52 protein-coding genes, 2 tRNA genes, 1 pseudogene and 1 riboswitch (1 of these 56 cut by a window edge) are annotated in these 55,825 nt (G+C 73.7%); of the genes and pseudogenes, 23 read left to right on the forward strand and 32 right to left on the reverse strand.

What is annotated here, in order from left to right:
• On the forward strand, nt 1-925 hold the 3' portion of the coding sequence (locus AB0Q99_RS22810; RefSeq protein ID WP_363574561.1) for a methyltransferase domain-containing protein. The gene continues 251 nt to the left of window position 1, outside the view; only the last 925 of its 1,176 coding nucleotides appear in the window; its start codon lies off the left edge, out of view; its stop codon occupies nt 923-925.
• A gap of 67 nt (nt 926-992) precedes the next feature.
• On the opposite strand, the gene AB0Q99_RS22815 is transcribed toward AB0Q99_RS22810, so the two are convergent.
• The gene (locus AB0Q99_RS22815) at nt 993-1,802 is read right to left on the reverse strand and encodes a hypothetical protein (RefSeq protein ID WP_363574563.1); all 810 of its coding nucleotides are present in this window, start codon (nt 1,800-1,802) and stop codon (nt 993-995) included.
• A 644-nt stretch (nt 1,803-2,446) separates the two neighbouring features.
• Nucleotides 2,447-2,668: pseudogene (locus tag AB0Q99_RS22820) on the reverse strand (fatty acid--CoA ligase); the annotation flags it as partial.
• A 367-nt stretch (nt 2,669-3,035) separates the two neighbouring features.
• On the opposite strand from AB0Q99_RS22820, the gene AB0Q99_RS22825 reads away from it, so the two are divergent.
• Entirely contained in the window at nt 3,036-4,040 is a 1,005-nt protein-coding gene (locus tag AB0Q99_RS22825) for an EamA family transporter (protein ID WP_363574565.1), read from the forward strand.
• Nucleotides 4,041-4,115: 75 nt separating this feature from the next.
• On the opposite strand, the gene AB0Q99_RS22830 is transcribed toward AB0Q99_RS22825, so the two are convergent.
• The 7 genes from AB0Q99_RS22830 to AB0Q99_RS22860 form a co-directional block, all read right to left on the reverse strand.
• Complete coding sequence (locus AB0Q99_RS22830; RefSeq protein ID WP_363574567.1) at nt 4,116-4,904, reverse strand: pyridoxal 5'-phosphate synthase; 789 nt, start codon at nt 4,902-4,904, stop codon at nt 4,116-4,118.
• Between the two features lie 476 nt (nt 4,905-5,380).
• Nucleotides 5,381-5,710 carry a hypothetical protein gene (locus tag AB0Q99_RS22835; protein ID WP_363574569.1) on the reverse strand — a complete coding sequence of 110 codons (330 nt, stop codon included), beginning with the start codon at nt 5,708-5,710 and terminating at the stop codon, nt 5,381-5,383.
• A gap of 491 nt (nt 5,711-6,201) precedes the next feature.
• On the reverse strand, nt 6,202-7,566 hold the full coding sequence (locus AB0Q99_RS22840; protein WP_363574571.1) for an FAD-linked oxidase C-terminal domain-containing protein: 1,365 nt from the start codon (nt 7,564-7,566) through the stop codon (nt 6,202-6,204).
• A 124-nt stretch (nt 7,567-7,690) separates the two neighbouring features.
• A complete protein-coding gene (locus AB0Q99_RS22845) occupies nt 7,691-8,929 on the reverse strand; it encodes an MFS transporter (RefSeq protein WP_363574573.1) in 1,239 nt (412 codons plus the stop codon).
• A 66-nt stretch (nt 8,930-8,995) separates the two neighbouring features.
• A complete protein-coding gene (locus AB0Q99_RS22850; protein WP_363574575.1) occupies nt 8,996-9,823 on the reverse strand; it encodes a MerR family transcriptional regulator in 828 nt (275 codons plus the stop codon).
• Nucleotides 9,824-9,993: 170 nt separating this feature from the next.
• Nucleotides 9,994-10,081, reverse strand: a tRNA-Ser gene (locus AB0Q99_RS22855).
• A gap of 77 nt (nt 10,082-10,158) precedes the next feature.
• Entirely contained in the window at nt 10,159-11,982 is a 1,824-nt protein-coding gene (locus AB0Q99_RS22860; protein WP_363574577.1) for a trypsin-like peptidase domain-containing protein, read from the reverse strand.
• A gap of 210 nt (nt 11,983-12,192) precedes the next feature.
• Nucleotides 12,193-12,339: riboswitch (TPP riboswitch) on the forward strand.
• Between AB0Q99_RS22860 and AB0Q99_RS22865 the strand changes: the two genes are divergently transcribed.
• The 4 genes from AB0Q99_RS22865 (at nt 12,332) to AB0Q99_RS22880 (ending at nt 16,727) form a co-directional block, all read left to right on the forward strand.
• Nucleotides 12,332-13,771 carry a cytosine permease gene (locus tag AB0Q99_RS22865; RefSeq protein WP_363574579.1) on the forward strand — a complete coding sequence of 480 codons (1,440 nt, stop codon included), beginning with the start codon at nt 12,332-12,334 and terminating at the stop codon, nt 13,769-13,771. It overlaps the preceding riboswitch by 8 nt.
• 135 nt (nt 13,772-13,906) lie before the next feature.
• Nucleotides 13,907-14,731, forward strand: a complete 825-nt coding sequence (locus AB0Q99_RS22870; RefSeq protein WP_363574581.1) for a glycerophosphodiester phosphodiesterase family protein — start codon at nt 13,907-13,909, stop codon at nt 14,729-14,731.
• 444 nt (nt 14,732-15,175) lie between these two features.
• Nucleotides 15,176-15,595: an ATP-binding protein gene (locus AB0Q99_RS22875; protein ID WP_363574583.1), complete on the forward strand. Its 420-nt coding sequence runs from the start codon at nt 15,176-15,178 to the stop codon at nt 15,593-15,595.
• Between the two features lie 157 nt (nt 15,596-15,752).
• Complete coding sequence (locus AB0Q99_RS22880; protein WP_363574585.1) at nt 15,753-16,727, forward strand: DUF5926 family protein; 975 nt, start codon at nt 15,753-15,755, stop codon at nt 16,725-16,727.
• Nucleotides 16,728-16,943: 216 nt separating this feature from the next.
• Here the strand turns inward: AB0Q99_RS22880 and AB0Q99_RS22885 are convergent, their stop codons facing one another.
• Nucleotides 16,944-17,579, reverse strand: a complete 636-nt coding sequence (locus tag AB0Q99_RS22885) for a bifunctional DNA primase/polymerase (protein WP_363574587.1) — start codon at nt 17,577-17,579, stop codon at nt 16,944-16,946.
• 654 nt (nt 17,580-18,233) lie between these two features.
• On the opposite strand from AB0Q99_RS22885, the gene AB0Q99_RS22890 reads away from it, so the two are divergent.
• Together AB0Q99_RS22890 and AB0Q99_RS22895 are read left to right on the forward strand one after the other, a co-directional pair.
• Entirely contained in the window at nt 18,234-19,706 is a 1,473-nt protein-coding gene (locus AB0Q99_RS22890) for a PP2C family protein-serine/threonine phosphatase (RefSeq protein WP_363574589.1), read from the forward strand.
• A gap of 168 nt (nt 19,707-19,874) precedes the next feature.
• Nucleotides 19,875-21,350 carry an aminopeptidase P family protein gene (locus AB0Q99_RS22895; protein WP_363574691.1) on the forward strand — a complete coding sequence of 492 codons (1,476 nt, stop codon included), beginning with the start codon at nt 19,875-19,877 and terminating at the stop codon, nt 21,348-21,350.
• A 69-nt stretch (nt 21,351-21,419) separates the two neighbouring features.
• Here AB0Q99_RS22895 and AB0Q99_RS22900 read toward each other — a convergent pair whose 3' ends face one another.
• The 3 genes from AB0Q99_RS22900 to AB0Q99_RS22910 all read right to left on the reverse strand — a co-directional run bounded on the left by AB0Q99_RS22900 (nt 21,420) and on the right by AB0Q99_RS22910 (nt 25,031).
• A complete protein-coding gene (locus tag AB0Q99_RS22900) occupies nt 21,420-22,628 on the reverse strand; it encodes a hypothetical protein (RefSeq protein WP_363574591.1) in 1,209 nt (402 codons plus the stop codon).
• A gap of 277 nt (nt 22,629-22,905) precedes the next feature.
• On the reverse strand, nt 22,906-24,357 hold the full coding sequence (locus AB0Q99_RS22905) for a hypothetical protein (protein WP_363574593.1): 1,452 nt from the start codon (nt 24,355-24,357) through the stop codon (nt 22,906-22,908).
• Nucleotides 24,354-25,031: a SigE family RNA polymerase sigma factor gene (locus AB0Q99_RS22910; protein WP_363574595.1), complete on the reverse strand. Its 678-nt coding sequence runs from the start codon at nt 25,029-25,031 to the stop codon at nt 24,354-24,356. The genes AB0Q99_RS22905 and AB0Q99_RS22910 overlap by 4 nt, the downstream gene beginning before the upstream one ends.
• Nucleotides 25,032-25,266: 235 nt before the next feature.
• Between AB0Q99_RS22910 and AB0Q99_RS22915 the strand changes: the two genes are divergently transcribed.
• Nucleotides 25,267-26,421 carry a helix-turn-helix domain-containing protein gene (locus tag AB0Q99_RS22915; protein ID WP_363574597.1) on the forward strand — a complete coding sequence of 385 codons (1,155 nt, stop codon included), beginning with the start codon at nt 25,267-25,269 and terminating at the stop codon, nt 26,419-26,421.
• 88 nt (nt 26,422-26,509) lie between these two features.
• On the opposite strand, the gene AB0Q99_RS22920 is transcribed toward AB0Q99_RS22915, so the two are convergent.
• The 7 genes from AB0Q99_RS22920 to AB0Q99_RS22950 all read right to left on the reverse strand — a co-directional run bounded on the left by AB0Q99_RS22920 (nt 26,510) and on the right by AB0Q99_RS22950 (nt 33,590).
• Nucleotides 26,510-27,283, reverse strand: a complete 774-nt coding sequence (locus AB0Q99_RS22920; protein ID WP_363574599.1) for a MerR family transcriptional regulator — start codon at nt 27,281-27,283, stop codon at nt 26,510-26,512.
• Nucleotides 27,284-27,395: 112 nt separating this feature from the next.
• Complete coding sequence (locus AB0Q99_RS22925; RefSeq protein WP_363574693.1) at nt 27,396-28,565, reverse strand: hypothetical protein; 1,170 nt, start codon at nt 28,563-28,565, stop codon at nt 27,396-27,398.
• Between the two features lie 206 nt (nt 28,566-28,771).
• Nucleotides 28,772-29,890, reverse strand: coding sequence for an LAETG motif-containing sortase-dependent surface protein (locus tag AB0Q99_RS22930; protein ID WP_363574601.1), 1,119 nt, complete (start codon nt 29,888-29,890; stop codon nt 28,772-28,774).
• Between the two features lie 408 nt (nt 29,891-30,298).
• Nucleotides 30,299-30,877: an NAD(P)H-dependent oxidoreductase gene (locus AB0Q99_RS22935; protein WP_363574603.1), complete on the reverse strand. Its 579-nt coding sequence runs from the start codon at nt 30,875-30,877 to the stop codon at nt 30,299-30,301.
• 135 nt (nt 30,878-31,012) lie between these two features.
• Nucleotides 31,013-31,927: an NAD(P)-dependent oxidoreductase gene (locus AB0Q99_RS22940; protein ID WP_363574605.1), complete on the reverse strand. Its 915-nt coding sequence runs from the start codon at nt 31,925-31,927 to the stop codon at nt 31,013-31,015.
• Between the two features lie 121 nt (nt 31,928-32,048).
• Nucleotides 32,049-32,477, reverse strand: a complete 429-nt coding sequence (locus AB0Q99_RS22945; RefSeq protein WP_363574607.1) for a hypothetical protein — start codon at nt 32,475-32,477, stop codon at nt 32,049-32,051.
• Nucleotides 32,478-33,107: 630 nt separating this feature from the next.
• Entirely contained in the window at nt 33,108-33,590 is a 483-nt protein-coding gene (locus AB0Q99_RS22950; RefSeq protein ID WP_363574609.1) for a hypothetical protein, read from the reverse strand.
• 327 nt (nt 33,591-33,917) lie between these two features.
• Here AB0Q99_RS22950 and AB0Q99_RS22955 point away from each other — a divergent pair, with 327 nt between their 5' ends.
• From AB0Q99_RS22955 to AB0Q99_RS22965, 3 genes are all read left to right on the forward strand, one after another.
• Entirely contained in the window at nt 33,918-34,700 is a 783-nt protein-coding gene (locus tag AB0Q99_RS22955) for an alpha/beta hydrolase (RefSeq protein ID WP_363574611.1), read from the forward strand.
• Between the two features lie 182 nt (nt 34,701-34,882).
• Nucleotides 34,883-35,998 carry a nucleotide disphospho-sugar-binding domain-containing protein gene (locus AB0Q99_RS22960; protein WP_363574613.1) on the forward strand — a complete coding sequence of 372 codons (1,116 nt, stop codon included), beginning with the start codon at nt 34,883-34,885 and terminating at the stop codon, nt 35,996-35,998.
• Nucleotides 35,999-36,343: 345 nt separating this feature from the next.
• Nucleotides 36,344-37,378, forward strand: a complete 1,035-nt coding sequence (locus AB0Q99_RS22965) for a LuxR C-terminal-related transcriptional regulator (RefSeq protein WP_363574615.1) — start codon at nt 36,344-36,346, stop codon at nt 37,376-37,378.
• Between the two features lie 161 nt (nt 37,379-37,539).
• On the opposite strand, the gene AB0Q99_RS22970 is transcribed toward AB0Q99_RS22965, so the two are convergent.
• Nucleotides 37,540-37,854, reverse strand: a complete 315-nt coding sequence (locus AB0Q99_RS22970) for a hypothetical protein (protein ID WP_363574617.1) — start codon at nt 37,852-37,854, stop codon at nt 37,540-37,542.
• Between the two features lie 39 nt (nt 37,855-37,893).
• On the reverse strand, nt 37,894-38,820 hold the full coding sequence (locus AB0Q99_RS22975; RefSeq protein ID WP_363574619.1) for a hypothetical protein: 927 nt from the start codon (nt 38,818-38,820) through the stop codon (nt 37,894-37,896).
• 490 nt (nt 38,821-39,310) lie between these two features.
• Here AB0Q99_RS22975 and AB0Q99_RS22980 point away from each other — a divergent pair, with 490 nt between their 5' ends.
• The 3 genes from AB0Q99_RS22980 to AB0Q99_RS22990 all read left to right on the forward strand — a co-directional run bounded on the left by AB0Q99_RS22980 (nt 39,311) and on the right by AB0Q99_RS22990 (nt 40,090).
• Nucleotides 39,311-39,508 (forward strand): LxmA leader domain family RiPP, encoded by a 198-nt coding sequence (locus AB0Q99_RS22980; protein ID WP_363574621.1) that lies wholly within the window; start codon nt 39,311-39,313, stop codon nt 39,506-39,508.
• 99 nt (nt 39,509-39,607) lie between these two features.
• Nucleotides 39,608-39,799, forward strand: coding sequence for an LxmA leader domain family RiPP (locus tag AB0Q99_RS22985; protein WP_363574623.1), 192 nt, complete (start codon nt 39,608-39,610; stop codon nt 39,797-39,799).
• 99 nt (nt 39,800-39,898) lie between these two features.
• A complete protein-coding gene (locus AB0Q99_RS22990) occupies nt 39,899-40,090 on the forward strand; it encodes an LxmA leader domain family RiPP (RefSeq protein WP_363574623.1) in 192 nt (63 codons plus the stop codon).
• Between the two features lie 151 nt (nt 40,091-40,241).
• Here AB0Q99_RS22990 and AB0Q99_RS22995 read toward each other — a convergent pair whose 3' ends face one another.
• The 7 genes from AB0Q99_RS22995 to AB0Q99_RS23025 form a co-directional block, all read right to left on the reverse strand.
• Nucleotides 40,242-41,690, reverse strand: coding sequence for a pitrilysin family protein (locus AB0Q99_RS22995; RefSeq protein WP_363574625.1), 1,449 nt, complete (start codon nt 41,688-41,690; stop codon nt 40,242-40,244).
• On the reverse strand, nt 41,687-42,931 hold the full coding sequence (locus AB0Q99_RS23000) for a pitrilysin family protein (RefSeq protein ID WP_363574627.1): 1,245 nt from the start codon (nt 42,929-42,931) through the stop codon (nt 41,687-41,689). Before AB0Q99_RS23000 ends, AB0Q99_RS22995 begins: the two co-directional genes overlap by 4 nt.
• A 246-nt stretch (nt 42,932-43,177) precedes the next feature.
• Nucleotides 43,178-43,579: a transposase gene (locus AB0Q99_RS23005; protein ID WP_363574629.1), complete on the reverse strand. Its 402-nt coding sequence runs from the start codon at nt 43,577-43,579 to the stop codon at nt 43,178-43,180.
• A 49-nt stretch (nt 43,580-43,628) separates the two neighbouring features.
• Complete coding sequence (locus AB0Q99_RS23010) at nt 43,629-44,627, reverse strand: T3SS effector HopA1 family protein (protein ID WP_363574631.1); 999 nt, start codon at nt 44,625-44,627, stop codon at nt 43,629-43,631.
• Between the two features lie 5 nt (nt 44,628-44,632).
• Nucleotides 44,633-45,760, reverse strand: a complete 1,128-nt coding sequence (gene lxmK / locus AB0Q99_RS23015) for a class V lanthionine synthetase subunit LxmK (RefSeq protein ID WP_363574633.1) — start codon at nt 45,758-45,760, stop codon at nt 44,633-44,635.
• A 64-nt stretch (nt 45,761-45,824) separates the two neighbouring features.
• A complete protein-coding gene (locus AB0Q99_RS23020; protein ID WP_363574635.1) occupies nt 45,825-45,992 on the reverse strand; it encodes a hypothetical protein in 168 nt (55 codons plus the stop codon).
• 56 nt (nt 45,993-46,048) lie between these two features.
• A complete protein-coding gene (locus tag AB0Q99_RS23025) occupies nt 46,049-46,345 on the reverse strand; it encodes a hypothetical protein (protein ID WP_363574637.1) in 297 nt (98 codons plus the stop codon).
• Between the two features lie 247 nt (nt 46,346-46,592).
• Between AB0Q99_RS23025 and AB0Q99_RS23030 the strand changes: the two genes are divergently transcribed.
• Genes AB0Q99_RS23030 through AB0Q99_RS23055 form a run of 6 tightly spaced genes read left to right on the forward strand, consistent with a single transcriptional unit; the run spans nt 46,593 to nt 52,339 of the window.
• A complete protein-coding gene (locus tag AB0Q99_RS23030) occupies nt 46,593-48,422 on the forward strand; it encodes an ABC transporter ATP-binding protein (protein ID WP_363574639.1) in 1,830 nt (609 codons plus the stop codon).
• Nucleotides 48,423-48,444: 22 nt separating this feature from the next.
• Nucleotides 48,445-49,308: an ABC transporter ATP-binding protein gene (locus AB0Q99_RS23035; protein WP_363574641.1), complete on the forward strand. Its 864-nt coding sequence runs from the start codon at nt 48,445-48,447 to the stop codon at nt 49,306-49,308.
• Nucleotides 49,305-50,156 (forward strand): ABC transporter permease, encoded by an 852-nt coding sequence (locus AB0Q99_RS23040; protein WP_363574643.1) that lies wholly within the window; start codon nt 49,305-49,307, stop codon nt 50,154-50,156. The genes AB0Q99_RS23035 and AB0Q99_RS23040 overlap by 4 nt, the downstream gene beginning before the upstream one ends.
• A gap of 29 nt (nt 50,157-50,185) precedes the next feature.
• Nucleotides 50,186-51,190 (forward strand): LLM class flavin-dependent oxidoreductase, encoded by a 1,005-nt coding sequence (locus tag AB0Q99_RS23045; RefSeq protein ID WP_363574645.1) that lies wholly within the window; start codon nt 50,186-50,188, stop codon nt 51,188-51,190.
• Nucleotides 51,183-51,833 (forward strand): flavoprotein, encoded by a 651-nt coding sequence (locus tag AB0Q99_RS23050; RefSeq protein WP_363574647.1) that lies wholly within the window; start codon nt 51,183-51,185, stop codon nt 51,831-51,833. The genes AB0Q99_RS23045 and AB0Q99_RS23050 overlap by 8 nt, the downstream gene beginning before the upstream one ends.
• A gap of 11 nt (nt 51,834-51,844) precedes the next feature.
• Nucleotides 51,845-52,339 carry a response regulator gene (locus AB0Q99_RS23055; RefSeq protein ID WP_363574649.1) on the forward strand — a complete coding sequence of 165 codons (495 nt, stop codon included), beginning with the start codon at nt 51,845-51,847 and terminating at the stop codon, nt 52,337-52,339.
• A gap of 11 nt (nt 52,340-52,350) precedes the next feature.
• Here the strand turns inward: AB0Q99_RS23055 and AB0Q99_RS23060 are convergent.
• Nucleotides 52,351-52,424 (reverse strand) — tRNA-Gly (locus AB0Q99_RS23060).
• A gap of 274 nt (nt 52,425-52,698) precedes the next feature.
• Between AB0Q99_RS23060 and AB0Q99_RS23065 the strand changes: the two genes are divergently transcribed.
• Together AB0Q99_RS23065 and dcd are read left to right on the forward strand one after the other, a co-directional pair.
• Nucleotides 52,699-52,920, forward strand: a complete 222-nt coding sequence (locus tag AB0Q99_RS23065) for a hypothetical protein (RefSeq protein ID WP_030056617.1) — start codon at nt 52,699-52,701, stop codon at nt 52,918-52,920.
• Between the two features lie 71 nt (nt 52,921-52,991).
• Nucleotides 52,992-53,567 (forward strand): dCTP deaminase, encoded by a 576-nt coding sequence (gene dcd, locus AB0Q99_RS23070; RefSeq protein WP_363574651.1) that lies wholly within the window; start codon nt 52,992-52,994, stop codon nt 53,565-53,567.
• A 79-nt stretch (nt 53,568-53,646) separates the two neighbouring features.
• Here dcd and AB0Q99_RS23075 read toward each other — a convergent pair whose 3' ends face one another.
• Nucleotides 53,647-54,537, reverse strand: a complete 891-nt coding sequence (locus AB0Q99_RS23075) for a metal-dependent hydrolase (RefSeq protein WP_363574653.1) — start codon at nt 54,535-54,537, stop codon at nt 53,647-53,649.
• A gap of 162 nt (nt 54,538-54,699) precedes the next feature.
• Nucleotides 54,700-55,677, reverse strand: coding sequence for a Yip1 family protein (locus AB0Q99_RS23080; RefSeq protein ID WP_363574655.1), 978 nt, complete (start codon nt 55,675-55,677; stop codon nt 54,700-54,702).
• Nucleotides 55,678-55,825: the final 148 nt, after the last annotated feature.

Genomic DNA, 55,825 nt, shown 5'->3' on the forward strand with positions numbered 1-55,825 from the left:
AGTAGACGGCGTGCTGGCCGACGACGCCGAGCCGGCCGGGCAGACCGGAGCCGCGACGTCGTCCTCGACCATGCCCCGGCTCATGGCCGACATGCTCGACGCGCTCGACATCCGTACCGGTGATCGTGTTCTCGAAATCGGCACAGGCACCGGGTACAACGCCGCGCTGCTGTGCTTCCTCGCCGGCACGCAGAATGTGACGACCATCGACTACACCGCCCCCCTCGTTCTGTCCGCCCGGACGCGGCTGCGCGAGAACGGGCTCGAACCGACGGTGCTCCGTGCCGACGGCGCCGGCGGGCACCCCGCCGGCGCCCCGTTCGACCGGATCATCGCTACCTGCTCGGTTCGCCGCATCCCGCAGGCATGGCTCGACCAGTGCGCGCCTGGCGGCGTCATCGTCGCCCCGATCAAGGGCACGTTGGACGGCGGCGCGGTAGCGTGCGTTACCAAGTTGGCCGACGGCCGCGCCGTGGGCCGATTCCTCGCGACGCCTGCCGCGTTCATGCCTCTGCTGTCCGGCCCCGAGCAACTGCTCGCCATCCCGGAGCAGCTCGACGGCGCGCAACGCTCCGCCGCGATCAGCGGACGCGTGCTCGACGACTTCCAGTTCTCGTTCTGGGCGCACCTACACCTTGCGCCGTCCGTCGTCCGCCGTGGCCGACAGGTCGACGGCCAGCACAGCACCACGCTCTACGACGCCGCGGACGGCTCGGCGGCCACGATCACGGACCGCCCGGACGGGCCGCCCACGGTGACCACCGCGGGCCCCCGCGATCTCTGGCGGCCGATCGAAGCCGCATACGAGCAGTGGCGCGCACACAACCGCCCACGCCGCGAGTGGCTGACGGTCGAGGCCACTCCGGAGGGTCAGAGCGTGGCGTACACAGCCCCGGACGCTTCGGTTAGCAGGTGGTCCCTTTAACGGAACGGGGCGAGGGACGACCGCAGCCAGCATAAGGAAGCCCTCTCCCGGCAGGAAGGGGGCTTCCTTATGCTTCGTCTTCTCCATGCGGTGGTGTTCGCGCGGCACTCCACCGCACCTTGTCAGCGTTCGCGGCCACTAAAACAATGATGAGGCCACCCGCAATTCCCCCCAGCAGCCACCATCCGTCATCCTTTGGACGCTCATGGCTGCTGTCAGCTACCGCATTGTCTACCTGCGCCTTGTAAAGGATCGCACCATACACCTGATTAATATCTGCGGCTGGCGGCGATGGCCAGGCCGCCACTACTGCACCAGGACGAGCGTTCGAGTCGCCCGGGAGAGAGATGAATGGGACGGGAAGAAAAGCCAGCCCCAGGGCAAGAGACGCAAGCCCCGCCCGCCGAACCTTGGCGCCAGGCCTGATATAGGCCATGACAGTTTCCATGAAGGAATTCGTATTATTTCCGGCCGTTACGGTAGGGTTCACATCTTGAACAGGGCTCGGAATCCGCGGATCACTTGGTTCAATCAATGATCGGTAGATTGTGGAAAGGACAAGCGCAAGCGCCAAGAAGATCGGAGCGAGAAGGCCTGAAGCTGGCATCGGCCGCTGCGCAACACTGAAAGATACCGCCAGCACACCCGAATAGATCGTGGCAATTGCGGCAGCGGCCTTTTGCACAGACTCAGCACTGAGCTGCCTGCGCTCCAGCATGCCGGCCGCTAGAGCCATGTATGCATCATGAAACTTCTGCAGGCTCGACAGATTAAAGTCGGCATCGGCCTTCTTTTGGGTCAGGTCAGATTCAACGTAGCTCTTGACCACATCGAGCTGGGCCGCATATGAAGCAGATGCGGCTTCATCGGGCTTCACGTCAGGCCATAGCGGCCACTCCCTAGCACCCGTCGCAACAGGCTTTGCTGTTGCTGGCAACTTCGGAGAAGCAGCAGGCGCCGACGCAGCTTGGTTCCAGAACCTCCAGCAAATCACCGAACGCCCTTCCGGGGATAAGCAGCAGTCGCCGCCCTGACGCTCACGCCGGACTTTGATGCAGCCCGCCTAGTGACGCCCCTGGCATTGCTGGCTTGCATGCGCATCCCCTTGGGGCCAGTCAAATGCGATACGCCCCCAGGGCCGGCTGTAAGCACTGTACGTTCGACGTAAGTTCCGCTCGTCACAGCTCGACTGCCAGGCAATAGCAGGAACTGCCCCTCAATACCGATGAGTCGACCATCGCCCGCCAGATGGGCATCAGGAAAACGATTATGAACCGTATATGATTTACGGCCAATGTAAATGCTTACCAATTCCTCGGGGTATTGAGCGCACCTGCAGTAAACCATGGCAACCCCAGCCGTCGTCCCACTCTGGCGTCAACTCAGGATCGTCCTGACACATCTGGGGGCGCAAGTGGGGCGCTCCAGACGCGCGATTCGGCTCGATGGGAGTCGTGGGGACTTGGAGTGCCCGGTTCCCGCAGGTCAGCAGGAACCGGGCACCCCGAGTGTTTTGGGGACGTTGTTCCACATCAGGGTGCCGACCCGGTCGTCCCCGGTCACCCCGAGCTCGTCGCGCAGCGCGCACGCCAGCCGCGCGGCACGGGCGCCCACCTCGGCGTACGTACGGACGACCGGCCCGGTGCCGTCCCAGGTGGTCACCGTCGAGCGGCCGTGGATCGTGGACCCGTGCTCCAGGATTCGGGCGACGGTGAGCGGAACGTCCTGCATCGTGCTGAACACGGGTCCTCCTTGACCTGGCGGCACTGGGGGCTGCGCCTGCCGCACCTACCGAGCGGTAATGCGCGCCGACCTGCCCGATTTTGCCGCCCCGCGCCACCCCTGTCAGCATCCCTGACCCGTTGCACGGATCACGGATTCGCACCGGCCCCGCCCGCCGCCCGCTCCCCGGCGAGGGGGCGCCCGGTCGGCGGGTTGGGTCGGCGGCGGGGGCGTCGACCTGGTTGCGGTCGATGGTGAGGGCGGCGCCGGCGGCAGCCACGCCGCCGGCCCCGGAGGGGTCCACCCTTTAGGACGCTCCCGTCCACATCCGTCCCCCTTCTTGTAACGAGCTTGCTGGTTTATCACTCCTTACGGCAAACTCGCTGCTATGCCCACCTTCGGTACCAGCGAAACCTCCACCGCGTCGTCGGCAGCCGCCGTCGCCGAGGCCCTTGCCATGCCGCCCGCCCCCAAGGGCGAGCCTGCCGGCGAGCGGGGCGGCTGGCGACGAGGCGGGGTGTCCGGCCCCGCGGCGCAGAGGATTCCGGCGCCGCTTCTCTGTCTGGCCGCGATGTTCCTGGTGCAGACCGGCATCGCGCTGTCCAAGCCGCTCTTCGGCCCGCTCGGGGTCAGCGGCACGACCTTCCTGCGGCTCGGCTTCGCCGCCGTCATCCTGCTCGCCGTGACCCGCCCGAAGCTGCGCGACAAGCGCCCGCGCGACCTCGGCGCGGCGGTGCTGCTCGGCATGGCCTCGGCCGGGATGACCTGCCTGTTCGCCGGGGCGATCGACCGGCTGCCGATGGGCACCGCCGCGACCATCGAGTTCCTCGGCCCGCTCGCGGTCGCCCTGGTCTTCGCCCGGCGCGCCAGCCACCTGCTCTGGGCGCTGCTCGCGGCCGCCGGCGTGGTGCTGCTGACCCTGCTCGGCGAGGGGGACGGCGGCGGCTCGCTGGACCCGGTCGGCCTGCTGTACGCCTTCGGGGCGGCCGCCTGCTACGCCGCGTACATCCTGTTCACCGACAAGGTCGGCGCGGCCTTCCAGGGGTTCCAGGGGCTGGCGGTGTCGATGACGGTCGGCGCGCTGACGCTGGCGCCGCTCGGGTTCGGCGAGGCCTGGCACGGGCTGACCGCGCCCGGCGCCTCGCCACTGGTGCTGCTCGCCTCGGTGGCCGGGGTGTCGCTGCTGCTGCCGGTGATCCCGTACGCGCTGGAGATGACCGCGCTGCGCCGGATGCCGCAGCGGGTGTTCAGCGTGCTGGTCAGCCTGGAGCCGGCGGTCAGTGCGCTGGTCGGCCTGGTGGTGCTGGGCCAGCTGCTGGGCGTGCCGCAGCTGGCCGGGATCGGCTGCGTGGTGGCGGCCAGCGTGGGTGCCACGCTGACCGGGCGGCGGTAGGCGCGGCGGTAGACGCGGCGGCACCGGAGCAGGCACGTCGGCGGCCGCCGCGAGTCGGCGGTGGCCGCCTGCTGCTTACGGCCAGAGCAGGGTGCGCGACCAGTCCGGGGAATCGACCGGGCCGGTGCGGGTGTAGCGCAGCCGGACGTGCCGGCGCTGGGAGTCGCCTTGCCAGAACTCCACCTCCTGCGCCCACAGCGTGTAGACGGCGTGCCCGGGCGGGACGACGTCCGGGTGCGCCTCCAGCCGGCGGCGGGCGACCGCCTCCGCCTCGTCGTACTCGGTCAGCGTGGCCAGCGGCTCGCTCTGCCGGCCGACCAGCGAGGAGGCCCGGGCGGCGGGCGAACGGGTGGCGAACTCGGCGGCGGCGACCAGGTTCAGGGCCCGCTCGACGCTGCCGCGCACCCGTACCTGGCGGCCCAGTTGCGGCCAGTAGACGGTCAGCGCGGCGGCCGGGTGGTCGGCGAGCTGGCGGCCCTTGGGGCTGTCGGCGGCGGCGGAGAAGTTCCAGCCGGTGCCGGCCGCGTCGACGTCGCGCAGCACCAGCACCCGGGCGTCCGGCATGCCGTCCGCGTCGACGGTGGAGAGGGTGAACGCCTGCGGGTCCAGCACCCCGGCGTCCAGGGCGGTGGCGAGCCAGTCCACGAACAGCGGGCCGGGCTCGGCGGAGGCGGCCTCGTGGTCGAAGAACGGCAGCGGGCGGGCCATGGGCGGACGACCGAGCAGCAGCTCGGGGACGGACCTGGGCTCGGGCCGACGATCACAGAGCGGCTCGGCCGACGGCTCGGGGCGTACCCCCGCCTGCGGCTCCGGTGCCGGCCAGGCCTCGTCCGGGCCGGTCAGGCCCTCCTCCTCCGCCGCCATCTCGCGCCCTTCCTTCCGGTTGCCGCGGTCGCCACCCCGGCCGGGCCGTCCGTGCCGGTCCCCGACGCGTGGTGCGCTGTCGGAGCGCAACCGTACCGCCGTGGCCCGACGGCTCCGGGCGCGGGCCCTCGGTGGACGGATCACGGCCGGTCGGCCGGGTCCGGCGCCGGACGCGCTCGTGGGCGGTGCCGATGGCGGCACCGCCCACGAGGCCGGTTTCGCGGTGACCCTTTCCGCTGGCCGGTCATGCGCTGTTCCCTCGGTGATGCGCGGGTTCCCTCCGGTTGTCGCGGTTGTCGCGGCTATCGCGGCTATCGCGGTTGTCCGGGCTGTTCCCGGGCCCGTTCGCGGGTGCTCAGCTCACCCGCGGCCATCCACCTCCGGCGCCCCCGCCCTCGGTGGTGCCCGTCAGGACTCGGTAGAACTCGGTAGGACTCGGTGCGGTCGTACGGTCGTACGGTCCTGCGGTCCTGCGGTCAGGGGAAGATCGGCGCGAAGACGACGTTGACGTTCTTGTTGCCCTGGCCGGCCAGGACGGCGCCCGCGTTGTCCTTCACCGCGAGCGTGTTGTTCTGGTTCGAGGCACCGGAGCCGGTGGCCGTCTGCTGCGTGGAGACGTAGTTGCCGTCGACCCCGCCGAAGACGTTGCCGGTGCCCACATCGGACACCACGCCGGCGTTGGAACCGGCCGCGGCGCCCGCGCCGTTGTCGGCGGCGGCGACACCGGCACCCACCAGCAGCAGACCGGCCGCGAGCGGACCGGCGAGCAGGAGTCCGACCACCCGACGGGTGTGGATACGAGCCATGAAAGCCTCCGAAAATCTGTCAATAGTGCAACGGTCGAGCAGGATGTGCGGGATTCGCCGGCCAGACGAACACCTGCGGGCTGCGACGCCGGGAGACAGACTTCCGCAACAAATCGACAAAGCACTAGCCCATCGGGCAGTTTTCGCCCGTTAGCGTGATATCCACCCAGGCCGCGCATGACGTCACGGAATCCGGAGAGCACGCCGAGACATTGCCCTTGACCTGCGACTTTATCCGGGTGTCCGCCGATTCGAGAACGACTGGACGCAGCATTCCGGCGCCACGCGAAAGACCGGGCACATCACCGAGCGCACCACCCCGGCGCAGGCGGATCGCGAACACGCCCCCGAAAAGTCCGATCACCCTTCCGTATCGACTTTTCCGGCCATTCACAGACCATCGGAAAGTCACACCGAAACGGCGGGCGTACGAGGTGTGGGGTACGCGGTGCCGGGTGCGGAAAGGCGCCGTCGGATCGCGCCGGAGAACGTCAGACCATCTTGCCCGGGTTCAGGATCCCCAGCGGGTCGAAGACCGCCTTCACCTGCCGCTGCAGGTCCAGCGCGACCGGGCCCAGCTCGCGGGCCAGCCAGTCCCGCTTGAGCAGCCCCACCCCGTGCTCCCCGGTGATCGTGCCGCCCAGCTCCAGCCCGAGCGCCATGATCTCGTCGAAGGAGCGCTGGGCCCGCGCGGCCTGGTCCCCGTCCGCGGCATCGAAGATCACGATCGGGTGAGTGTTGCCGTCCCCGGCGTGGCTGACCACCCCGATGGTCAACCCGTGCCGCTCGGCGATCGCCGCGACGCCGTTCAGCATCTCGGCCAGCCGGGAGCGCGGCACCGCCACGTCGTCGATCATCGTGGTGCCCAGGCGGTCCAGCGCGGGCAGCGCCAGCCGCCGGGCGGCCAGCAGCAGATCGGACTCGGCCTGGTCCTCGGCCGGCACCACCTCGGTCGCCCCGGCCGCCCGGCACAGCTCCGCGACCCGGGCCAGCTCGGCCACCCGGTCCGGCCCGTCGAAGGCCACCAGCAGCAGCGCCCGGGTCGACTCCGGCAACCCCATCCGCCCCAGCTCGTTGACGGCCCGCACGGAGACCGCGTCCATCAGCTCCATCAGCGACGGCGTCAGACCCCTCGCCATCACCTCGCAGACCGCCGCACCGGCCGTGTCCGCGCTCGGGAACTCCGCCGCCAGCGCCAGCTGCGGGGACGGCGCGGGCCGCAGCGCCAGGACGGCCCGGACCACCACGCCGAGCGTCCCCTCCGACCCGACGAACAGCCGGGTCAGGTCGTACCCGGCCACGCCCTTGGCCGTCCGGCGGCCGGTGGACAGCAGCCGGCCGTCCGCCAGCACCACGTCCAGGCCGAGCACGTACTCACTGGTGACGCCGTACTTCACGCAGCAGAGCCCGCCCGCGCCGGTGCCGATGTTGCCGCCGATCGTGCAGGACTCCCAGCTGGACGGGTCCGGCGGGTACGACAGCCCCGACTCCTCGGCGGCGCGCGAGAGTTCGGCGTTCACCACACCGGGCTCGACGACCGCGATCCGGTTCACCGGGTCGATCTCCAGGATCCGGTCCAGCTTCACCAGCGACAGCACGACGCAGCCGTCCACCGCGTTCGCCGCACCCGACAGCCCGGTCCGCGCGCCCTGCGGCACCACCGGCACGCGCAGCTCGGTCGCGGTGCGCATCACGTGCTGCACCTGCTCGACCGTCTCCGGGAACACCACCACGGCGGGCACCCCGGCCGCGCAGAACCCCGCCATGTCGCGGCTGTAGGTGGCGGTCACCTCGGGGTCCACCACCACGGCCCCGGCCGGGAGGCCCTGCGCCAGTCGGTCCGTCAGATCACCCATCGCCGCCTCCGCTCGCCGCCCGACCAGCTCCACCTCCGCACTCTGCCCGCGTGCCGGTAGTGGGGCAAGTGGGCCTTGGGCGGGATGGGGAGACAGACCACCCGGGCCGACGGACCGGCGGGAGTCAGGCGCGGCGGAGGGTGGGGGTGGCCAGGGCGGTGAGCGCGGCGGTGGCGGTGGCGAGGGCGCAGAGCAGGGTCGGCAGAGCCGCACCCGTCGTGTCCGCGAGCAGGCCCAGCAGGGCGTTCGAGAGGACCAGGGCCACGCTCTGCACGAGCGTCAACAGCGCCTGCACCCGCGAGAGGTGGGACGACGGCGCGCCCGTCAGCACCAGCGGTCCGAGGTGGCAGGCGAACAGCCCCGAGCCGATGCCCGTGACCGTACTGCCGATCACCGCGGCCATCGGCCCCGCGGCGAGCGCCAGCAGCGCGATCCCCGCCGACGCCGTCCCGAGCCCGGCCGCCGCCCCGACCCCCGCCCGGGGCAGCGCGCCCCGCCAGGCGACCAGGCCGGCCACCGCGAGCACCCCGGCCGCCTGTCCACCGGTCACCAGTCCCGCCGTGGCGGCCGTCCAGTCGTGCGCCCGGGCGAGCAGCGGGCCGAGCAGGGACACCACTGGCAGCAGCGCCCCGGCGGCCGCGCCGGTGAGCAGCAGCGCGGACCGCAGCAGCGGGTCGCCGAGCGCGAGCCGGACACCGGAGGCCGCCTGTCGCAGCAGACCGGTCGGCGCGGCGTACGGCTTCTCCTCCAGGGGCCGGACCCGCAGCAGGACCAGCAGGACGGTCCCGAAGCTCGCCGCGTCCGCCGCCGCCGCACCGGACAGCCCGCCGACGGCGACCAGCAGACCGCCCAGCGGCGCCCCGAGCAGGACGGCGCTCTGCCCGCCGGCCTGCCGCAGCGCGAGCGCCCGGGGCAGCCGGTCGGCGGGCACCAGCCGGCCGGGCATCGACCCGCTCGCCGGGAGGTGGAAGGCGTCGACCGTCCCGATCACGGCCGCCGCCGCGACCAGCAGCCACAGCGACGTGCCCCGGCTGCCCGCCACGAGGGCCAGGGCGGCGGTCGCGACCAGCATGACCGTGTCCCCGACGAGCATCACCCGGCGGGCGCCGAACCGGTCCGCGACCGCGCCGCCCAGCAGGACCAGCACCGTCCGCGGCACGGTGACCGCCGTCAGGACGAGGCCGGCCGCCCCGCCGCCGTGCGCGGAGGCGGCCCAGCCGAGGGCGAAGTACAGCACGGCGTCGCCCAGCAGCCCGGCCTGGGTGCCGGCCAGCCAGAGCAGGTACGGCCCGGGCAGCGGTGCCCGCGCGGCGGGGGCGGTGCCGGTGGCCGCGGCGGTGCTGGTGCGGGTTACGGTGGTCATGCCGGGCGACGCTAGGGCCCTCGACCCGGTCGAGGGCAAGCGCCGGGCCGGCGGGCTACCGGCGGGCTACCGGCGGACCACCGGTTCCTGGAGCTCGGTGACCCAGCGGGCCGGGTCCTCCGGGCACTCCAGGTACAGCTCCCGGGCGTAGCCGTCCGAGCGGTACCCGTTCTCCTCGATGAAGCGGGCCAGTTCCTGGACGGTGCCCAGCACCCCGTCCATCGAGCCGCGGTGCACGATCGTCGCCGCCTCCCCGATCGGCGGCAGGTCGAGCACCTCGAAGTCGTGCGCGCCCGGCCGCACCGACGGCCCGACCGGGACGGCGACCAGGACCAGCACCGAGCCGTCGCCCTCCGGCGCGTCCTCGTACCGGGCGACGGACGGGCCGGCGGCCTCGACCCCGGCCACGTTCAGCCGCCCGCACAGGTCGGCGAACAGCGCGCCGATCACCGGTGTGATGTCCTCGGGCTCGTAACTCGTGGCCACACCGGCCAGTTGGGCCACCCGGACGGACGGCACCGGCTTCACCACGACATCGTGCGCGGACATGACTCCCTCGCTCTCGATCGTCCGGAGCCTCGCCTCCACCCGGGCCAGCCGCAGCTCGTCCGCCGCGATCGCCTCGGCGAGCTGGGCCCGCCGCAGCCGCAGCATCCCGCGCAGTTCGGCCGCGTCCACCTCGTCGTCCAGGACGGCGCGCACCTGCTGCAGCGTGAAGCCGAGCTCCTTGAGCGCGATCACCCGGTTGAGCCGGGCGAGTTGGGCCGCCTCGTACGAGCGGTAGCCACTGACCGGGTCCACCCGGGCGGGCCGCAGCAGGCCGATCGCGTCGTAGTGGCGCAGCATCCGCACCGACACCCGGCCGTGGCTGGCGAAGTCTCCGATGTTCAACATGATGGCTCCACCCCACCGCCTCCCACGGTGTCAGGGTCAAGCCCCACCACCGGACCACCGGCCATCGGACCACCGGACCACCGGAGCGCCCGAGGATCACCCCGACCAACGCCGAGGGCGGGTGCCGAACGATGTCGGCACCCGCCCTGAGCAGGTGGTTCTCCTACCAGCGGAGAGCGTGGGATTCGAACCCACGGTGACGGGTCACGCCACGACAGTTTTCAAGACTGTTCCCTTAGGCCGCTCGGGCAGCTCTCCAGGCGGAGGTCAGCCTAACGGGTCCGGCGGGGTTCGGTGCACACGGTTTCGCGGCGTCGTGGGTCAGCGGGCGGGGGTCACTGGTCGCCGTCGCGCTGGCCGAGGGTCACCTTGGTGGTGAGGGTCTGGCCGTTGCGGGTGTACTCGACGTCGACGGTCTCGCCGGGCTTGTGCGTCCAGATCCGGCTGACCAGGGCGGGGCCGTTCTCGATCGGCACGCCGCCGAGCTTGGTGATGACGTCGCCCGGCTTGAGGCCGGCCTTGTCGGCCGCGCCGCCGGGGGTGACGGCGGGCTGGCCCTGGATGTCCTTGGTCTGGATCTGCGCGCCGTCGCCCTTGTAGTCGTCGTTGCGCAGCACGTCGAGCTTGGCGTAGACCGGCTTGCCGGTCTTGATCAGGGTGTCCGCTACCCACTTGGCCTGGTTGATCGGGATGGCGAAGCCCAGGCCGATGCTGCCGGCCCGGCCGTTGGCGGAGGCGTTGGACTGGATCGCCGAGTTGATGCCGACCACCGCGCCGCTGGAGTCGAGCAGCGGGCCGCCGGAGTTGCCGGGGTTGATCGAGGCGTCGGTCTGCAGGGCGTTCATGTACGAGGCCTGCGAACCGGTCTCGTCGCCGGAGGCGACCGGGCGGTCCTTGGCGCTGATGATGCCGCTGGTGACGGTGGACTCCAGGCCGTACGGCGCACCGATCGCGACGGTGGCGTCGCCGACGTTGACCTTGTCGGAGTCGGCCAGCGGGAGCGGGGCCAGCTTGCTCTTCGGCGGGTTGTCGATCTTGACCACGGCGACGTCGTAGCCCTCGGCGTGGCCCAGCACGGAGGCGTTGTAGGAGGTGCCGTCGGCGAACTTGACGGTCAGTTTGCCGCCGTTGAGGGTCGGCGCGACCACGTGGTTGTTGGTGAGGATGTGGCCCTCGGTGTCGAAGACGAAACCGGTGCCGGTGCCCGACTCGCCGTTGCCCTGCGCCTTGATGGTGACGACGCTGGGCAGCGCCTTCTGCGCGATGGCGGCGATCGAGCCGGGGGCGGGCTCGCTCTTCTGGGTGTCACTGGCCTGGACGGTGGTGCTGCGGTGGTCGTCCGCGGAGGTGCTGCTGTCGTTGCGGTCGGCCACCGCCACGCCGAGCGCGCCGCCGGCCACGCCGGCGACCAGGGCGACGGCCGCGATCAGGGCGACCAGTCCGCCGCGCTTCTTGCCCGGGCCGCCGCCGTTCGGGCCGCCGGGGTAGTCGGCCGGGTAGCCGAGCGGGCCGTTCGGGCCGCCGGGGTAGCCCGCACCGCCGGAGGCGGCGTCGTGGGTCGGGCCCCAGCCGCCGAGCGGCTGGCCTGCGCCGAACGGGTGGTGGCCGGGCGCGGCCGGGGCACCGGGGGTGCCCGGCGCACCGTGGGCGGACGCGGCGGCGCCGTACGCGTCGTACGTGTCGTGCGCGCCGGCGGCGGGGACGCCGTGGGTCGGGGTGGCGTACGGGTTGGCAGCCGGCGGCAGCGCCGGGGCCGCGGGCGCGGCGGCCTGGGTGGCGGACGGCAGGACCGGCGGCGGCGCGTCGAGGTACCCGGTGGCCGGGTCGACGGCGTGCTCTCCGGCGACGGCGGCGACGGGCGCAGCGGGCGCGGCAGGCGCAGTGGGCGCGTCAGCGGCGGCCGGGGCCTCCGGCGCGGGGACCTTGGTGAAGGCGACGGTGGGCCTGTGCCCGCCCTCCGCCGGAGCGTCCGCCTGAGCGGCCCCGGCGGTCGGCACGGCCTCGGCGCCGGCGGTCTCCGGCTCGGGGACCCGGCGGAAGGCCATGGTCGGCTGGTGCCCGCCCTGAGCGGGGCCGTCGGGAACGGGCGCGGCCGCCCCCTGGCCGGCGGGCTGCTCCCCCTGCGGCCCGGTGGGCCCAACCTCGCGCTCGGTGCTCACGGACGACCTCCATAGCTGGCAGAACCAAGGACCATAGTTTTTCGCATTGTCGATTCGATTGCCGTAAGGACCCCTCTGAAGAAGTCATAAGAATCCTTAGCCGGTGCCGACGGCCGCGGGCTCCCCTCCCCCGGCCGGGCGTCCCGCGATGCGGACCGCGCACGCCCCGGCCTTGGGTGTTCACCCCCGCGCCGGTTAGCCTGTCGCTCCAAACTGACACGCGGGAGCTTGGACCGACCAGGCTGAGAGTGCGCATGTCGACCGTACGCCACGCGAGCGCGGCGGACGGTCGAGGGGGCGCTGACCGCCGGAACCTGTCCGGGTAATGCCGGCGTAGGGAGTATCGGCCGTGCCGTCTGCTTCGCCATCCTCTTCTTCGGGTGCCTCCGAGTCCAAGGATTTCCCCGCCCCCGCGGATTCCCCCGGCCCGGCGGCCGCGGCCGCCACCGTCCTGGACCGCCCCGAGCGGACCGAGCGGGTCGAGGCTCCGCTGGTCCTGGACACCGAACCGCCGCGCACGCTGCGCTTCCGGGACCACTTCGCGCTCTGGATGAACCTGGGCGTCAGCCTGATCGGCTTCTCCACCGCCGCCACCGTGCTCGGCGCCCCCGGCAGCGAGCTCTCGCTGGCCGCCGCGGTGACCGCGATCGCGGTCGGCACGGCGGTCGGCACCGCGATGCTCGGCGTGGCCGCGCTGATCGGCGCCCGCACCGGCGCCCCCGCGATGGCGAACCTGCGCGGGCTGTTCGGCACCCGGCTGTCGTACCTGCCGACGGTGCTGAACATCGTGCAGTGCGTCGGCTGGGGCGTGTTCGAGCTGTTGACGATCTCGGCGGGCGCCCAGACCGTCGCCCACACCACCGGCTACCGCTGGCTGTTCGTGCTGCTCGCGGGCGCGCTGACCACCGCGCTGACCATCTGGCCGCTGGGCTCGATCGCGGTGCTGCGCCGCTTCGTGGCCGGGGCGGTCGCCGTCGCGATGGTGTACTTCACCGTCCAGTTGGGCCGCCAGGGGGTGCCGGACCCGGGCGCCGGCAACTGGCACGGCTTCCTCGGCGCGACCGACGCGATGATCGCGGTGTCGGTCTCCTTCGTCCCGCTGGCCGCCGACTACACCCGGCACTCGCGCACCGCGCGCTCGGCGTTCTGGGGCAGCTTCTCCGGCTACACGGTCGCCCAGGTCTGGTGCTACGTGCTCGGCCTGATGGCGCTGCTGCAGTCCGGCGGGGACCCGGACAAGATCTTCGACTCCTTCCTCGGGGTCTGGGCCGGCTGGCTGTTCCTGCTGGTGCTGGTGCTGCGCGAGACGGACCAGTCCTTCGCCAACGTGTACTCGACCGCGATGTCGGTGCAGAACCTGCTGCCGAGGGCGGACCGCCGGGTGCTCAGCGGCGGGATCGGCGCGCTGACCACGGTGCTGGCGCTGCAGATCGACAGGTTCACCGACACCTACGCCAACTTCCTCGGGCTGATCGGCTCGGTGTTCGTTCCGCTGCTGGCGGTGCTGGCGGTGGACTTCTTCCTCGGCGCCGGGCGCCGCGGCTGGGACCTCTCCGAGGACGCGCCGTCCCGCTGGACGATGCTGCTGCCGTGGGTGCTGGGCTTCGCGGTCTACCAGTTCATCGCGCCGACCAAGGTCGCCGACTGGTGGACGGACTTCTGGACCTCCGCCCAGGAGGCGCTGCACTTCACCCCGCAGGAGTGGACCTCCGCCTCGCTGTTCGCCTTCCTGGTGCCCGCCCTGGCCACCTGGGCGCTCACCCCGCTCTCCCGGCGCGCCGCGCGCTGACGCCCGGCAGCCGTACGGCCCGGCCGGGCGACGTCCCCGCCGCCCGGCCCCGGAGCGGGCCCCACGGGTCAGACGGCCCCGCAGGTTGGGGCCGTCTTGTCCTCCGCTTCACCTCCTCCGCCTATCGTTGGCCCTGTGACCAGCCCAGACCTGTCCTCGGCGGCGGCGCGCACCGCGCCGCCCGTCCAGGTGATCGCCCACCGCGGTTCCTCCCACGCCCTGCCCGAACACACCCTCGCGGCCTACCGGCGCGCCCTCGACGAGGGCGCGGACGCGGTGGAGTGCGATGTCCGGGTGACCGCCGACGGCCACCTGGTCTGCGTGCACGACCGACGGATCGGCCGGGTGTCCAACGGCCGGGGCACCGTCTCGGCGATGACGCTCGCCGAGCTGGAGGCGTACGACTTCGGCGCCTGGAAGACCGGCCGCCCCAGCACCGACCCGGAGCTGCGCGGCGTGCTGCGGCTGGACCGCCTGCTGGAGCTGGTGGTGGACTGCGGCCGCCCGGTGGACCTGGCGATCGAGACCAAGCACCCGGTGCGCTTCCGCGGCCGGGTGGAGGCCGAGCTGCTGCGGATGCTGGCGCGGTACAAGATCGACGCGACCCAGGAGAACGGCCGCGCGTCCGCCCGGATCATGAGCTTCTCCTCGATCGCGCTGAACCGGGTGGCCACCGCCGCGCCGGACTACCGGCGGGTGTTCCTGTTCGAGCGGACACTGCCGCTGCTCGGCCGGCTGCGCGAGGGCGCGCCGCTGCCGGGCGGGGCGCGGATCGCCGGGCCGGGCATCGAGCTGGTGCGGGCCGACCCGCGGCTGGTGACCAGGCTGCGCGCGCTGGGGCACGAGGTGCACGTGTGGACGGTGGACGAACCGGCCGACGTCGAACTCTGCCTGGAGCTCGGGGTGTCCGCGATCATCACCAACCGGCCCGCCGAGGTGTTGTCGCAGCTCGGCCGCTGATCCGCCGACGCACCACGGCGGCTTCACCGGTGGTCGGACGGGCTGCCGGACCGGCGATCGTGCCGGTGCCGACTGATCACTCTGGTCGGCAGTCAAACCTTCCTTGCGCACTATTGCCGGAATTCTTGCCCCCGGGCGACGGAGGGTGAGCACGGAATGGCCCCCTGCCCACCCTCGGTCGCCGTGCTCAAAATGGGCTCGCGGGATCGTCCGGTGCTCGTTTCCGACGCATTACCAAGGGGCATCTCTCCCTCGGCATACGCTGAAGGAGGTCCGGGGGTGGCGTTGATGGTGGCGCGTGAAGTGCCGACTTCATCGACCATGGCAGTGCCGCACGGCCCAGCGAGTGTCGGGGTCGCACGGCGCCGACTGCGTCGAGATCTGGGTGACCGGCAGATACCGGAACCGGTCATCGATGATGCTGTTCTGATCCTTTCCGAGCTGTTGAGCAACGCGTGCCGCTACGCCCGGCCGCTCGGCCCGCTGCCGGCGCTCGGCCGCGGCGCCCGGGCCGAGGTGCTCGGGCAGGTGCTGGTCGGCGTCCCGTCCGGGACGCACCCGGCGCCCGGCGGCCGGGAGCAGGGCGAGGAGACCGACGAGCCGGACGGCGGCGTGCTGATCCGCTGGCAGATGCACGCCGACGGCGTGCTCACCCTGGAGGTCACCGACGGCGGCGCGGCCACCCGGCCGCTGCCCGCCAGTCCCTCGCTGACCTCGCGCGGTGGCCGCGGCCTGGGCATCGTCGACCAATTGGCCAGCGAGTGGGGCGTGCGCGACGCGCCCGGCGAGGTGACGGTCTGGGCCGCGCTGCCCGCGCGCGCCCGGCACGCCCGGCGCACCGGGGGCGACGCCCGCAGCGCATAGAGCGCGGTGCCCGCAACGCGTGGGGCGGCGCCCGCACGCGGGACGCGGCGCCCGCCCGCCCCGGCGCGTTCGCGCGCGCCGGGGGTAGCACGGGTGCCGGAGGAACGTCAGTAGGCTTCCCGGGACACAGGACCACCGTTCCCGGGAGAGCCGCACCATGGGCAAGAAGGCCGCCAAGAAGGCGCCGCAGCGTCAGTCCACCACCGCCGTCACGGGCGAGATCCCCGTGGTCGGGGCCCGCGAGGACTGCCCGTGCGGCTCGGGCCGCCGCTACAAGGCCTGCCACGGCCGGGAGGCCTCGCACGCGGTGCAGGAGCTGGTGCACCGCCCGTTCGAGGGCCTGCCGGGCGAGGCCGACTGGGTGGCGCTGCGCGAGCTGGTGCCGGCCGCCACGGTGCCGCTGACGCTGGCCGCCGGCGTGGCCGGGGACGACGTCCCGTCGGTGACCCTGGCGACCGTGCTGCCGCTGGCCTGGCCGGCCCTGCGCCGCCAGGACGGCTCGATCCTGCTCGGCCTGCAGACCCAGTCCTCCTCCGGCGACCTCAGCCGCGACCTCGCGGACGCCCTGGAGCTGGCCCTGGCCACCGAGCCGGGCACCCCGGTGCCGGCCCGCCGGACCGTCCCGGGCGGGCGCCGCCTGCAGGACCTGCTGGACACCTCCGCCGCGTTCGTGCCCGCCGTGCACACCGGCTTCGAGTTCTGGCTGGAGGACGCCGAGACCGCCACCGGCGAGGTCGCCGCCTCCCTGGAGCGCGCCAACGCCTCGGCCATCCCGACCGAGAAGCTGGGCAGCGTCGACGCCGCCTACTGGTGCGGCACCCCGGACAAGAACCACCTGCGCTGGGTGATGACCGTGCCCGAGGAGCAGCTGCTGGACGCGCTGGCCCGGCTGAACGCCGCCGGCGAGGCCTCGCTCGGCCCGGACACCCGCCTGGTCGGCTCGTTCCGCGCGCACGGCCTGACCGTCCCGGTGTGGGACCTGCCGCTCGCGATGACCGCCGCCGACTGCGAGAAGCCGGCCGCCGAGTTCGGCGAGCGGCTCGCCGCCGTGCTCGCCGACGGGACCCCGCTGACCGCCGAGGAGCGGCGCGCCCGCGCGAACCTGGTGAACCGTCAGGTCACCTTGAACTAAAGCGCGGGCGATCCGCGTGATACGCGTCACATTGTCGCGGTGAACGCGCAATTTCCGGGCGTGGAGGGCGTCTTGGAAATTGGCGCGAGCGCGGATCCTTGTTACTGTCTAAAGAGTCCGGCCGCTGGTGCATCCCCCGTCGCCAGCGGCCGGATCTTTTCTTTTTCCGGAGCGCCCCGGCCGTCGCCGCCCCGCACCCCCGGACGGCCCCGGCCCTCAGTACGCCGAGCGTCCGCTGTCCAGCCGGACCGTCGCCTCCACCAACTCGCCCAGCAGCGGCCCGACCTGCGGCAGCCAGACCCCGCCGCCCGCACCCGGTCGCGGCGCCAGCACCCAGCGCACCCGGCCGGCCGACCCGCCGGGCGGCAGCGACAGGAAGCCGCCCGGCCCGTGGTAGCGCAACGACCCAGGCACCCAAGGGAGTTGGGCGAGCATCTCGCCGAGCGCGTCCAGCGAGTACGGGGCCACCAGCAGCGCGTAGCGGCCCGGCATCGCCAGCACCGGGCCGAGCGGCATCCGCAGCGCGCCCAGGTAGACCAGCGCCCGCGCCCCGGCCGCCGCGGGCAGGCTGACCGCCGAGACCGTGGAGCCGGTGGCGGCCAGCACCGTCGCGTCCGGGCTCTGCCGCTCCCACCACCAGCGCACCATCCGGGCATCCGTGGTGGCGGCCAGCAGCGAGGGGTCGTGCGGGTGCGTGCCGGGGACGCGGCAGTCCCGGTCGCCGCAGGAGCAGCGCCCGCCGCGCAGCACGGCGCTCGGCACCACGGGCCAGCGGTGGTCGACGGCGGCCTCCAGGGCCGCGGCCAGTCGGGCTGCACGCTCCTCCGACCGGTCCTTCGGGTTCTCACGCATGGCGCTCGTTCCTTTCCCTGACCGCTCGGTTCGCTCCGCCCCGTCGGCATCCGTCGGAGCCCTCCGCATCCGTCGGAACCGTCCGCAGGGGCCCGCCGCGGCACGGCCCGTGCGGCGCGGAGCGGGCGGCATGGCGGACGGCGCGGCTGCGACGTGGCTACGGCGTGGAGCACGGGTTGGAGCACGGTGTGGAGCACGACATGAGAAGGGCCGCGCACTGGAACAGCCCTTGGAACGAGAATCCCGTACGCGACCGGATGGACGCCGCCCGGGCGCGCTTGGTTCCACCGTACGAGTGAGAGACGTCCGGCCGACCCGGCTCCCGGGCGGCACGGGCATACGATCCGGACGGCCGCCCGGTCCGTCTCCACGGTTCTGCCCGCTCGCGGCTCCCCCCATGCCTCCGGCCCGACCGGCGCGCGCACGAACCACGCACGCCCTCCGACCGGGTCGCGATGGACGCCGAACCCGCCCCCGCGTCGTCCTGGATCTGGACATGCCCCGAATGGCCTGTGTAGAAGTGGTGGCATTGCTGTCGATCAATGACGAGTAGTAGCGAATCGAGGCGAAACGCGCCCTTTGGCCGTCATCGCTCCACACCGGCCGTACCTGGGGGTTCCGCATGGCACGTAGCACCGCGTCAGGAGTGGCGGCATGACCGAGTCCCACCCGTCGACGGCCCTCCCGTCGACGACGACCGCCGAACCGGGCGAACCCGGCTGCGCAGGCGGGCTCACCGTCCTCGACCCGCCGGGGCTCCCCGGCCCCACGGACATGCCGGTCGGCCCCGCGGACGCGCCGGACGACCCCGCCGCCGCCCGCACGGCACCGTCCGCCACGGTGCAGGACCGTTTGGCCGGACGCCTGTCCGATATCGCCAGCCTGCACGAGCACACCGAGCGGCTCGCCCGGGCCCGCGGCCTCGCCGCCACCCTGGACGCCGTCCTCGCCTCCGGCGCCGCCCTGCTCGGCGCCCGCCGCGGCGTGCTGGTCACCCGGACGCCCGGCGGCGGCCCCGGCCAGCCCGTCGGCCTCGGCCTCGACCGCGCCAGCCTCGGCGCCCTGGAGACCGTCCCGACCGAGCAGAGCCTGCTCGGTCGGCTGCTGCGCGACCGCGACCGGCCCGCCCAGCTGCACTCCCCCGACCTCGCCGAGGACCCGGCCATCGGCGCCCGGCTGCGCGAGCTCGCCGTCCACCTCGGCCTCGGCGGCGCCTTCGGCCTGCCGCTCGCCACCGCCGAGGACGGCCCGCTCGCCGCCGCCCTCTGGTTCTACGACGAGCCCGCCGTCCCGACCGACTGCCGGCGCGAACTGGCCCGCCACTACTGCGAGATCGCCGCCCCGCTGCTCGCCAAGCAGCTGGAGGCGGACCGGATCCTGCGCACCTCCGAGGCGCTGCGCCGCGGCCTGCTGCCCGACCACCTCCCCCGGACCCCCGGCCTGCGACTGGCCGCCCGGCTCGTCCCGGCCGGGCTGGACCGCTCCTGCGGCAGCGACTGGTACGACGCCATCCCGCTGCCGGACGGCACCATCGGCCTCACCGTCGGCTCCGTCTCCGGCGACGGCCCCGGCGCGGGCCCCGGCGCGGGCCCCGGCGCGGCCGCCGCGATGGGCCGGGTCCGGGCCGCGCTGCGGGCGTACGCGGTGCTGGAGGGCGAGGACCCGGTCTCCGTCCTGGGCGACCTGGAGCTGCTGCTCAAGACCACCGAGCCGACCCGCAGCGCCACCGCCGTCTACGCCTGGGTGGAGCCCGAGGAGCGCCGGATCACCCTGGCCGGCGCCGGACACTGCCCGCCGGTCCTGGTCGGCCGGCACGGCGCCGAGTTCGTGGAGACCTCGCTCTCCGCCCCGCTCGGCATGCTGGCCTGCTGGGAGGCGCCCGGGGTCGAGCTCACCGCCGAACGCGGCGACACCCTGCTGCTCTACACCGAGGGCCTGGCCCGCCGCTGCGGCCCGACCCTGCACGCCGGACAGGCCAACCTGCGCCGGGCCGCCGCCGACGCCCCGCGCGACGTGCGGATCGACCCGGACCGGCTCTGCGCCCACCTGCTGGCCGTCTGCCCGGCCCCGGAGACCGCGGCTACGGCCACCGACGACCTGATGCTGCTGGCGGCCCGCTTCGAGTGACCGCCGCGGGCCCGGACGGATGTACCGGACCCGAACCGACGAGCGGCCGGGCGTCCGTACCATGGACGCACGGCCGCCCGCGCGTGTCGCGATCCGACACTCCCCCGCGGGGCGGCGGTACCACCCCCCAAGGAGGCGTTGCACGTGACCGAGGACCGCACCCCCGCGGTGGCCGAGAACCCCGAGGCCGAGGGCGGCGAGGAGCCGCAGGAGTTCAAGGGCCGCAAGAACGGCCTCTACGGCGAGATCTCCGACGAGCTGGCCGCCTCGATGAAGTCCGGCTGGGCCGACACCGAGCTGCACGGCCTCGCCCCCGTCGCCCAGGCCCCGTACGCGGCCGAGCGCCGCGCCCGGCTGTCCGCCGCCTTCCCCGGCGAGCGCCTGGTCGTCCCGGCCGGCAACCTGCGGATGCGCTCCAACGACACCGACTACGCCTTCCGCGCCTCCAGCGAGTACGTGCACCTCACCGGTGACCAGACCGAGGACGCCGTGCTGGTCGCCGAGCCGACCGGCGCGGCCGGCCACGAGTTCGTCCTCTACCTGCTGCCCCGCTCCGACCGCGAGAACGGCGAGTTCTGGCTGGACGGCTACGGCGAGCTGTGGGTCGGCCGCCGGCACAGCCTGACCGAGCAGGAGCAGCTGCTCGGGCTGCCCGCCCGCGACGTCCGCAAGGCCGCCGAGGAGCTGACCGGGCGCGCCGAGGCCTCCGCCGCCCCGACCCGGATCGTCCGCGGCTACGACGCCGGCCTGGAGAGCGCGCTGGCCAAGGTCCTGGACGCCGACCGGGACGCCGAGCTCAAGGAGTTCCTGAGCGGCCTGCGGCTGGTCAAGGACGAGTGGGAGATCGGCGAGCTGCGCGCCGCCTGCGACGCCACCGTCAAGGGCTTCACCGACGTGGTCCGCGAGCTCGGCCAGGCCGTCGCCACCTCGGAGCGCTGGATCGAGGGCACCTTCTGGCGCCGCGCCCGGGTCGAGGGCAACGACGTCGGCTACGGCACCATCGCCGCCGCCGGCCCGCACGCCACCACCCTGCACTGGGTCCGCAACGACGGCGACGTGCGCCCCGGCGAGCTGCTGCTGCTGGACGCGGGCGTGGAGACCCACACCCTCTACACCGCCGACGTCACCCGCAGCCTGCCGATCGACGGCCGCTTCACCGACCTGCAGCGCAAGATCTACGACGCGGTCTACGACGCCCAGGAGGCCGGCATCGCCGCGGTGAAGCCCGGCGCCCGCTTCCGCGACTTCCACGAGGCCTCGCAGCGGGTGCTCGCCGAGCGCCTGCTCGCCTGGGGCCTGCTGGACGCCTCCGTGTACGACGTGGAGAAGGTCCTGGAGCTCGGCCTGCAGCGCCGCTGGACCCTGCACGGCACCGGCCACATGCTCGGCCTGGACGTCCACGACTGCGCCCACTCGCGCCGCGAGGAGCACGTCGACGCCCTGCTGGTCCCCGGCATGGTGCTGACCGTCGAGCCCGGCCTGTACTTCCAGCAGGACGACCTGACCGTGCCGGCGGAGTACCGCGGCATCGGCGTCCGGATCGAGGACGACATCCTGGTCACCGCCGAGGGCAACGAGAACCTCTCGGCCGGCCTGCCCCGCCGCTCCGAGGACGTCGAGGCCTGGATGGCCTCGCTCGCCTGAGCCACGGCACGGCGAAGGGCCCGGCCTCCCCGACGACGGGAGGCCGGGCCCTCGTGCCTACCCGGGGGGTCAGCGCCGGACGGCGGGCCGGACCGCGACGGTCGCGCCGGTGTGGCCGTCCGAGTCCCCGCCGACCTCGATCTCCACCGGACCGGTGCCGGTCCGCTTCAGGCCGACCCGGAACGTGTACTCGGCCGGGTTGCCGCGCAGGACGCCGACCAGCTCGGCCGGCGACACCCCGAGCCGCCCGTCGCAGTCCGGGGTCACCTCGAAGGACTTCCACTCGTCACCGACCTTCGCCTCCATCGTGACGTCCGCCCCGGTCAGGCCCGCGGAGGCCGGGAGGGCCAGCCGCACCAGCGGGCGCAGCAGGGCCGGGCCGTCCGGCGAGGAGACCTTGAAGGAGAACTCGGTCGGGGTCCGGCCGACAACCAGCGCGGTGGGCTCGGACACCGAGGTCACCACCGGGCGGTGGCGGTCGACGACCGACGTGGTGACCACGTTCTTCGTCACGGCCGTGAGGGACGACGGCAGCACGGCGTCCGCCTCGACGGCCAGCCGGCCCGGCCGGTTGCTCGCGTCGAGGACCATCCGGTACTCGACGGTCCGGCTCTCGCCTGCGGTCAGGGTGAAGGCCGCGTCGTCGCCCGTGCCCGCGTAGTCCATCCCGCCGCCCTGGCTCAGCGACGGCATGGCCTTCCAGCCCGAGACGTCCTTGCGCTCCAGCTTGCCCTTGGCCATCGAGAGCATCTGCGTGCACTGCGCTCCCTCGAACTCCTGGGTCGCCACCACCGGCGCCACCGCGCGGCTGCCCGAGGAGTCGTTGTTCCTCCAGGTCACCGAGAAGGCCACCTGGTCACCCACCTGGACCTGCCGGCCGTCGGCCAGACCGTTGAAGGTGATCCCGATGCCGCCGGCCCCGGTGACGGGCTTGGTGACCGGCTTGGTGACGGGCTTGCCGGAGGGCTGGGCGGAGGCCTTGGCGGAAGGCTTCGTCGTGGCGCCGGCGGCCACCGCGGCGGGGGACTCGGCCTCGGTCGGGGCGGTGGCGGCGGAGGAGGGGGTGGAGCTCGGCGCGGCCGGGGCGGGCGTGGCCGACGCGGCGGGCGACCCGGCCGGCGCGGCCGGGGCGGTGGTCGCCACGTTCGCGGCGGACCGGGCGGCGCTCGGGGCCGCCGAGGAGCCGGTCGCCGCGGGGCCGCAGGCGGCGACACCGACGGCGGCCAGGACGGCCAGCGGGACGACCTTCGCAATACGGGAGACAACGGACGCGCTCATGTGACAGTCCCCCCGAGGACATGGTGATGGTGGTTGTGGATGCGTGGATGCGTGGACGCCCCGACCGCGCTCCGAGGAGCCGGCCCGAGCCCCGGTCCCACCGGCTCGCTCTTCCCGCTTCTCACCCTGATGGACGTCCGAGCCTCCGGGAGGTTGCAGGTGGATCCGAAGGTTTTCCCGCGGCCTCGGCCCGGAACGCGGAAAGGCCCCGCGACCAGGGATCTTCCCCGGTCGGAAGATCCCTGGTCGGGACGCCTCGGGGGCAGTCGGCGATCGGCTACTTCACGACGTTCACCCGGATGGTCGTCTCACCGATCACGGTCAGCGGGCCGCTGCCGTCGTACGGCAGCGTCGCCTGCATCCGCACCGGCATGATCCCCGGCCCGTCGGCGGGGTCGATGGTCAGCCGGTACGTCACCGTGCGGCTCGCGCCCGGCGCCAACGGGAAGCCGGCCGACCTGCCGCTCATCGCGTAGTCCATGCCACCTCCGGGGGACATGCTCACCTGGGTCCAGGTGTCACCGTCCTGACGCTCCAGCTTGCCCGCGTTGATCGGGCTGCCGGCCGGCGTCCCCGGGTAGGAGTCGGTGAAGACCAGCGGCTGGACCGACGAGAAGTTGGCCTTGCCCGTGTTCCGGTACGTCACCGCGAAGGTCACCGGCCGGTCCTTCGCGGACACGAGCCCCGCCGGAAGGAGCCCGTTGACCGTGACGGCGACGGAGCTGTCGTTCACCGGACCTCCCGACGGCGTCGCCCCCGACACCTTGTGACCGCTGACGTCCAGACTGGTGACGATCGACTGCAGGCCGGCCTGGTAGTCGTCCTTGAGGCCGTTCGCCACCACGTACACCTGGTCCGAACTCAACCCCCACATCTGGGCCGTGAAGGTGTCACCCGGCTTGCAGGTGGCCTTCCACTGGGTCTTGTCGGCCGTCTTCCCCGCCGCGGTGGGCCTGGTCCGCACGGCCGCGCCGATCGACGAGTAGGGCGCGGTGGGGATGTAGGGGTGGCCCCAGACCGGGCAGCTCGGCTCATGGCTCCAGCCCGAGTCCGACGCCAGGTCGCCCGTCGTGGGCCAGATGGCGTGTTCGACCTCGTCCGGGTCGTTGTAGGCGACGACCAGGACGCCGTACGGCACGCACGTGCTCTGGGACCAGCCCTGCTGCGGGTCGGTGGGCGCGCCCGGGCTCAGGACGCAGACCTGGCTCTGCGAGACCGGTACCGCCTTCCAGCCGCCCGGAACCTTGAACTTGACGCCCCGGAAGGTGTACGGCGTCGCCGGGCCCACCGGGGGCGCGGAGTTGGTGGCCGACGCGGAGGAGGTCGGCGTGCCGTCGGCGAGCGGGACGTCGGTCCCGGCGTCGTCCGTCGGGGTGCCGGCGTCGGTGGGGGTGGTCGACGGGGTGGGGGTCGGCTCGACGGTCGGGCTGGGGCTCGGGGCGGTCGTCAGGGTGGCGGCCGGGGGCGGGACCTGGTCGTGGGCGACCGGCTCGCCGTGGAAGGTGAGCACACCGAGCGCCATCGCGGCGGCCAGGCCGAACGGGACGGCGACGGTGTACACCGGGCGCAGCCGGCGGATCCGGCTCTTCGGGGGCGCGGCCGGGCGCAGGCTGTTCGCCGTGACCAGGGCGGCGCGTGCGCCCAGTGCCTCGCGGAGCAGCCGTTCCGTCGGTGTCTCGGCCGGCTCGTCGCCGTCGCCGCCGCTACGGCGGGGGAACTTGTCGGTCATCGAACCTTCTCCAGGTGCTTTTCCAGGGCGTCCAGGGCGCGACTGGCCGTGGACTTCACGGCGCCCCGGGACAGCCCCAGGGTCTCGGCTATCTGCGCCTCCGACAGGTCGGACCAGTAGCGCAGCACCAGCACCTCGCGCTGGCGTGGAGTCAACTCCTGCAGGGCCACGAGCACGCGCCGGTGCTCGTCGTTGAGGACCGCGTGGTCCTCGGCCGACGGGGCGTCGGCCTCGTGCGGCGGCACGTACTCGCGGGCGGTCTTGCGGCGCCGCAGCATCGAGCGGGCGCCGTTGACCACCGAGGTCCGCAGGTAGCCGAGGGCGTTGTCGAGGTCGTCCAGCTCCTCGCCGTGGCGCTGGTAGAGCTGGGTGAAGGCGTCCTGGACGACGTCCTCGGCCAGGTCCTGGTGGTCGACCAGCATCACGGCCATCCGGACCAGGCCGAGCCGGTGCGCGTGGTACAGGTCGGTCAGGGTGGGCCGGTCCTCGGCGGGCTTGCGGCCGCCGCGCAGCAGCCGGAACCCGGACCGGCGCTGCTTCGCCTCCTGCTCGGTGACGGGACCGGCGAGCGCCTCGCCGGCCTCCTGCGCACCGAACAGCGCGGTGACCACCCCTCGGATGGTGAATCCGCGCGCCCCCGTCGGCGCGACGATCGGCCCGATGGCCATGGACATGTGCGCTTCCGCTTTCCCCCAGGACGGTGTCGGCGTCCGCCGGACCGTCACATCACCTGATCAAGATCGTGATCGGAGGGATCTTCCCAGTCGCCCTCGGCCCGGTTCTCTCCGCCCCCGTACCCATGGACGTGTGGCGGCGGTGGAGGTTGCCGGTGGATTCGAAGAAATTTCCGAGGTGGCCGGGACGACTACACTCGACCGGCAATCCGCCACCCGTGAGCAGGGGGTTCGCATGGCCGAGCAGAACGCCGGGGGCCCGGTCGGCACCGACACGGAGACCGACGCGGAGACCGACGCGGAGACCGACGCGGAGACCGACACGGGAACCGGGCCGCTCCGGCGCCCGGTGCCGGTCGCCATCGGGCGGCGGCCGGAGCCCGTGCACGACGTCGCGGTGTACGCCTTCGAGGGCATGGCGCCGTTCGAACTCGGCGTCGTGGTCGAGGTGTTCGGGCTGGCCCGGCCCGAGCTGACCGGGCTGCTGGCGACGCCCTGGTACGGACTGAAGGTGTGCGCCGACCGGCCCGGGACGGCGCTGGACGCGGTGGGCGGCTTCACCCTGACCGCCCGGCACGGGCTGGACGAACTGGCGGCGGCCGACACCGTGGTGGTGCCCGGGGTGCCGAACGCGTTCGGCGGCCCGGGGGCAGCACCCGGCCGCCACAGCGGCGGAGTCTCCCCCGAGCTGGTCGCGGCGCTGCGCACGGCGCACGAGCGCGGCGCCCGGATCGTGTCGATCTGCTCGGGCGCCTTCGCGCTGGCCGCCGCCGGGCTGCTGGACGGCCGGGAGGCGACCACCCACTGGCGGTACGCCGAGCTGCTCCAGCAGCGCCACCCGGCGGTGCGGGTCAACCCGGACGTGCTGTACGTGGACCACGGGGACGTGCTCACCAGCGCGGGCAGCGCGGCCGGGATCGACCTCTGCCTGCACCTGGTCCGCCGGGACCACGGCGCCCGGGTGGCCAACGCCGTGGCCCGCCGCTTCGTGGTGGCGCCGCACCGGGACGGCGGGCAGGCCCAGTTCATCGAGGCGGCGGTCCGCCCGGTCGAGGAGGACGAGGACGGCGTCGCCCGCAGCATGCAGTGGGCGCTGGACCACCTCGCCTCCCCGCTGACCGTCCCGGTGCTGGCCCGCGCCGCCCGGATGTCGGACCGCTCGTACCTGCGGCACTTCACCGCCCGCAACGGGACCAGCCCGATGCGCTGGGTCGTCACCCAGCGCATCGCGGCCAGCCTGCCGTTGCTGGAGTCACCGGACGGGACGGTGGAGGAGATCGCCGCGGCGGTCGGCTTCGAGAGCTCCGCGACCTTCCGCCACCACTTCGGCCGGGTGATGCGCACCTCGCCGACCGCCTACCGGCGCTCCTTCGGGCGCGGGGTGGCGTAGTCCGGCCGGGCCACCGGTTCAGCCCTGACGACTCGGGCCTGACAGTTCAGCCCTGACGGCTCGGACCCGTCGGCGCGGGCCTGCCCGCTCAGGCCCGCTCGCGCCGGTCCGCGTTGGCGACGATGGCGTCGTGCAGCCACCGCGCCAGGCCCGGGGCGATCTCCTCGTACATGCCCGTCCAGCGCGGGTCGGAGACGTACAGGCCGGCCAGGCCGCGGTGGATGGTGAACGTGCAGTCGTAGAAGTTCCGGCAGATGTGCTGCCGGTGCGCCTCGGCGAGGTCGGTGGCCAGCGGGCCGTCGGCGGGCTCGCCGGCGGTGAGCGCCTCGGCCAGGCGGGCGTTGAGCTCGGTCATCTCGGCCTGGATCCGCTGCCAGTCGGCCTTGGAGTAGCCGCCGGTGCGGCGCTGCGACTCGGCCCAGGCCTCGGTGTCGCCCCAGCGCTGCTCGGCCTCCTGCTCCCAGTCCTCCCGGTAGCCCTCGCCGAAGATCTCGAACTTCTCCTCCGGGGTCAGCTGAATGCCCATTCTCCGTGCCTCCATGGCGTGTTCGACGGCTGCGGCGAGGTCCTGGAGGTGCCTGATCCGGTCGGTCAGCAGTCGGTGCTGCCGCCGGAGGTGTTCGCTCGGGCTGACCGAGTGGTCGTCCAGGATCGCCGCGATCTCCTCCAGGGGGAAGCCGAGTTCGCGGTAGAAGAGGATCTGCTGCAGCCGGTCGAGGTCGGCGTCCACGTACCGGCGGTAGCCGGAGCGGGTCCGGCCGGCGGGGGACAGCAGGCCGATCTCGTCGTAGTGGTGCAGGGTGCGGACGGTCACCTTGGCGATCTTCGCCACGGCGCCGACCGAGTGGCCCTCGGTGGTCATCGGATTTCCTCCCTGGTGCTGACCACCACCCTCGGCTCTCACGTCGCGTGAGGGTCAAGCCGCTCCCGCGGGTGCGAGCCGCCCGGGCCTCGGCTGCTCAGGCCTCGGCTGCTCAGGCCTCGGCGCCGACCAGCTCCCGCTCGCGCCGCCGGGCCGACCGGCGTCCGCCGTCGCCCGTGCCGCCGGCCCGCGGCCGGCCGGGCTGCTGGGTCGGCCAGAGCAGCACGTACGCGGCGGAGACCACCACGAAGGCGAGCCGGACGAAGCCGCGGGCCGAGTCGGACGGCAGGAGCAGCGTGCCGCCGTACAGCGCGGCCAGCGCGATCCAGCTCCACCAGGGGACGAGCCGCTTCTGCCCGACCGCGTCCCAGAGCAGGGTGCCGAGCAGGATCGAGGCCGTGTAGTACGTGTAGACGCTCGGGTCGAGCAGAATCCGGGCGTCCGCGCCGAGCAGCACCACGGCCGGCCAACGGCCGCGCCACACCGCGATGCTGCCGAGGCCCAGGCCGAGCGCGAACTGGGTCGGACGGTCCCACCAGGGGGTGGCGGGGTCGGTCACCCCGAACCAGCGCAGCGCGGACGCGGGCTGGTTGGGGATGGTGAACTTGGCCGCCGCCATGGTGTCCAGGTTGCCCAGGTAGAACGGCAGCCAGGCGACCGCCACCAGGACGGCGAACCAGAGCGCGGTGCGCAGCCAGCTGCGCCGGGGCAACGCCAGGATCAGCGGGGCGAAGGCGATCGCCCAGGGTTTGGAATCGACCGCCAGCGCCAGGAAGATCGCGACCTGGGTGGGCTTGCCGCGGGCCAGGGCGTGCGCGGCGAGGGTGGTGAAGAACAGCGCGAGGACGTCGTCCAGGTGCGCGAAGCGGACCGACACCTCGACCCACATCGGGATGAAGGCCAGTCCGGCGATCAGCAGCCGCTGCTGGAGGCGGCGGTGGTTGGTACCGGTGCCCAGGTAGTACAGGGCCGCGGTCCGGCCGACCAGGACCAGCATCACCAGGCCGAGCGCGGCGCTGGCCGCCTCGGCGACCAGCTGGCCGGCGTGCGGCGAGAACGGGGCGGTGAGCCGGGCCGCGGCCAGGCTGACCGGGCCGATCTGCAGCTCCGGGTGGTGGGCGTAGAGCGACAGACCACCGTCGGGCTGGCCGCTGAAGAGCAGCTGCTCGCCCTGGCGCAGGTAGTGCCAGGAGAAGCCGCCGCTCGGCTCGACCAGGAAGAACCAGAGCACCGTCCAGGCGGCCAACAGGACGTGGTGCCTCCGCAGTGGGAGTCCCGCGATGCGTCCGGTCGCCGACTCGTAGTCCGTGGTGGTCCGTGCCGTGCGTGCTTCCCGCACCTGTCCTCTCCCCGCCGGTTCCGCCCCCCTCCGGCCGGACATCCTATGTGACGCAGGAATACCGCCCGTGCCGCCCGCGTGTCCGTCCGGTGGACGGTGCGGGCGGCACGGGAGTACCCGGGACACGGTCCCCCAGGTCAGCCGTCAGGTCAGCTGTGCTGACCGGCCTTGCGGCGGCGCAGCACCACGAGGGTGCCGACACCGGCCACCAGGACGGCGGCGCCGGCGCCCGCGATCGCGGTGGTGTCGTCACCGCCACCGGTCTGGGCCAGGGACTTGTCCGCGTTGGCGGCATCGGTCTTGGCCTTGCTGACCCCGCCCGGGGTGATCTTCGGCGGGGTGACGTTCGGCGGCTGGACCGGGAAGTCGATCGGCTGCGGGGCGTCGGTGCTGCCGGACGGCGCCGGGGCCTCGGTGGTGCCGGACGCGGACGGCGAGGCGGACGGCGAGCCGGTGCCGGGGGCCGAGGTGGTCGGCGCCGGGGTGGTCGGCCCGGTGGTCGGGGTCGAGGTGGCCGTCGAGGTCGCGGTGGCCGTGGCGGTCGGCGACTCGGTCGGCGAGTGGCTCCCGGTCGGGGTCGGCTTGCCGGTCTTGGTCGGGGTGGGGGTCGGGCTGGGCTTGCCGCCGCCGGCCTTGATGGTGAAGCCGGCGCCCTTGATCCCGTCGCAGCTGAAGTGCCCGTTGTCGTTGGCGTCGTTGGCGTCGGCGGAGAAGACCACCGGCACGACACCGGCCTTGCCCAGCGGGGCGTCCTTGGTGAAGGCGGCGCGGACCTTGATGTCGATGCTCTTGCCCTGCGCGAGGTAGAGCAGCGCGCCGTCGGCGGCGTCGCCGTCGGCGGTGATGCCGCCGAGGAACATCAGCACGGCGCTGTCGTCGCCGTCACCGCCGCCGGGGGCGACGGAGGCGGGCTTCCAGGTGCCGCCGCCGGGCAGCGAGGCCGGCAGCTGGTACTCCAGCTTGAGGTCCTTCGCCTTGAGCGAGCCCGCCTTGTTCTTGAACTTCAGCAGCGGGTAGGCGACGAAGTCGGTCTTGGTCGAGTTGTCGATCCGGTAGGTGAACTCGCGGGCGTCATCGCCGGCGAAGAAGGTGCCGGGCACACCGCGCACCGAGAGGTCGAGGCTCTGGTGCCCCGCCTTCTCGGCCGGGGCGCTGGCGGACGGGGAGCCGGTGGTACCGACGGCCACGGCGCCCTGGGCGCCGGCCAGCACGAGCGAGGACGCGAGTGCGGCGGCGCCGGCGAGGGCGAGACTGCGACGTATGGACAAGGGAGACCTCACGGACGTTTCCGGGCGAGGCCCGGGCGCGAGGGGCGGCCGCAGACGCCACGTCCCCCCGCGAAGCTGAAAGTGCGACGGAGAGTACCGAACGATCCGGCCGGTCGGAAAGGCGGGTGCCGCGCTGCTACCGAGGCTTGGAAATGGGGCGCCCGGTTCGTCCAACTCCGTCCACTGGTAAGGCTTTTGCTCTTTACCAAATGATGACCGGGGAGTGACGGGTACACGTCCGGAGGACCGTACCGCACCCAGGGGCGGGAGCGGTACGGGTCCGGGTGACGGTTCGGCGACGGATCGGTGGTGCGGGTGTGGCGGACCGGTGGCGGCCGGCGGGCGTCAGGGGTCCCCCGTCGACGGTCAGCTGTCGACTGCCGGGCGTCGGCCGTCAGGCGTCGGCCGTCAGGCGTCGAAGAAGGACTTGGCCGCGATCAGCGCCCGCTCGTCGCGCAGCACGTCCCCCGGGCGGCTGCCGTTGCCGAGCAGCACGCCACCCCAGCGCATCCCCATGTACTCGGCGGTCAGCCGGAGCGTGCCGATCAGCGGTTCGGCCGTGTCCTCGGGGCCGCCGAGGGCGGTGACGCCCCACAGGGTGGCGCCGCCCATCCGGGCGCGGAAGTCCAGCCCGGGCACCCGGAACCAGCCCGACCAGTGGTCGAGGTAGAGCTTGGCGCTGGTCGGCAGCGTGTACCAGTACAGCGGCGCCACGAGGACCAGGTCGGTGGCCGCCAAGGTGGCGTCCAGCAGGGTCCGTTCGTGGCCGACCGGCTCGGGGTAGCGGCCTTCGCCCTCGTGCCGGACGTCCCGGAAGGGCGGCAGCGGGTGCTCGTCGAGCCGCAGCCAGCGCTGCTCGGCCCCCTGCGGCAGGCTCGACTCGGCGGCCAGCCGGGCGAGCCGGGCGGAGTTGCCGTCGGCGCGGGCGCTGGAGTCGAGGAACAGGAACCGGCGCGGCGCCTCGGCACCGGAAAGCTGGTGGGACATCGGAACTCCCCCGGGTCACATGGTGTGGTCGGGGGTGCGAGCAGTCGGCGCGCGCCGGTTATTCCGCGTCCGCGCCCCCGGCTGTCCCACCCCGGTGTCCCGGCCGCCGTGGTCGCTCGGACCGGTCGGCCCGGGTCACTCGGGCAGGCCGGCCCGGCGGCGGGCGACGGCGGCGACCGCCGCCCAGTCCTTGTCCCCGTCGCCGTGGGCCAGCGCGTCCAGGAAGGCGTCCCGCAGGATGCTGCCGAACGGCAGCGGCACGTGCCGCGCCGCCCCCGCCTCCAGCGCGAGGCCGACGTCCTTGAGCCCGAGCGGCAGGCGGAAGCCGGCCGGTTCGTAGCGGCGCTCGGCCACCATCGCGCCGTAGCCGGAGTAGACCGGCCCGGGGAAGAGCGTGCCGGTGAGCATCTCGATCAGATCGGTCGGCCGGACCCCGTTGGCGTCGGCCAGGCTGCACGCCTCGGCCATCGACTCGATCGCGCAGGCCAGCAGGAAGTTGACGCTGATCTTGGCGGTGTTGGCCTGCCGGGGGCTCTCGCCGAAGTACCAGGTGCGCTGCCCCATCGCGGCGAACAGCGGCTCGGCCCTGGCCAGCAGGTCCGCGGCGCCCGCGGTCAGGATGTTCAGCCGGCCCTCCGCCGCGACCGGCGGCCGGCCGAGCACGGGCGCGGCGACGTAGCCGATGCCGTGCTCGGCGTGCAGCGCCTCGGCCCGTTCGGCGAGCGCGAGCGAGACGGTGGCCATGTTGACGTGCAGGGTCGCCGAGGCGCCGGCCAGCAGGGCGGGGTCGAGCAGCAGGCGCTCGACCGCGGCGTCGTCGGCGAGCATGGAGACCACCGTGTCGGCGGCGAACGCCTCGGCGAGCGAGTCGGCCGCCTGCGCGCCCTCGGCGACCAGGGCGGCCACCGGCTCGGGCGAACGGTTCCAGACCCGTACGGGGTGACCGGCCCGCAGCAGGCTGCCGGCCATGCCCCGCCCCATCGCGCCCAGCCCCACGAAGCCGACCGTCGTCCCGGCCATCCGCCCACTCCCGTCGCCGTTGCCGCTCATCTGCGGCCGACTGTACGTCAGGCGGCCACCGGGCCCGGCCGCTCACGGGAGCCACCGCGCGGGGCGGCACGGCGAACAGCACGCGCAGGACACGCACGGCGGCCGCCGGCGTGCCGGGCGCTCAGGCGCAGGCGCGCGCCGGCATCCGGGCGTGGTGCGCGGCGGCGGCCCCGCGCTCCAGCTCGGCGATCACCCGGCCGCGCAGCAGCTCGTACTGGGCCTGCAGCCGGCCGGGCCGGGCCGGGCGGGCGACCGGGCGGCCGGGGCCGACCAGCTCATCGGGCCCGAACTGCTCGCGGGTGAGGTCGATCTCGAAGCCGGTGGCGAAGCGGTTCCACCAGTGGAGGTCCGTCCGGACCCCGTCGACGTACACCTCGCCCATCATCAGCTCGCCGCCGAGCAGGTCGTGGAGCACCATCGCCGTCACCCCGCACTGGCCGCGGGCGGGATTGTCGGGACGCCAGTGGGCCAGATCCTCGGGCGCACAAGTGTCAACACCCCAGGAGGAGCGGATCGCACGTTCGATGTCGTTGAGGGTCCACGCCGTCATACCGGGAAGCCTGCCACGCGGCACTGACAGCGGCAGCGGCTTTTCGAAGGGTCACCCCGTGTTCTGCGGCGACCCTCCGTGTGTTCACCCGAACGAGTCAATGAATCCGGCCGGTCGGCCATCCCGCGGCACGGGACGGCCGACCGCCGACCGCGTTCTCCCCCCGCCCCCGGCTGCGCTGGGCGCTCGCCCGGTGTCGCTGCGTGCTGCCATGATGCTCGGAATGTCGGATTCCGGGCGGGCGCGTGAGCAGCCCCGGTCCGGCCGGTGCACGGAAGCCCGCCGGCCCGATGCGCCGACGGGCCCACAAATGCCTGGTCCGGCACCTTTCCGGCCCGCCCGTGCCGATCACCACAATGTGGATGTTTCGTGGATTCCACTATTGACAAACCAACCACGCGGTTTGTTAGCGTGAGACCAACGACGTCCCCGGGGGTGGGGACTCGCCGGGGCCTGTGCGGACGCTCTCGCCGGAGGGTGCAGCCAGGGGGGAACGGCGAGGCTGCCGGGGTGTCGGGGGGAGCGGCAGCGCCGAAGCCGCGCGACGTGGCGGCGTGGAGCGAGTCCGGGGGGACTCGCTCCACGCCTCCCCCGGTCCTCCCCCAGGCCCGCTCCGCCCGCCGCCCCGGGCTACGCCAACGCGCTCCAGTACGGGCAGCAGACGGACGGCAGCGGCGGCGCCGAGCCCTGGCCCCCGTCCCCCGACAGCACCGGGATCCGCTCCGAGCGGGCCACCCCGGGCGAGCTCGCGGTCAGCCCGGCCTCACCCAACTCCCCGAAGCAGAGCGCCAGTCGATAGCCGTCCCGGGTGGTCGCGGCGACTCCCGGACGGTCCCGGCCGGCGTTCAGCGAGGTGATCGTCCAACCGCTCCGCCGCCAGTGCCGCTCCACCACGTCCACCAGCACCGCCCGCCGGGGCAGCGAGACGACGGTCAGGATGTGCCGCCCCCGGGCGACGTACCAGCGCACCGCCGACTCGCGCCCCGGTCGCGGCAGCCGCGCGCCCGCCCGGAGCGCCGCCTCCTGCCAGGCCGGCATCGGGTCGATGGCCTCCAGGGTGTCCTGGAGCAGCGTCTCGCAGCGCCGGGCGGCGTCGAATTGATCGACCGCCACATCGCGCTCGGCGCCCGGCCACCACCGGGCGGGTGCGATCGGCTCACCACCGGGACAACCGCTCGGGCATCCGACGCCGAGTTCGGCACCACCTGACTGCACAGGGCCCTCCGTGCTCCTCCCGGCGTTCAACCCGGGCTGGGATTCCGTCACTGCTTGGACGGTGGGCGAGTACGGACAGTTCCGCCCCTCACCGTTTCCACACCCTCTCTTTGCACTGCACGGTGCAGTTGAATCACTACTCTGCACTGTGTAGTTTACTTCTCGTGCCGCCGACGGCCCGACCTGCCGAGCCCGCGGCACGACCACCTTCGAGAGGACCCCGCCATGCCCACCATCACCGTCGGCACCGCCCGCATCCCCTACCGCGTCGTCGGCGACGGCCCCGAGACCCTGGTCCTCGTCCACGGCACCGGCCCCGGCTCCGGCATGTGGGACGGCCTGCTGGACTCCTTCACCGACCGCTACACCGTGCTGCTACCCGACCTCTCCGGCAGCGAGGCCGCCGAGGACGACGGCGAACCGCTCACCCTGGAGACCCTCGCCGACCAGGTCAACGCCGTGATCGACCACGCCGGCCGCGGCCCCGCCGACGTCTTCGGCTTCTCGCTCGGCGCCGTCGTCGCCACCGCGGCCGCCGCCCGGCGCCCCGACCGGGTCCGCCGGCTGGTCGCCGCCGCCGGCTGGATCAGCGCCGAACAGGACGAGTACCTGCGCCTCTCCATGGCCACCTGGCTGTCGCTCGCCGACCACCCGAGCGCCTTCGGCGGCTACGCCACCCTGACCGCCTTCAGCGGCGGCTTCCTCGACCGCATCGGGCGCGCCGCCGTCGAGGCCAACACCGCCTACCTGCGGCCGACTCCCGGCACCCTGCGGCACATCGCCCTGAACCTCGGCCTGGACCTCACCCCGCTGCTCCCCCGCGTCCAGGCCCCGGCCCTGGTGATCGGCTGCACCCAGGACGCCACCGTCCCGGTGCGGAACGCGCGGCAGCTGCACGCCGCCCTCCCGGGCAGCGTCTACGCCGAGTTCGACACCGGTCACATCGTGCTCGCCGAGGAGACCGAGGCGTTCACCCGGACCGTCCGGGAGTTCCTCGACGCCGCGTGAACGGCGTGGGCGGACAACCGGCGAGGACGGACGGCGGGCGGACGAGGAGCACACCGTCGCCCGGGTGGCAAGCCCCCGCGCAGAACGGCCGATAACCGCGCCCGGAGATCGGAATGACATTGACTGAACGTCAACTGTCAAGGTGAGACTGCTTCGTAAGCTTCATCGGCAAGGAGTACACGATGCGCATACTCTTCACCGGCCCCGCCTCCGCCGGCCACCTCTTCCCGATGGTGCCGACCGCCCAGGCACTGCGCGCCGCCGGGCACGAGGTCCTGTTCGCCTGCGGGCAGCCGCTCGACCAACTCCGCGGCGCGGGCTTCCCGATCGTCGAGCTCGGCGACGGCCGGGTCCTGCGGGACCTGTTCGAGGACCGCCTCCAGGGAAAGATCGAGTACGTCGCCGCGGGCAAGTCGCAGGAGGAGATCTTCGACCGGGCGGCCCTGCTCTTCGCGCACGCCTCCCGGCTCTCCGTGGACGGACTGCTGGAGACGGCCACCGGATGGGGCGCCGACCTGATCGTCCACGACTCCTTCGAGGCCGCCGCCCCACTGGTGGCGACGCTGCTCAAGATCCCGTCGGTGGTCAACAACTTCGGGGTCAAGCCCGGCCTCCCGATGGCCGGTCTGCTCGCCTCCCACTTCACCGACGTCTACGAGCGGCACGGTCTGGACGGCCCCGCCGCCGCCATCGCGCTCAACGTCGGCCCGCTCGGCGGCGACCCGGACGGTCTGCCGATGCGCTACGTCCCCTACAACGGCGGCGGCGTGGTCCCGACCGAGTTCCTCCGCCCCGCCGACCGCCCCCGGATCGTCGTCACCCTGGGCACCGTGCTCGCCGAACTCGACGGTGTCCGGGCGGTCGTCCGCCTGGTCGAGGCCGCGGCCGAGGTCGACGCGGACTTCCTGCTCGCGGTCGGCGGGGCCGACCTCACCCCGCTCGGCACCCTGCCCGACAACGTCCGCGGACTGCCCTGGGTCCCGCTCAACGAACTGCTCGGCCGCGCCGACGTGTTGATCCACCACGGTGGCTCGGGCACCATGCTGACCGCCCTCCAGGCCGGCCTGCCCCAGCTGCTCCTCCCCCAGGGCGCGGACCACTTCATCAACGCCGAGGCCCTCACCGCGACCGGCGCCGCGCTGAGCTCCGCGTCCGACGCCGTGGACACCGCCCTCCTCGACCGCCTCGTCACCGACCCCGGTCTCCGCGACGCCGCCCACCGCCTCCGGGCCGAGAACGCCGCCCTCCCCAGCCCGGCCGCCCTCGTCCCCGCCCTCGAAGCCCTGACCACGGCCTGACCACCACCCGACCACCACCCGACCACCACCTGACCGCCGCGGCCCGGCCCGCGGGGCAGCCGGACGACCGGCCCGGACCTCCACCGCGGAGGCTTCCGGGCCTACGTCGTTTTCCGGCCATCGCTGCGGACCGTGACCGATCACGGGTGCGCATTCCCGCCGCCACGGCCCGCCCGCACGCACGACGGTGGCGATAGTCACGGAGCGTGACGAGACAGAGCCGGTTGGTACGATTGCCGGACAGAACGCCAGCTCATGGGTGTCGGGGGGACAGTACCGGCGTCTGCGTGCCCACACGCAGGCCCGGAGCGGGGCACGGGACTCTGAGAATGTTTGCGAGTTGACATGCGCGACGCCCATCCGGATCCGGAAACCGACTTGGCCGGATTCGGCTCCCTCAGCGAGGACGACATCCGGCTCTTCCAACTGGCCGTCGACCGCGGCCACCTCGACCCGCACGACGCCGCCGAGACCCTGGGCACGGAGCCGGAACTGGTCTCCACCGCCGTCCGGCGCCTGGAGCGGATGCACCTCCTGCGTCCGCTGCCCGCGGGCTCGTCCGGGACGACGCGCTTCGTGCCGGTCAATCCCGACGTGGCCGCCGCCGGACTGCTCGCGCCGATCGAGAGCGAGCTGCGCCGGCAGCTCGCCGACACCCAGCGGATCCGGGGGGAACTCGCGCTGCTCGGCCAGGTGTACGCCCGGAACCGCACCCCCGGCCACGCCGGCCTGGAGGAGATCCACGAGCTGGCCACGGTCATCGACCTCATCGCGGACGCCACGGCCCGGTGCCGGCAGGAGGCACTCACCTGCCAGCCCGGCGGCGGGCGGGCGCCGCACCTGCTGGAGCAGGCGTACACCCGCGACCTGACCATGCTCCGGCGCGGGGTGCGCATGCGCACGCTCTACCAGCACACGGCCCGGCACCACGCGCCGACCCAGGAGTACGTCCAGCGGATCACCCAGGTCGGTGCGGAGGTCCGCACCACGAGCGAGCTGTTCGGGCGGATGATCGCCTTCGACCGGGAGGTGGTGTTCATCCCGCACCAGGACGACCCCGACGCGGCGGTGGTGATCCGGGACGCCTCGACGGTCGAGTACCTGTGCTCGGTCTTCGACCGCTGGTGGTCCCAGGCGGACCACTACACGCCCGCGCGGTTCAGCAGGTCGCCGGCGGCCGGCGAGATCAAGGAGGCCATCGTCCGGCTGCTGGCCGAGGGCCTCAAGGACGAGGTGATCGCGCGGCGCCTCGGCATGTCGCTACGGACCTGCCGGAAGCACATCGCGGAGATCATGGAGATGCTGGGCGCGGAGAGCCGCTTCCAGGCCGGGTACCTCGCCCGTGCCACCGTCGGCCTGCCGGACTCGGGCGCCGCCTGAGCCCGGTCCGGTTCCGCCCGGTCCGGTCCGGGGGACTCCCAGCGGTCCGGAACGCGCCGGCGCCGAGGACGCGAACGCCGGGCCCGATCCTGTCGATCGGGCCCGGCGGACGGGTGCCGCGCCGAACGGACGGCGCGTCGGACGGTGCGTCAGGTGGCGCGTCAGGCCGCCTCGTTGGCCTGCTTCACCAGGTCGACGGCGGCGGCGAGGCCCAGGCCGGGGATGGCGCGGCGCAGCTCGCGGACGGCACTGACCTCGTTGGTGCGCGGGTCGATGCCCGCCTGGTCCAGCAGGCCGCCGACCCACTTCCCCTTCAGCTGCTGCTCGTTGCCGCGCAGCCCGTCGAGGACCGACAGGGCGCGTTCGAGGCCGGGCTGCTCCTCGGCGCCGGCGGCGGCCAGCGCCTCACGCAGCGCGGTGCGGGCGACGTCCAGCTCACGCAGGACGACCAGGTGGGTTTCACGGGACGAGAACATGATCAACTCCTTGTGTCAGGCAACTTATCAGACCGACCGTCAGACCGCGGGAGCGGCCGATTCCGCGTCCACGAGCTGGGCGACCTGCCGTCCGTAGAAGAGCAGTTGGTCGTCCCAGCCCATGTACGCGGCGAAGTCGTGGGCGTGGGTGAACACTCTGAGCACCGACGCGCGCCGCACCGTCCGCGCGTCCGGCAGCGGCCCGTAGCCGTCGAGCAGGGCCTGGCGGACCGCGGCGAGCCGGTCCGGGTCCGAGCCGACCCCGAAGTGCTCCCGGAGCAGCCCGAACTCGGTGAACTCGCCCAGGATCCAGCCGAGGTCGAAGCCGGCCGGCCCGCGGGACACCTCCTCCCCGGTGAGCAGGGCCCCCGCACCGGTGCGGCCGTCGAGGACGACCGACCCGAGCCCCGGGGCCCCGTGCAGCAGCACGTCCCCGGACGCGCCGCCGGTCAGGTCGGCGCACCAGCCGCGGACGGCCTCCCAGCGCCCCGGGCCGAGCACGTCGCGCAGCGATCCGTACAGCCGCGGGGCCGCCCCCGGGCCGTGCCCGGTGCCCAGCCAGGCGTCGAGCCGGGCCGGTCCGGGCGGGCCGGTCCGCGGCAGCGGGCCGGGCACGGTCAGGGCGTGCATCCGGGCGAGGGTACGGCCGGCCTCGGTGAGCCCGCGGACCAGGGCCTCGGTGCGGGTCGTCGCCACGGGGTGCAGCAGCAGGGCGGCGGCCGTCGTGCGGGCCGGCACGCGGTAGCGGCGTTCCTCCCCGCGCACCTCGGGCAGCACCGGCGGAAGGCCACCGGTCACCGTGCGCAGGGCCGCGCGGACCGGGTCACCGGGCGCGCCCAGCGCGGCCGCCCGGAGCACCCCGGGGCGACGGCTCCAGTGGAATTCCGCAACGGACCGGTACACCTCGGTGCGCAGGAATCCGGTGGCGAACCGCTCGACCGGGGTCTCGTTTTCCTGGCCGGTCATTTTCACCCCCTCGGGGACGGTGGAAGAAGGTCGGAAGGCCACCGGCTGCGGTGGCGATGTCATTACTAGCACGATTCGGGCGAACAAGAATGGGGAAAGCAGCGGAAGCGATCGGGGGGTCCCGGCAGGGACCGCCCCCGCCCTCCGATCAGCCTGGGCACCGGTCCAGCAGGGCTCCCGAGGGTGGCAAAATATCCCGGCGTCCCGACTGGGCCATTCCTTGGCCAGCGCCCGCCGGACGCTTCCCCCGGCGGCTCCCCCGCGATTCCCGTCCGCTTTTCCGGGCCACTGGATGTGGTTATCACGGAATGTTCGCAGGTCGCGGGTCCGGACCCGAAAGCAGGGCCATTCTTCGGGCGCCGCGGACTGTTAGAAATTTCCTCGGCAGCCACCGAGCGCCCCACCCGGGGCGAAGCGGGGGCGCCGCCCGGCGGCTCCTTCGCAGGAGCTACCGGTAAACCGTCCGAGGAATTCCGCAGAGGAGAACCCCATGAACACCGCTGACCAGCTCATCGCCGGCTACACCGCCTACACCGACGCCGAGGAGGTCGGCGCGGGCGCTTCGGCCGAGGCCCCCGCCACCACCCCCGCGCTCAGCGTGATCGCCGTCTCCACCGCCGCGTGCGGTGCCGCGGTCGGCAGCGTCATCGGCGGCTCGATCGCCGGCACGGTCAACTGGGGCTGCTGAAGCAGTCGTTGACACCGGAGGGGCCCGCAGCAGGCAGGCCCCTCCGGCACCACCCGACCGGGCCCACCGGCCCGCCCTTCCGACCCCACTGGAGAAGCCATGAACACCGCCGACCAGCTCATCGCCGGCTACACCGCCTACACCGACGCCCAGGAAGTGGGCGCCAGCGCCTCCGCCGAGGCCCCCGCCACCACGCCGACCATCATCACCGCCTCCTCCCCCGAGTGCGGCGCCTTCACCGTCAGCGTCGTCAGCGGCGCCGTCGGCGCCACCGCCAACTGGGGCTGCTGAAGCAGTCGTTGACACCGGAGGGGCCCGCAGCAGGCAGGCCCCTCCGGCACCACCCCACCGGGCCCACCGGCCCGCCCTTCCGACCCCACTGGAGAAGCCATGAACACCGCCGACCAGCTCATCGCCGGCTACACCGCCTACACCGACGCCCAGGAAGTGGGCGCCAGCGCCTCCGCCGAGGCCCCCGCCACCACGCCGACCATCATCACCGCCTCCTCCCCCGAGTGCGGCGCCTTCACCGTCAGCGTCGTCAGCGGCGCCGTCGGCGCCACCGCCAACTGGGGCTGCTGAACCGCCCCCACGAACGTGGGGCGCACCTGCTGGGCGCCCCAACGACGAGGGCCGGTCGTCCCCACGACCGGCCCTCTCGGCGTCCCCGCCCCGGCGGCTCGGCCACACGGCCCGGCTGCCGAGCCGCCGAGCCGCCGAGAGGTCCGAACTCCTAGACCACAACGCCCAGTTCGGCCAGCTCCGGCGCCAGCACGGTCCGGTCGCCGACCACCACGCCGGTGAAGGCCCCCGGGTCGAACCAGCGGCGGGCGGCGGCCTCGACCTCCTCCCGCCGGACCGTCCGGACCGCCTCCGGGAAGTCGGTCAGCCACTGCGGCGGGAGGCCGAAGCCCAGCGTGGACGAGAGGTTGGTGGCCAGCGTCGCCTGGCTCGCCAGCGAGATCATGCTCATCCCGAGCAGGAACCGCCGCGCCGACTCGACCTCGGCCTCCGGCAGCGGACCCTCCGTCAGCCGCACCAGCTCCGAACGGATCTCGCGCAGTGCCGCGGCGGTGTAGCCGGTCGCGCTGTCGGCTTCGACGGCCAGCCGCAGGGTGTCCTTGACGTCCTCGAACCGGGAGTCCGTCCGGTAGGCGTACCCCTTGGTCTCGCGGATGTTCGTGACCAGGCGCGAGGAGAAGTACCCGCCGAAGACCAGGTTCGCCAGGCTCAGCGCACCGAAGTCCGGGTCGGTCCGGTCCGGCCCGGGCGCGACCAGCCTGATCTGCGACTGGACGGCACCCGGCCGGTCCACCAGCCGTACCGGCCCGGGCCCCGGCAGCGGCACCCGGACCGGCTCCCGGCCGGCCGCGCCGCCCTGCCACCACGAGGTGAGGGCGGCCACCTCGGCCACCGTCCGCTCCGGGTCGAGGTCGCCGACCAGGACCAGCGAGGAGCCGGCCGGGGTGAGCAGGCTCCGGTGGAGCGCCGCGACCTCGGCGGCCGTGACCGCGGCCAGCACGGCCGGTTCGGGCGTGTCCCGCACGGCCGGGTCGTCCCGGTAACCGTGCTTGCGCAGCGCCTCCTGGGCGATCACCTGCGGCTGGGAACGGACCACCCTGATCCGCTCGGCGAGCCGGCCCTTGGCCGACTCGACCTCGGCGGCCGCGTGCCGGGCGTCCGCCAGGGCGTCGGCCAGCACCCGCAGCAGCGCCGGCAGTCCGTCGCGCGGGGCCGACCCGATGAGGTTCAGCCACATCGGGCTGCGCACGGCGTCCAGGGTGGCGCCGGTGCGGGCCAGCACCGAGTCGGTCTCCCGGTGGTCGCGCGCCGTGGTCCCGCGCAGCAGCGTCGCCGCCATGACCTCGGCGGCGGCCAGGGCCTGCGGGCCGCGGGGCAGGCAGGGGATCCGCAGCCGCAACTCGGTCATCGAGGTGGACGGCTGCCGCACGCAGATCACGCGCAGCCCGTTCGGCAGCACGGTGTCGAGCATGGGCGGCATCCGGTACGGCTGCTGCCCGGCCACCTCGGGGACCGGGCGCGGTCCGCGCGCGGTGCGGGCGATCTGCGCCGCGCTGCGGTGGGTGGACTGCGCCGCGGCGAGGCGGGTGGGCAGCGCCGCGGCGCCGTGGGTGGACTGCGCCGCGCTGCGGCGGGTCGGCTGCGGGGTCGGTGCGGTCACCGGACGGGCTCCAGTTCGTGGTCGGCGGGGCGGGACGTGGGGACGAGCCGGAGCACCGCCCGGGCGTCCGGGCGCAACGCGGCCGCGGCCGCGGCCAGCCGCTCGGCGGTGACGGCGGCGAGCCGGTCCGGCAGCCGGTCCAGCAGGTCGGCCCGGCCGTAGAGGACCTCCAGGGTGCCCAGCGACCTGGTGCGGGCCTCCAGGCCGTCGTGCTTGCGGTGCAGGCCGGCCGCCGCGCGCATCGCCGCCCGGGTCAGCTCGTCCCCGCGCGGGCCGTGGGCGGCGAGGTCGGCCAGTTCCTCGTCGAGGACGTCGAGGATCCGCTCCGGCGCGGTCGCGGCGTCGTGGGTGGCCACCACCAGGAAGGTGTCGGGGGCGCGCGCGGTCAGCGCGCCGAACAGGCCGCACCCGGTGCTCACGTCCGTCACCAGCGGCGTCCCGTGCAGCAGCCGGCGCTTGAGGCGGGCTGTGGACGCGCCGGTGAGCACGGTCGAGAGCAGCATCTGCGCCAGGTAGCCGTCCAGGTCGGTGGCCGGGTCCGGCATCCGGTACCCGGCCGCGAGGGCGGGCGCCGGGGCGTGCCGGTCCGGGTGCTCGCCGCTGCGGGCGCCGGTCAGCGGCGGCTCGGCCAGCGGCACGGGCGCCGGAGCCGGGCGGGCCGGGATGTCCTCGAAGTGGCGCCGCACCAGGTCGAGCGCGGCGTCGGGGTCGAAGTCGCCGGCGATCGTCAGCACGGCGTTGGCGGGCGAGTAGTAGGTGTCGAAGAACGCGGCGCACTCGTCGAGGGTCGCCCGCTCCAGGTCGCGGAAGTCGCCGTAGCCGTTGTGGGCGTTGGGGTAGGTGTCGTAGAGGACCCCGGGCAGGACGGTCCACGGGAAGCCGCCGTACGGGCGGTTGAGGACGTTGAGCCGGATCTCCTCCTTCACCACCTCGACCTGGGTGCGCAGGCTCTCCTCGGTGAGCCGCGGCGCCCGCATCCGGTCGGCCTCCAGGAACAGCACCTGTTCGAGCGCGGCCGCCGGGACGACCTGGTAGTAGTCGGTGTGGTCCTGGTGGGTCGAGCCGTTGGCGGTGCCGCCGGCCGCCTGGACGCGCTGGAAGTGCTCCAGCCGCTCGATGCTCTCGCTGCCCTGGAACATCAGGTGCTCGAAGAGGTGGGCGAAGCCCGTCCGCTGTTCCGGCTCGGACCGGAAGCCGACGTCGTAGTGCACGCTGACCCCGACGGCGGGCACGTGCCCCATGGGGTACAGGAGGACGCGCAGTCCGTTGGGGAGCGTCGTCCGGTGGAGCGCCGTCCGGTGGGGCGCCGGCGTGAGCAAGGGGATCAGCCTCCGGGGTGCGGTGGCCACGGGTTCGGGGCCTGGTGGGTGGAATGGCACGGGCCCCGCCCGGAGCGGAGCGGGGCCCGTGCGGTCACGTCCGGCTCGGGGGCGCGGACGCCGGCGCGGTTTCGCGGGGTGCGGTTTCGCGGGGTGCGGTCCGGTGGTTCATCGCCCAACGGGTGTACGTGCGACGGGGGATGCCCATGAGTCGGCAAAACCTTGAGATGGTGAAACCGCTCTCCCGTCGAATCGCCTCAAGGTTCGGGTAGGGACCTGGCGGTAGTCCGCCACTCGTCGGCGGGCCCGCAGTTCGATGAACGCCTCGCCGAGCGCGGCCTTCAACTCGGAGATCTCCTCCTGGAGTTCCTTCTCACGGTCGTTGCCGCGCCCGGCGCTGCCCTCCAGGCCGCGCCGGCCGCCCTCGATGAACTGCCGCTTCCAGTTCCCCACCGACTGCTCGGAGACCTTGGCCTGCCGGGCGGCCTCCGCGATCGAGGTTCCGCCGCCGAGCACGGTGAGGACGATCTTCAGTTTGTCTTCGGCCGGCATGGCCGGGGGACGTGACATCTCCAGTCATCTCCGTTCCTTCGGATCCGGTGCGCTCGGGGTCGCCCGCTCAGACGGCGGCCGAGAGGCCCAGGACCGGCGAGTCCAGGTTGCGGGCCGGGCAGGCCGGGTCGATCCCGGCGGCCGTGAAGGTCTCCAGCACGGTCGCCTCCGGGCCGGCCGCGTTGGCCGAGCGGGAATGGTGCACCAGGGCCTCGGCCAGCGCCGACGCCCGGTGTTCGCCGAAGCTCAGCCGGCGCATCCCGGGCCGCAGGTCATCCGGCTCCCAGGCGACGGCCACACCCGGCGCCAACTCCTCGGCGAGCAGCGAGACTTCGTCACCGACACCGGCCAGGCCGCGGACCGCCCCGGCCACCGTCCGGGCGGCCTGCCAGGCGCCGGTCCCGAGGTACACCACCAGCGCGTCCCGACGCGGCAGCAGCCGCTCGGAGGAGGCGACCTTCGCGCGGTACGGCACGCCGGCCTCCTCCAGTGCGCCGAGCACCCGGCGCCAGGCCTCCACCGCCGCCTCGACGGTCGTCAGGTGGACGTACACCCGCAGCAGGCGGCGTCCGGCCACCGTGCCCCGCGAGCCGTCCGCCATGAAGTAGCCCGGGGAGATCGCGGGCCGGGCCGCGGGCAGCCGCACCGTGACGGCCCCGGCCGAGGCGGTCCCGGCGGAGGCGGCCCCGGTCGCCGGCTCCGGCTCGCCGGCCGGCAGCAGTACCCGGACGCCGTGGTACTCCACGATGCGGGTACCGTTCGGCCCGTCGCCGACCGGACGGACCCGGGTCAGGCTGGACGTGTGCGGCATCGCCGCCGCGAACCGGGCCTCCAGCCGCGGATCGCGCAGGGTGCGCTGCTGCCCGCCGGACATCGGCTCGCGCCCGGCGTGGAAGGCGTCGTAGAACGCGGCGGACAGCTTGTGCTGGAGGTCCCGCGGGGTCTGCGCGGTCAGCTCCCGGTCGAGCACGCGGGCCGCGCGGCCCCCCGGGTCCACCTCCACCGACGCCAACAGTTCCCGGACGGACGGAGACAGCGCGGACGTCATGGTGTCCGCGAACGACATGGTGTTCACGAGAGGCCCCCCAGGCCGAGCGTGGTGACGGAAGCGGCGGGCGCCAGCAGGGCCGAGCGGCCGATCCCGGCCGCGGCCCGGTCGACCGCGCCGAGCCGGACGCGCTGGGCGGAACCGGCGAGCATGCGCTCGATCAGGTGCCAGCCCGCGTACCCGGCGGCCCGGGCGGCGAACCCGGCGTCGAGCTCCGGGCGCACCGCGCGGTACCCGGCGCAGAACGCCTCGATCCGCGGGCGCAGACGGTCCAGTTCCTCGACCCCCCGGCCGACCACGTCCTCGTGGGACGGCGCGCGGCCGAAGCGCTCCTCCGCGCCGAGCGCCTTCGGGATGCCGAGCACGGCCCGGTAGAGCCACTCGCCGGCGAACCCGCCGACGTCCCGCGCCGGGTCGGCCAGCCGGAACTCCTCCCAGTCGGTGAGCAGCAGCATCCCGCCCGACAGCAGGAACTGGTCCAGCCGCAGGTCGCAGTGGGACGGCCGGTGCTCGGCCGCCAGCTCGCGCTCGCGCAGCCCGCCGAGCGCGCCGAGCAGGTCGCGGTCCGACTGCATGAGGCCCCAGGCCTCCAGCTGCGCGGCGCTGCAGTCGGCGAACAGCGACCACGGCAGCGCCCGCAGGCTGTCCATCGGCGGCATCGGGGGCGGCGAGCCGTCCACGTCGTGGTCTTCGAGCGGGAGTTCGTGCAGCTCGGCGACCAGTCGGCCGGCCCGCTCGGACAGCGCGTCGTCGAACTCCTCGTCCGACGCCAGCTCGGCGCCGGACCTGCAGCCGTCCATCAGGTCGAAGGCGAGCGTGCGGGACGGCTCGTCGGCGGCGAGCAGCGCGGGGCTGCGGAGTTCGGCCACCGGGGCCGAACGCAGGATCCGGTCGAACGAGACGGCCCGGGTGAACCGGCTCAGCGAGTCCCGCGGACTGCCGCCGAGCTGCTTGACGAAGACCTCGGCACCGGTGGACGTGGTGCCGGCCCAGTTGTCGTTCCGACCCATGAAGGAGGTCAGCGCCTCCGGGTCCAGTGCGCCGAGTCCGGCCTGCGCGAGCAGGCCCTGGACCTGGGGCGCGGAGTCGAGCGGCACCGGGTCGTACCGGAGCTTCGGCGGGTTCGGCGGGTTCTTCAAGTCAGTTGGCATGGGGCTTCTCTGCGTGGAGAGGGCGGACGTGGATGGCCGGCCCGGCCGACGGACGGCGCGTCCGTCACCAGTGGGTGGTGCGGAAGGACCGGGCCTCGGGAGCGGCCGGGGCGGTCTCGCGGCGCGTCGTGCGCGGCTCGGCCAGCACCGCCCGGGCCTCCCGGACTTGACGGAGTCTCACGAGGTGCCGCGCGGCGAGCGCGACGAGCACCGCGACGGCGGACGCGAACACCGGCCTGACGGCGGACGCGCAGCGCGCGCGCCGGTCGGGTGCCGCGCCGGCCGGCATCAGCTGCCCCAGGCGGTGTCGTACGCGACGGCGACCGGCACCTTGAAGGCCGACGGGCCGACCGACGCGGCGGAATCCACCGCGTTCTGCACGACGACCGCTCCGCACGCGGCGGCAGTGGCGACAGTGGCGATCACGGCCACCGTCGTGGCCACGAAAGCAGAGATGATTCCCTTCATTGTTCCCCCCGTTTTTCTTCGGATCGGAAGCGCTTTCGACGCGTTCCCTTCGATGCCCCAATACTGCCGAGCGGGCGGCGGACGGGTACAGCCGATGCCGTGTGCAGCTAGCTGCATGCAGCAACATCCCCCAGGTGCAATCCGCTCACCAGAAGACATAAACGGACAAACGAACCCCGCGTTCCCGAGGTCGCCCAACTTTGCGGCGGCCCGACCTGGGCCATATTTGCGCCGCGCCGCACGGTGGCCTGCCCAGCGTCCGCTCACCCCAATAACGCCATTCTTCGGCCGCTCGACAATTGCTAGAAAGGTCGCGCCGAAATCGACGTCGGCTTTCCGACCCCGAATGACGAGGACGCGCACCATGCCCGGATCACCCGAACACCCAGCAGCCGTCCCGCCGAGAATTCGCCTGTGGACCGACCTGTTGCGCGGCGACCGGCTGAAGCTGGCCGGTGCCGTCCTGCTGGCCGTGGTCTCGACCGCGACCACGCTGGCCGTGCCGATCGTCGTCAAGGACGTGCTGACCGCCTTCGCCCGGCACAGCGGCCTGCTGCGGCCCGTCTCGGTCATGGTCGGACTCGCCCTCGTCGGCGCGGTCGCCGCGACCGTCTCCGGCTGGCAACTCGCCCGGCTGGGCGAGTTCCTGATCCTCCGGCTGCGCGACCGGGTGATGGCCCACACCCTGCGCCTGCCGCTGACCACCGTGCGCGCGGCCGGGCCGGGCAACCTGGTCGCCCGGATCACCTCCGACGCCATGGTGCTGCGCTCGATCGTCGACGTCGGCATGGTGCAACTGCCCATCGCCGCCCTCACCGTCCTGTCCACCCTGGTGGTGATGGGCCTGCTGGACTGGGTGCTGGTGCTGGTGACGATCGGTTCGTTCGCGCTGGCCGGCGCCGTCATCGGGATCGTGATGATCAGGGTCCGGCGGAACTTCGTCACCCAGCAGAGCGCGCTGGGCGAACTCGCCCAGCGCTTCACCGCCGCCCTCGACGCCCTGCCCACGGTCAAGGCGTACCGGGCCGAGACCGGGGTCGCGACCCGCCTGTCGGAGGAGGCGCAGCGGCTCACGGCCTCCGCGCTCGACGGCGCCCGGCTGCAGTCCCTGATCACCCCGGTGCTGAACCTCGGACAGCAACTCGCCCTGGTGAGCGTGATCCTGGGCGGGGGTGCGCGGATCGCCGGCGGTCAGCTCGGCGTGCCCGAGTTCGCCGCCTTCCTGCTCTACCTGCTCCAGCTGGTCGCCCCGGTCACCGTGGTCGCCACCGGTGCCGGCCGGCTGCAGGCCGGCCGGGCGGCGCAGCAGCGCTTCGACGAGCTGCTGGCCCTGCCCGCCGAGCCGGTCGGGGCCGAGGCCGACGCCGACGCCGACGCCGACGCCGACGAACGGTCCGCCGCCGGGACCGAGCCGGTGCCGGGCGCCGCCGCGGTCGAGTTCGTGGGCGTCTCGTTCGCGCACGGCGCCCATCCGGTGCTGCGCGACCTCTCCTTCAGCGCCCCGGCCCGCGGACTGACCGCCCTGGTGGGCGCCTCCGGTGCCGGCAAGTCCACCGTGCTGTCCCTGACCGACCGGTTCGACACCGCGCGGCAGGGCGTGATCCGGGTCCTGGGCCGCGACGTGCACGACTGGCCGCTGACCGAGCTGCGCCGCCGGATCGCCTACGTCGACCAGGCGTTCACGCTGCTCGAAGGCACCGTCCGGGAGAACCTCGAACTCGGCGCCACCGAGCCGCTCGGGGACGCCGCCCTGCTCGACGCGCTCGACCGGGTCGGCCTGCGCCAGGACGTCCTGCGGCTGCCCGACGGCCTGGACACCGTCCTGGGCCGGGACACCGACCTGTCCGGCGGCCAGCGCCAGCGCCTGGCCCTCGCCCGCGTCCTGCTCACCGACGCGGACGTCATCCTGCTCGACGAGCCCACCTCGCAGCTGGACGCGATCAACGAGCAGCGCCTGCGCGAGCTGGTCGACACGCTGGCCGGGAGCCGCGCGGTCGTCGTCGTCGCGCACCGGCTCTCCACCGTCCTGCACGCCGACCGGGTCGTCCTGCTCGACGACGGCTCGGTGGTCGACGTCGGGCCGCACGAGGACCTGCTCGCCCGCTGCGGCCGGTACCGGGACCTGGTCACCAGCCAGCTCGGCCACCAGGCCGGCCACCAGCCCGGCCACCGGCGCGAACTCCAGCCCGCCTGACCACCCGAGAGGTGCACGCCCCATGACCCCCCACCGCGATCCCGCGATCCGGGTCCGCGACCTGAGGATGCGCTACGGCAGCCGCGACACGCTGCACGGCGTCGACCTCGACATCCCGCGCGGCGAGGTGCTCGCGCTGCTCGGGCCCAACGGCGCGGGCAAGACCACCACCATCGAGATCCTCGAAGGCTTCCGCCGCCGCTCCGGCGGCGAGGTCCGCGTGCTCGGCTGCGACCCCGACCGGCCGGACGCCGACTGGCGGGGCCGCATCGGCATCGTCATGCAGTCCTGGCGCGACCACCCCCGGTGGCGGGTCGGCGAGTTGATCGAGCACTTCGCCCGCTACCACGCCGACCCCCGCGACCCCGCCGAGGTGCTGCGGCTGGTCGGCCTGGAGGAGCACGCGCGGCAGCCGTCCGCGCAGCTGTCCGGCGGCCAGCGCCGCCGGCTCGACGTGGCGCTCGGCATCCTCGGCCGGCCGGAGCTGCTGTTCCTGGACGAGCCGACCACCGGGTTCGACCCGGTGGCCCGGCGCGAGTTCCACCAGCTGGTGGAACGGCTCAGCCAGGAGGAGGGCATGACCGTCCTGCTCACCACGCACGACCTGGCCGAGGCCGAACGGCTGGCCGACCGGATCGCCATCCTGATCCGGGGCCGGCTGGCCGCCTGCGGCACCACCGCCGAACTGGCCGAGTCGATCCGGGCCCGGGCGGAGGTCCGCTGGCTGGAGGACGACGTGCGGCGCAGCGAGCCGACCGCGGACCCCTCCGGGTTCGTCTGGTCGCTCCACAACCGCCTGGGCGGCCCGGTCCCGGGGCTCGAAGTCCACCGCCCCACCCTCGAGGACACCTATCTGCGCATGATCCACCAGGAGGACGCCCAGTGAACGCATCCCGCACGCTCCGGGCCGGCCTGCACCGGGGCGGCCTGGAGGTCCGGCACATCCTGCGCAGCAAGCGGGAGTGGTTCTCCCACCTGTCGCTGCCGGCGATCTTCCTGGTGTTCGCCGGGTTCACCGACCACCCCGTCCCCGGCACCACGGTGCCGGCCGCGCAGCTGGTGATCGCGGGCGGCCTGGCCTCGCTGGTCTCGCTCACCGGGATCACCACGCTCGCCCAGATCCTCGCCTCGGAGCGGGAGGACGGCACGCTGCTGCGCATGCGCGGCACGCCCGGCGGGATGCCCGCGTACCTGCTGGGCAAGGTCTGCGTGGTCGCCTTCGTCGTCGGGGTCGGGGCCGCGGTCCTCCTGGTCGGCGGCGCGCTGTTCGTCGGCTCCGCACTGCCCGGGTCCGTCCGGCAGTGGGCCACCCTGCTCTGGGTCCTGGGACTCGGACTGGTCGGGGCCAGCGCGCTGGGCGCCGCGGTGGGCGCCGTGCTGCCCAACCCGCGGGAGGCGCTCGCCGTCGTGATGATCCCGCTGTACGGGCTGGTCGCCGTCTCCGGGGTGTTCTTCCCGACCACGGTGATGCCGCGGCTGCTCCAGCGGACCGCCGACCTCTTCCCGATCAAGTGGATGGCCCAGGGCGTCCGTTCGGCGATCATGCCGGACGGCGCGGCGGTCGCCGAGGCCGCCGGCGGCTGGCAGCACCTGGAGACCTTCGGGGTGCTCGCCGCCTGGTGCGTCCTCGGGCTGCTGCTCGCACCCCGTCTGCTGTTCCGGATGGCCCGGAAGGAGTCCGGCAGCCGGCTCTCCGAGCGGCGCCTGCGCTCGACCGTGGCCCCCGCCCGCTGATCCTCCTCCACGCCCCCTCCGGAGACGCTGTGTTCGCGCACGACGCCGACTCGTCGGCCACCCACCAGACCGCCGTGGTCTACCCGCTCCAGCCCTCGTCGATCCATCAGGTCGTCCCGCTCGCCCGCTTCGTCGAACGCCGTGCGGCCCGCCGCCTGTGGATCGGCCAGTCGCTCACCGTGGAGAGTCACCAGGTGTTCGCCGCGCTGGCGGGCATGGGCCTGAGGCTGCCCTGCGCCACCGGCGTCGCGCTGGCCCCGCTGCGGCACCCGTACCTCGCGGCGGTCGAGGCCCGCTCGGTGGCCGCGCTGACCGGCGAGCCGTTCGTGGCCGGAATCGGCCTGGGCGCACCGGAGTTCCAGCGGATGGTGCGGAGCGAGCCGTACGACCGCCCGCGCACCGCCGCGCTGGAGTTCGCCGCCGACATGCGCGCCCTGCTGTCCGGACAGCCGGTCCGGCACCGCGGCCGGTACCACGACGTCGACACCCGGCTCCAGCCGTTCCACGCCCCGCCGGTCGAGATCGGCCTCGGCGTGCTGCGGCCCCGGATGGCCAGGACCGCGGGCGGGGTGGCCGACGTGGCGATCACCTGGATGACCCCGCCGGACTACGTCCGCGACACCCTGCTGCCCGAACTCGCCGCCGGCGCGGCCGAGTCGGGCACCGCCGCACCGCGGGTCGCCACCGTGGTGCACGTCGCCCTGGCCCGCCCCGGCCGCGACATCGACGAGGTCGCCTTCCGCGGCGCGGGCACCCACCTCGGGGCCGCCCACTACACCGACATGCTGCGCAAGGCCGGGCTGGCGGTGGACGCCTCGGACCCCAAGGCCGGGGCGCGCGCCCTGCTGCGGTCCGGGGTGTTCGTGACCGGCACCGCGCAGGAGATCGCCGAGGCGCTCCGGCACTACCGGAACTGCGGGGTGGACGAGGTCATCCTGAACCCGGCGGGGGTGATGCTCACCGAGGGGGTGCACTCCGCGATCGCCGACCTGGAGGAGATCTTCGACGCGGAGGGGGCGGCCGACCATGGCTGATCCGGTCACCGGCGAGCCGCCCGGGGAGGCACCCCGCCCGGCGTCGGGCCCGGAGTCGGGCCCGGAGTCGACCCCGGCGTCGCCCGTCGGCCGGCTGCTGCTGGTCGGCACCGGCTCGCTGGGCGTGGCCTCGCTCCCCTTCTGGCTCAACTGGCTGCGTCTCCAACACCCGGACGTCGACACCAAGGTGGTCCTCACCCGCACCGCCGAGCGCTTCGTCAGCCGGGTCACGCTGTCACCGATCCTCGGGAAGCAGGTCCTCCAGGACGCCTGGCCGCAGGAGCCCGAGACCACCGCCCTGCACGTGGACCTCGCCCAGTGGGCGGAGGGCGTGGTGGTCTACCCGGCCAGCTTCCACTTCATCGCCCGGCTGGCCCTCGGGCTCGCGGACACCCCCGTGCTGCTCGCCCTCCACTGCACCCGGGCGCCCATCGTGCTGGCCCCGGCCCTGCCCCCGGGCGGCGCCGAGTCGCCCGCCTACCTCCGGCACCTCGACGCCCTGGCGAAGCGGCCCAACATCGCCGTGCTGCCACCGCAGGCGGGCTACAGCGTCACCACCGGCCGGATGGACGCCTCCACCGCGGCGCCGCTGCCCGAGGCCCTGGCCGCCCTCGCCGCCCTCGGCCGACCGGCCGCGGGGTGACCGGCCGCGGGGTGACCGGCCCCCAGGCCCGGATCCGCCTGCTGCTCGCCGACCACGACCGCCGGACCCGCGCACTGCGGACGGCACTGCTCGCCCTGCTGCCGGAGGGCGACATCGAGGTCACGGCCCAGGCCGCCACCGGCCCGCAGACCCTGGCACTCGCCGTCGCGCACCGCCCCGACGTCGTCCTGGCGGACCTCGACCTGCCCGGGCTCGACGGCATCCGCGTCACCGAGGCCCTCCGCACCCTGCTGCCGGACACCCGCACCGTCCTGCTCACCGACCGTCCCCACCCGACCGCCCTCACCCGCGCCCTGGCCGCCGGCGCACGCGGCTACCTCCCCAAGACCACCCCGACCACCGACCTCGCCGCCACCCTCCGCACCCCACCCCCCGGCCGCTGCCACACCCACCCCGACCTGATCGCCGACGCCGCCCCCACCGACCCCCACCCGGCCCCGGAACGCCGAAGGGCCGGTCCCCGTAACCACGGAAACCGGCCCTGATCTGGTCCTACTGGAGCGGGCGACGAGAATCGAACTCGCGCTCTAAGCTTGGGAAGCTCATGTTCTACCATTAAACTACGCCCGCCTGATGAGCCGTCAGAGACCGCTCGATCCAGTGTCACTGTACCCCATCCGTGACCGTGGTTGCACGAGGGGTCCGGGGCGCGGCGGTGCCGGGTGGGGGTGGGTGCGGAGGCGTACTGTGTGGGCCGCGTACGAGTGCTCCGGTGGGTGGGGTCGGGGCGGCGAGCCACGGTGAGGAATGTCCGGAACATCCCCTAATGTGACGCTGTCCCGGGGCTCGGCCGCCGGGTGTGCGAGTACGGGTGAGTACTGGGTTAGGGATGGGAAGGGGATCGATGGAGCAGCGCGCCGTCGTTCGTTGTGCCGAGGGGCACCTGTTCAGCACCACCACGTTCCCGATGCAGAACCTCGGTCCGGGCCGGCTCGGGCCCGGGCGGTTGATCCGCTGTCCGCAGTGCGGACGGCTGCGGAGTTCGGTGCTGGCCGACGTGCGGGAGCTGTCGGAGCCGCAACTGGCGCAGGCGATGCGGCTGGAGGCCGCGGAGTTCCTGGCCTGACGGCGGGCGGACGGATGGGTGGGCCCCGGACGGATTCGTCCGGGGCCCTTTCTTGCACGTAACCTCGAAGCGTGCTGCTCTCTGACAAGGACATCCGGACCGAAATCGACCTGGGCCGGGTCCGCATCGACCCGTTCGACCCGGCGATGATCCAGCCGTCGAGTATCGACGTGCGCCTCGACCGCTTCTTCCGCGTGTTCGAGAACCACAAGTACCCGCACATCGACCCCTCCGAGGAGCAGCCGGACCTGACCCGGCTGGTCGAGCCGGAGGGCGACGAGGCGTTCATCCTGCACCCCGGCGAGTTCGTGCTGGCCTCGACGTACGAGGTCATCACGCTGCCCGAGGACGTGGCCTCCCGCCTGGAGGGCAAGTCGAGCCTGGGCCGGCTGGGCCTGCTCACCCACTCCACGGCCGGCTTCATCGACCCCGGCTTCAGCGGCCACGTGACGCTGGAGCTGTCGAACGTCGCGACGCTGCCGATCAAGCTGTACCCGGGCATGAAGATCGGGCAGCTCTGCCTGTTCCGCCTCTCCTCGCCGTCGGAGCACCCGTACGGCTCGGAGCGCTACGGCTCGCGCTACCAGGGCCAGCGCGGCCCGACGCCGTCCCGCTCGTACCTGAACTTCCACCGCAGCCGGGTCTGAGCCGGGGACGAACCCTCGGAGCCGCACGCAGACGGGCGGCCACCCCTCACCGCGAGGGGTGGCCGCCCGCTGCGTTTCCTCAGGCGCGCTTCGGGCTGGTGACGGCGACCAGCTCGGTGCCGTCCTCGGACAGCCGCAGTTCGGTGCGCAGCTCGGCCAGCTCGCCGAGGTGGTGCAGGTGGGTGCCGCCGCAGAAGATCTGCGCGCCGCCCTCGGGCAGCTCGCAGTGCCACTGGCGGCGGGCGGTCAGCTCGGGGCCGGGCACCTCGATGCGGACCGGGGCGTCGGCGGCGACCCAGGCGGCGAGCCGGGCGTTGACGTCCTCGGTGAGGGCGGGCAGGGCGTCGGCCAGGGCGGGGAACTCTTCGGTGGCGTCCGCCGTGAAGCCCTTCTTCTTGAGCGACTTGCCGAGCCGGTAGGTGTCGGTGCTGGCCTCGGTGTCCATCACCGAGCTCGCCATCGCGAGGCTGTCGAAGTCCGGGTTGCCGAAGGCGTCCGAGCGGCCCGGGTCCTTGCGCCAGCGCGGGGCGAGCGCGGCGTTGAGGGCGAGGGCGAGCAGGTGGCAGCCGCTGTGCGAGGCGCTGAGGGCGCCCCGGCGGCCGGCGTCGACGGCGAGCGCTGCGGTGCGGCCGGTGAGGTCGCCGGGGTCGGTGTCGAGGACGTGCAGGACCAGCCAGGACCACTCCTCGTCGCCGCGCCGGACCGGGATGTCGGCGCCGACCAGCAGCGTGTCGTCCTCGGGGCCGACGGCGCCGGTCAGGCAGTCGACCACGGCGAACTCGGTGCCGTCCACGGTGAGGGTGCCGTGGTCGGCCGGCTGGTCGGGCCAGGTGTGGTCGAGCGGGTGGAACGGGGTCGCCCCGGTCACGACGGCGTACCGGCCGTCGGCCAGCGGGTGCACCGCGAGCACCGGGGACTCGCCGGTCACCGCCCCGGCCGGGAAGCTGACGTGGGTGGTGGGGAGGGTCATGCCTGGCTCCGGTGGACGTGGGGCGAAGAGGGTGGACGGGCCCCGGCGCTCGGCCGCGGCCCGTCCACCATTCTGCCCTCCGCCGGTCGGCCCGCCGCCGGTCGACCCCGCCGCTCAGCCCGCCGCTCAGCCCGCCGCTCAGCCCGCCGGTCAGCCCGCCGCTCAGCCCAGCGTCGGCAGCTTGATCAGCACCAGCAGGGCGAGCAGTTGCAGCGCCGAGGCGGCGGCGGCCTTGCCCCAGGGCAGGTCGTGCAGCCGCCGGACCATGGCGGTCAGCAGGTACGCGCAGAGCGCCCAGGTCGCCCAGCCGACGACCTGGACCACGACGCTGCCGGAGGGCAGCACCAGGTCGAGCAGCAGCCGGGGCGCGTCGGTCAGCCAGCCGATCAGGGCGGCCAGGCCGACGGTCGACTTCCACGGTCCGTCGCCGCCCAACTGGCGGGCCAGTGCGTAGGTGACCGCACCGAAGACCGCGCCGGCCACGGTGAAGCCGACGGCGGCGGCGAGGATGCCGGTCAGCGCCACGCCGAAGGTGGAGTCGACGACGTCGTCGTGGGTCAGCCCGATGCCGAGCACCGCGAGCGCGCCGTACAGCAGCGAGACGGTGAGCGCGGGCAGCCAGACCTGGTGGTCGCGGGTGCGGTCGAACATCGCGGTCGGGGTGCGGAAGAGGCCGACGAACAGTTCGCGCCAGTGCGGCCGGGGGCCGGCGACGTGCGGGGCCGACTGGCCGCCGGCCCGGTAGACGGCGACGTTGTCCTGGCCGTACGGCGGCGGTTGCTGCCCGTGGGCGTAGCCGTCCGGCGGGTACTGCTCGTACTGCCCCTGGTCCGGGTACTGCCCCTGGTCGTAGTACCCCGGGTACGGCGGCTCCTGCCCGTACGGGCCGCCACCGCCCGCGTACGGGTCGCCCGCCGGGAAGGCGCGGGTGTGCCCCGGTCGGTCCGCCGCGTACGGGTCGAACCCGCCGCCGGCCGTCCCCTCGGGCCCGCCCGCGGCTCCCGGGTGCGGGGCCGTGAAGTACTCCGGCCCGTCCGTCCGCCCCTGCCCCCCGGGCACCCCCGGCGGCGGCGGAGGGGCCGACCACCCACCGTGCGGGCGGTCGGCGCCCTGACCGCTGTCGTATCGATTACCAGCCACGCTCCGAAGGTACCCGTCCGACCCGGGCCCCGTCGGCCCCGGACGAAGCCGGGGCCGGTTTGCAGCGAGGCTGAGACGAACGGGGCCGAAAGCCGCCCCGGCGCTCCGGCGCGGATCGAGCGCTGCGCTGGCGCCGCACGGCCCGACT

This window comes from Kitasatospora sp. NPDC086791, from assembly GCF_040685975.1.
Lineage (GTDB): Bacteria > Actinomycetota > Actinomycetes > Streptomycetales > Streptomycetaceae > Kitasatospora.

Excerpts from the sequence above, each read along its gene's own strand:
- AB0Q99_RS22825 (WP_363574565.1), top strand. The coding sequence starts at position 3,036 with ATGCCCACCTTCGGTACCAGCGAAACCTCCACCGCGTCGTCGGCAGCC.
- AB0Q99_RS22830 (WP_363574567.1), bottom strand. The coding sequence starts at position 4,904 with ATGGCGGCGGAGGAGGAGGGCCTGACCGGCCCGGACGAGGCCTGGCCG.
- AB0Q99_RS22835 (WP_363574569.1), bottom strand. The coding sequence starts at position 5,710 with ATGGCTCGTATCCACACCCGTCGGGTGGTCGGACTCCTGCTCGCCGGT.
- AB0Q99_RS22840 (WP_363574571.1), bottom strand. The coding sequence starts at position 7,566 with ATGGGTGATCTGACGGACCGACTGGCGCAGGGCCTCCCGGCCGGGGCC.
- AB0Q99_RS22845 (WP_363574573.1), bottom strand. The coding sequence starts at position 8,929 with ATGACCACCGTAACCCGCACCAGCACCGCCGCGGCCACCGGCACCGCC.
- AB0Q99_RS22850 (WP_363574575.1), bottom strand. The coding sequence starts at position 9,823 with ATGTTGAACATCGGAGACTTCGCCAGCCACGGCCGGGTGTCGGTGCGG.
- AB0Q99_RS22880 (WP_363574585.1), top strand. The coding sequence starts at position 15,753 with ATGGGCAAGAAGGCCGCCAAGAAGGCGCCGCAGCGTCAGTCCACCACC.
- AB0Q99_RS22885 (WP_363574587.1), bottom strand. The coding sequence starts at position 17,579 with ATGCGTGAGAACCCGAAGGACCGGTCGGAGGAGCGTGCAGCCCGACTG.
- AB0Q99_RS22890 (WP_363574589.1), top strand. The coding sequence starts at position 18,234 with ATGACCGAGTCCCACCCGTCGACGGCCCTCCCGTCGACGACGACCGCC.
- AB0Q99_RS22900 (WP_363574591.1), bottom strand. The coding sequence starts at position 22,628 with ATGAGCGCGTCCGTTGTCTCCCGTATTGCGAAGGTCGTCCCGCTGGCC.
- AB0Q99_RS22905 (WP_363574593.1), bottom strand. The coding sequence starts at position 24,357 with ATGACCGACAAGTTCCCCCGCCGTAGCGGCGGCGACGGCGACGAGCCG.
- AB0Q99_RS22910 (WP_363574595.1), bottom strand. The coding sequence starts at position 25,031 with ATGTCCATGGCCATCGGGCCGATCGTCGCGCCGACGGGGGCGCGCGGA.
- AB0Q99_RS22915 (WP_363574597.1), top strand. The coding sequence starts at position 25,267 with ATGGCCGAGCAGAACGCCGGGGGCCCGGTCGGCACCGACACGGAGACC.
- AB0Q99_RS22920 (WP_363574599.1), bottom strand. The coding sequence starts at position 27,283 with ATGACCACCGAGGGCCACTCGGTCGGCGCCGTGGCGAAGATCGCCAAG.
- AB0Q99_RS22935 (WP_363574603.1), bottom strand. The coding sequence starts at position 30,877 with ATGTCCCACCAGCTTTCCGGTGCCGAGGCGCCGCGCCGGTTCCTGTTC.
- AB0Q99_RS22940 (WP_363574605.1), bottom strand. The coding sequence starts at position 31,927 with ATGAGCGGCAACGGCGACGGGAGTGGGCGGATGGCCGGGACGACGGTC.
- AB0Q99_RS22945 (WP_363574607.1), bottom strand. The coding sequence starts at position 32,477 with ATGACGGCGTGGACCCTCAACGACATCGAACGTGCGATCCGCTCCTCC.
- AB0Q99_RS22955 (WP_363574611.1), top strand. The coding sequence starts at position 33,918 with ATGCCCACCATCACCGTCGGCACCGCCCGCATCCCCTACCGCGTCGTC.
- AB0Q99_RS22960 (WP_363574613.1), top strand. The coding sequence starts at position 34,883 with ATGCGCATACTCTTCACCGGCCCCGCCTCCGCCGGCCACCTCTTCCCG.
- AB0Q99_RS22965 (WP_363574615.1), top strand. The coding sequence starts at position 36,344 with ATGCGCGACGCCCATCCGGATCCGGAAACCGACTTGGCCGGATTCGGC.
- AB0Q99_RS22970 (WP_363574617.1), bottom strand. The coding sequence starts at position 37,854 with ATGTTCTCGTCCCGTGAAACCCACCTGGTCGTCCTGCGTGAGCTGGAC.
- AB0Q99_RS22975 (WP_363574619.1), bottom strand. The coding sequence starts at position 38,820 with ATGACCGGCCAGGAAAACGAGACCCCGGTCGAGCGGTTCGCCACCGGA.
- AB0Q99_RS22980 (WP_363574621.1), top strand. The coding sequence starts at position 39,311 with ATGAACACCGCTGACCAGCTCATCGCCGGCTACACCGCCTACACCGAC.
- AB0Q99_RS22985 (WP_363574623.1), top strand. The coding sequence starts at position 39,608 with ATGAACACCGCCGACCAGCTCATCGCCGGCTACACCGCCTACACCGAC.
- AB0Q99_RS22990 (WP_363574623.1), top strand. The coding sequence starts at position 39,899 with ATGAACACCGCCGACCAGCTCATCGCCGGCTACACCGCCTACACCGAC.
- AB0Q99_RS23000 (WP_363574627.1), bottom strand. The coding sequence starts at position 42,931 with ATGGGGCACGTGCCCGCCGTCGGGGTCAGCGTGCACTACGACGTCGGC.
- AB0Q99_RS23005 (WP_363574629.1), bottom strand. The coding sequence starts at position 43,579 with ATGTCACGTCCCCCGGCCATGCCGGCCGAAGACAAACTGAAGATCGTC.
- AB0Q99_RS23010 (WP_363574631.1), bottom strand. The coding sequence starts at position 44,627 with ATGTCGTTCGCGGACACCATGACGTCCGCGCTGTCTCCGTCCGTCCGG.
- lxmK (WP_363574633.1), bottom strand. The coding sequence starts at position 45,760 with ATGCCAACTGACTTGAAGAACCCGCCGAACCCGCCGAAGCTCCGGTAC.
- AB0Q99_RS23025 (WP_363574637.1), bottom strand. The coding sequence starts at position 46,345 with ATGCAGCTAGCTGCACACGGCATCGGCTGTACCCGTCCGCCGCCCGCT.
- AB0Q99_RS23030 (WP_363574639.1), top strand. The coding sequence starts at position 46,593 with ATGCCCGGATCACCCGAACACCCAGCAGCCGTCCCGCCGAGAATTCGC.
- AB0Q99_RS23035 (WP_363574641.1), top strand. The coding sequence starts at position 48,445 with ATGACCCCCCACCGCGATCCCGCGATCCGGGTCCGCGACCTGAGGATG.
- AB0Q99_RS23050 (WP_363574647.1), top strand. The coding sequence starts at position 51,183 with ATGGCTGATCCGGTCACCGGCGAGCCGCCCGGGGAGGCACCCCGCCCG.
- AB0Q99_RS23065 (WP_030056617.1), top strand. The coding sequence starts at position 52,699 with ATGGAGCAGCGCGCCGTCGTTCGTTGTGCCGAGGGGCACCTGTTCAGC.
- AB0Q99_RS23075 (WP_363574653.1), bottom strand. The coding sequence starts at position 54,537 with ATGACCCTCCCCACCACCCACGTCAGCTTCCCGGCCGGGGCGGTGACC.